This is a genomic window from Streptomyces sp. NPDC046805 (assembly GCF_040645355.1).
GTDB lineage: Bacteria > Actinomycetota > Actinomycetes > Streptomycetales > Streptomycetaceae > Streptomyces.
Map to the genome: position 1 here is coordinate 1 of NZ_JBEYYC010000031.1, position 57671 is coordinate 57671.

Annotated in this window: 40 protein-coding genes, 9 tRNA genes, 3 pseudogenes and 1 riboswitch; of the genes and pseudogenes, 25 read left to right on the forward strand and 27 right to left on the reverse strand. The window is 71.0% G+C overall.

The window, feature by feature from the left end; all coding sequences use genetic code 11:
• Positions 1-365 precede the first annotated feature (365 nt).
• Positions 366-926 carry a MarR family transcriptional regulator gene (locus ABZ910_RS28260; protein WP_361370104.1) on the reverse strand — a complete coding sequence of 187 codons (561 nt, stop codon included), beginning with the start codon at positions 924-926 and terminating at the stop codon, positions 366-368.
• 167 nt (positions 927-1093) lie between these two features.
• On the opposite strand from ABZ910_RS28260, the gene ABZ910_RS28265 reads away from it, so the two are divergent.
• The gene (locus ABZ910_RS28265; protein WP_361370308.1) at positions 1094-2365 is read left to right on the forward strand and encodes an MFS transporter; all 1272 of its coding nucleotides are present in this window, start codon (positions 1094-1096) and stop codon (positions 2363-2365) included.
• Between the two features lie 100 nt (positions 2366-2465).
• Here ABZ910_RS28265 and ABZ910_RS28270 read toward each other — a convergent pair whose 3' ends face one another.
• Positions 2466-4106 carry a SpoIIE family protein phosphatase gene (locus ABZ910_RS28270; RefSeq protein WP_361370106.1) on the reverse strand — a complete coding sequence of 547 codons (1641 nt, stop codon included), beginning with the start codon at positions 4104-4106 and terminating at the stop codon, positions 2466-2468.
• Positions 4107-4237: 131 nt separating this feature from the next.
• Positions 4238-5614, reverse strand: a complete 1377-nt coding sequence (locus tag ABZ910_RS28275; protein ID WP_361370108.1) for an NAD(P)/FAD-dependent oxidoreductase — start codon at positions 5612-5614, stop codon at positions 4238-4240.
• A 380-nt stretch (positions 5615-5994) separates the two neighbouring features.
• Between ABZ910_RS28275 and ABZ910_RS28280 the strand changes: the two genes are divergently transcribed.
• Together ABZ910_RS28280 and ABZ910_RS28285 are read left to right on the forward strand one after the other, a co-directional pair.
• Complete coding sequence (locus ABZ910_RS28280) at positions 5995-6762, forward strand: helix-turn-helix domain-containing protein (RefSeq protein WP_361370110.1); 768 nt, start codon at positions 5995-5997, stop codon at positions 6760-6762.
• A 282-nt stretch (positions 6763-7044) separates the two neighbouring features.
• Positions 7045-8901, forward strand: coding sequence for a sigma-70 family RNA polymerase sigma factor (locus ABZ910_RS28285; RefSeq protein WP_361370112.1), 1857 nt, complete (start codon positions 7045-7047; stop codon positions 8899-8901).
• 15 nt (positions 8902-8916) lie between these two features.
• On the opposite strand, the gene ABZ910_RS28290 is transcribed toward ABZ910_RS28285, so the two are convergent.
• Positions 8917-11016, reverse strand: a complete 2100-nt coding sequence (locus ABZ910_RS28290) for an asparagine synthase-related protein (RefSeq protein ID WP_361370115.1) — start codon at positions 11014-11016, stop codon at positions 8917-8919.
• A 727-nt stretch (positions 11017-11743) separates the two neighbouring features.
• Here ABZ910_RS28290 and ABZ910_RS28295 point away from each other — a divergent pair.
• From ABZ910_RS28295 to ABZ910_RS28310, 4 genes are all read left to right on the forward strand, one after another.
• Positions 11744-13168, forward strand: coding sequence for an MFS transporter (locus tag ABZ910_RS28295; RefSeq protein ID WP_361370118.1), 1425 nt, complete (start codon positions 11744-11746; stop codon positions 13166-13168).
• Positions 13169-13339: 171 nt separating this feature from the next.
• Complete coding sequence (gene lhgO, locus ABZ910_RS28300; protein WP_361370121.1) at positions 13340-14554, forward strand: L-2-hydroxyglutarate oxidase; 1215 nt, start codon at positions 13340-13342, stop codon at positions 14552-14554.
• Positions 14555-14717: 163 nt separating this feature from the next.
• Positions 14718-15512, forward strand: a complete 795-nt coding sequence (gene trmB / locus ABZ910_RS28305) for a tRNA (guanosine(46)-N7)-methyltransferase TrmB (protein ID WP_361370311.1) — start codon at positions 14718-14720, stop codon at positions 15510-15512.
• A 42-nt stretch (positions 15513-15554) separates the two neighbouring features.
• Complete coding sequence (locus ABZ910_RS28310; RefSeq protein ID WP_361370124.1) at positions 15555-17009, forward strand: PrsW family glutamic-type intramembrane protease; 1455 nt, start codon at positions 15555-15557, stop codon at positions 17007-17009.
• Between the two features lie 109 nt (positions 17010-17118).
• On the opposite strand, the gene ABZ910_RS28315 is transcribed toward ABZ910_RS28310, so the two are convergent.
• The 3 genes from ABZ910_RS28315 to ABZ910_RS28325 all read right to left on the reverse strand — a co-directional run bounded on the left by ABZ910_RS28315 (position 17119) and on the right by ABZ910_RS28325 (position 19974).
• Positions 17119-18183, reverse strand: a complete 1065-nt coding sequence (locus ABZ910_RS28315; RefSeq protein ID WP_361370127.1) for a M23 family metallopeptidase — start codon at positions 18181-18183, stop codon at positions 17119-17121.
• A 7-nt stretch (positions 18184-18190) separates the two neighbouring features.
• Positions 18191-18349, reverse strand: a riboswitch (cyclic di-AMP (ydaO/yuaA leader).
• 357 nt (positions 18350-18706) lie between these two features.
• Positions 18707-18780 (reverse strand) — tRNA-Met (locus ABZ910_RS28320).
• Positions 18781-18843: 63 nt separating this feature from the next.
• On the reverse strand, positions 18844-19974 hold the full coding sequence (locus ABZ910_RS28325) for a dihydrofolate reductase family protein (protein ID WP_361370130.1): 1131 nt from the start codon (positions 19972-19974) through the stop codon (positions 18844-18846).
• 88 nt (positions 19975-20062) lie between these two features.
• On the opposite strand from ABZ910_RS28325, the pseudogene ABZ910_RS28330 reads away from it, so the two are divergent.
• A pseudogene (locus ABZ910_RS28330) lies at positions 20063-20146 on the forward strand (MarR family transcriptional regulator); the annotation flags it as partial.
• Positions 20143-20262 (forward strand): annotated as a pseudogene (locus ABZ910_RS28335) (GTP cyclohydrolase); the annotation flags it as partial. The pseudogenes ABZ910_RS28330 and ABZ910_RS28335, both read left to right, overlap by 4 nt.
• Positions 20263-20366: 104 nt before the next feature.
• Here ABZ910_RS28335 and ABZ910_RS28340 read toward each other — a convergent pair.
• Entirely contained in the window at positions 20367-21359 is a 993-nt protein-coding gene (locus ABZ910_RS28340) for a hypothetical protein (protein WP_361370133.1), read from the reverse strand.
• Positions 21360-23045: 1686 nt separating this feature from the next.
• On the opposite strand from ABZ910_RS28340, the gene ABZ910_RS28345 reads away from it, so the two are divergent.
• Together ABZ910_RS28345 and ABZ910_RS28350 are read left to right on the forward strand one after the other, a co-directional pair.
• A complete protein-coding gene (locus ABZ910_RS28345) occupies positions 23046-23720 on the forward strand; it encodes a YeeE/YedE thiosulfate transporter family protein (protein WP_361370136.1) in 675 nt (224 codons plus the stop codon).
• Positions 23720-24136 carry a YeeE/YedE thiosulfate transporter family protein gene (locus tag ABZ910_RS28350; RefSeq protein WP_361370139.1) on the forward strand — a complete coding sequence of 139 codons (417 nt, stop codon included), beginning with the start codon at positions 23720-23722 and terminating at the stop codon, positions 24134-24136. Before ABZ910_RS28345 ends, ABZ910_RS28350 begins: the two co-directional genes overlap by 1 nt.
• 155 nt (positions 24137-24291) lie before the next feature.
• On the opposite strand, the pseudogene ABZ910_RS28355 reads toward ABZ910_RS28350, so the two are convergent.
• From ABZ910_RS28355 to ABZ910_RS28380, 6 genes and pseudogenes are all read right to left on the reverse strand, one after another.
• Positions 24292-24498, reverse strand: a pseudogene (locus tag ABZ910_RS28355) (helix-turn-helix transcriptional regulator); the annotation flags it as partial.
• A 129-nt stretch (positions 24499-24627) separates the two neighbouring features.
• Positions 24628-24700 (reverse strand) — tRNA-Lys (locus ABZ910_RS28360).
• Positions 24701-24799: 99 nt separating this feature from the next.
• On the reverse strand, positions 24800-26356 hold the full coding sequence (locus ABZ910_RS28365) for an amino acid permease (protein ID WP_361370142.1): 1557 nt from the start codon (positions 26354-26356) through the stop codon (positions 24800-24802).
• Between the two features lie 127 nt (positions 26357-26483).
• Positions 26484-28634 carry a DEAD/DEAH box helicase gene (locus ABZ910_RS28370; RefSeq protein WP_361370145.1) on the reverse strand — a complete coding sequence of 717 codons (2151 nt, stop codon included), beginning with the start codon at positions 28632-28634 and terminating at the stop codon, positions 26484-26486.
• Positions 28635-28918: 284 nt separating this feature from the next.
• Positions 28919-29455 carry a hypothetical protein gene (locus ABZ910_RS28375; protein WP_361370148.1) on the reverse strand — a complete coding sequence of 179 codons (537 nt, stop codon included), beginning with the start codon at positions 29453-29455 and terminating at the stop codon, positions 28919-28921.
• Between the two features lie 78 nt (positions 29456-29533).
• Positions 29534-29884, reverse strand: a complete 351-nt coding sequence (locus tag ABZ910_RS28380) for a metallopeptidase family protein (RefSeq protein WP_361370151.1) — start codon at positions 29882-29884, stop codon at positions 29534-29536.
• 82 nt (positions 29885-29966) lie between these two features.
• On the opposite strand from ABZ910_RS28380, the gene ABZ910_RS28385 reads away from it, so the two are divergent.
• From ABZ910_RS28385 to ABZ910_RS28420, 8 genes are all read left to right on the forward strand, one after another.
• A complete protein-coding gene (locus tag ABZ910_RS28385; protein ID WP_361370154.1) occupies positions 29967-31529 on the forward strand; it encodes a metallophosphoesterase in 1563 nt (520 codons plus the stop codon).
• A gap of 80 nt (positions 31530-31609) precedes the next feature.
• Positions 31610-31682 (forward strand) — tRNA-Glu (locus tag ABZ910_RS28390).
• Positions 31683-31720: 38 nt separating this feature from the next.
• Positions 31721-31795: transfer RNA gene (locus tag ABZ910_RS28395), tRNA-Asp, on the forward strand.
• A gap of 24 nt (positions 31796-31819) precedes the next feature.
• A tRNA-Phe gene (locus tag ABZ910_RS28400) sits at positions 31820-31893 on the forward strand.
• A 71-nt stretch (positions 31894-31964) separates the two neighbouring features.
• Complete coding sequence (locus ABZ910_RS28405; protein WP_361370156.1) at positions 31965-33593, forward strand: hypothetical protein; 1629 nt, start codon at positions 31965-31967, stop codon at positions 33591-33593.
• Between the two features lie 105 nt (positions 33594-33698).
• Entirely contained in the window at positions 33699-37643 is a 3945-nt protein-coding gene (gene hrpA / locus ABZ910_RS28410; protein WP_361370159.1) for an ATP-dependent RNA helicase HrpA, read from the forward strand.
• Between the two features lie 95 nt (positions 37644-37738).
• A tRNA-Asp gene (locus ABZ910_RS28415) sits at positions 37739-37813 on the forward strand.
• 331 nt (positions 37814-38144) lie between these two features.
• Positions 38145-38336, forward strand: a complete 192-nt coding sequence (locus ABZ910_RS28420) for a DUF6274 family protein (RefSeq protein WP_361370163.1) — start codon at positions 38145-38147, stop codon at positions 38334-38336.
• Between the two features lie 482 nt (positions 38337-38818).
• Here the strand turns inward: ABZ910_RS28420 and bldC are convergent, their stop codons facing one another.
• Together bldC and ABZ910_RS28430 are read right to left on the reverse strand one after the other, a co-directional pair.
• Positions 38819-39025 carry a developmental transcriptional regulator BldC gene (bldC, locus tag ABZ910_RS28425; RefSeq protein ID WP_003949541.1) on the reverse strand — a complete coding sequence of 69 codons (207 nt, stop codon included), beginning with the start codon at positions 39023-39025 and terminating at the stop codon, positions 38819-38821.
• 561 nt (positions 39026-39586) lie between these two features.
• The gene (locus ABZ910_RS28430) at positions 39587-40429 is read right to left on the reverse strand and encodes a hypothetical protein (RefSeq protein WP_361370166.1); all 843 of its coding nucleotides are present in this window, start codon (positions 40427-40429) and stop codon (positions 39587-39589) included.
• Between the two features lie 257 nt (positions 40430-40686).
• On the opposite strand from ABZ910_RS28430, the gene ABZ910_RS28435 reads away from it, so the two are divergent.
• Positions 40687-41784: a Glu/Leu/Phe/Val dehydrogenase dimerization domain-containing protein gene (locus ABZ910_RS28435; protein ID WP_361370169.1), complete on the forward strand. Its 1098-nt coding sequence runs from the start codon at positions 40687-40689 to the stop codon at positions 41782-41784.
• Positions 41785-42114: 330 nt separating this feature from the next.
• Complete coding sequence (locus ABZ910_RS28440) at positions 42115-42372, forward strand: DUF3073 domain-containing protein (RefSeq protein ID WP_307621316.1); 258 nt, start codon at positions 42115-42117, stop codon at positions 42370-42372.
• A gap of 199 nt (positions 42373-42571) precedes the next feature.
• On the opposite strand, the gene purM is transcribed toward ABZ910_RS28440, so the two are convergent.
• The 7 genes from purM to purS form a co-directional block, all read right to left on the reverse strand.
• Positions 42572-43645, reverse strand: a complete 1074-nt coding sequence (purM, locus tag ABZ910_RS28445) for a phosphoribosylformylglycinamidine cyclo-ligase (RefSeq protein WP_361370172.1) — start codon at positions 43643-43645, stop codon at positions 42572-42574.
• Positions 43646-43690: 45 nt separating this feature from the next.
• Positions 43691-45220 (reverse strand): amidophosphoribosyltransferase, encoded by a 1530-nt coding sequence (gene purF / locus ABZ910_RS28450; protein ID WP_361370175.1) that lies wholly within the window; start codon positions 45218-45220, stop codon positions 43691-43693.
• 200 nt (positions 45221-45420) lie between these two features.
• Entirely contained in the window at positions 45421-45897 is a 477-nt protein-coding gene (locus ABZ910_RS28455; RefSeq protein WP_361370178.1) for an META domain-containing protein, read from the reverse strand.
• Positions 45898-45980: 83 nt separating this feature from the next.
• A complete protein-coding gene (locus ABZ910_RS28460) occupies positions 45981-46778 on the reverse strand; it encodes a sterol carrier family protein (RefSeq protein ID WP_361370180.1) in 798 nt (265 codons plus the stop codon).
• Between the two features lie 106 nt (positions 46779-46884).
• Positions 46885-49143 carry a phosphoribosylformylglycinamidine synthase subunit PurL gene (purL, locus tag ABZ910_RS28465; protein ID WP_361370183.1) on the reverse strand — a complete coding sequence of 753 codons (2259 nt, stop codon included), beginning with the start codon at positions 49141-49143 and terminating at the stop codon, positions 46885-46887.
• Positions 49140-49820, reverse strand: coding sequence for a phosphoribosylformylglycinamidine synthase subunit PurQ (purQ, locus tag ABZ910_RS28470; RefSeq protein WP_361370186.1), 681 nt, complete (start codon positions 49818-49820; stop codon positions 49140-49142). The genes purL and purQ overlap by 4 nt, the downstream gene beginning before the upstream one ends.
• Positions 49817-50080: a phosphoribosylformylglycinamidine synthase subunit PurS gene (purS, locus tag ABZ910_RS28475; protein ID WP_279551917.1), complete on the reverse strand. Its 264-nt coding sequence runs from the start codon at positions 50078-50080 to the stop codon at positions 49817-49819. Before purS ends, purQ begins: the two co-directional genes overlap by 4 nt.
• A 354-nt stretch (positions 50081-50434) precedes the next feature.
• Here purS and ABZ910_RS28480 point away from each other — a divergent pair, with 354 nt between their 5' ends.
• The 4 genes from ABZ910_RS28480 to ABZ910_RS28495 all read left to right on the forward strand — a co-directional run bounded on the left by ABZ910_RS28480 (position 50435) and on the right by ABZ910_RS28495 (position 51528).
• Complete coding sequence (locus tag ABZ910_RS28480; protein WP_361370189.1) at positions 50435-50752, forward strand: Lsr2 family protein; 318 nt, start codon at positions 50435-50437, stop codon at positions 50750-50752.
• 159 nt (positions 50753-50911) lie between these two features.
• A tRNA-Gly gene (locus ABZ910_RS28485) sits at positions 50912-50983 on the forward strand.
• Positions 50984-51063: 80 nt separating this feature from the next.
• A tRNA-Gly gene (locus ABZ910_RS28490) sits at positions 51064-51136 on the forward strand.
• A 316-nt stretch (positions 51137-51452) separates the two neighbouring features.
• Positions 51453-51528: transfer RNA gene (locus ABZ910_RS28495), tRNA-Gly, on the forward strand.
• A 50-nt stretch (positions 51529-51578) separates the two neighbouring features.
• On the opposite strand, the gene ABZ910_RS28500 is transcribed toward ABZ910_RS28495, so the two are convergent.
• The 4 genes from ABZ910_RS28500 to purD form a co-directional block, all read right to left on the reverse strand.
• A complete protein-coding gene (locus ABZ910_RS28500; RefSeq protein ID WP_361370192.1) occupies positions 51579-52478 on the reverse strand; it encodes a phosphoribosylaminoimidazolesuccinocarboxamide synthase in 900 nt (299 codons plus the stop codon).
• Between the two features lie 92 nt (positions 52479-52570).
• Positions 52571-54064, reverse strand: coding sequence for a N,N-dimethylformamidase beta subunit family domain-containing protein (locus tag ABZ910_RS28505; RefSeq protein WP_361370195.1), 1494 nt, complete (start codon positions 54062-54064; stop codon positions 52571-52573).
• Positions 54065-54207: 143 nt separating this feature from the next.
• On the reverse strand, positions 54208-55995 hold the full coding sequence (locus tag ABZ910_RS28510; protein ID WP_361370198.1) for a hypothetical protein: 1788 nt from the start codon (positions 55993-55995) through the stop codon (positions 54208-54210).
• Between the two features lie 259 nt (positions 55996-56254).
• Positions 56255-57541, reverse strand: coding sequence for a phosphoribosylamine--glycine ligase (gene purD, locus ABZ910_RS28515; RefSeq protein ID WP_361370201.1), 1287 nt, complete (start codon positions 57539-57541; stop codon positions 56255-56257).
• Positions 57542-57671 lie beyond the last annotated feature (130 nt).

Genomic DNA, 57671 nt, shown 5'->3' on the forward strand with positions numbered 1-57671 from the left:
GATCCGATTTCCTCGGTGCTTTCCAGGTTCTCGCTCTCGCGTTTCCCTTTCCGGCGGTTCCGACTCTATCAGACTCTCTTTCGTGCCTGACCCCCGGTCAGCGGGGTTTGTCTTCCCGGCCTCGCGGCCGTTCCGACGTCCCAAACATTAGCGGATCTTTCCGGCTGGTCCTAATCGGGGGCCGAGCCTCGAATCGAAATGGATTCGGACATGCCGAATGCCGTCCCGTTCGGGAGATCGTGCTGGTGGTTGGGTGCCGCATCCGCGGCGAGAGGTGCTACCGCGGAACCGTTACGGCTCGTTGGCAACTCGGAGAACTCTACGGATCTGACAGGGGGGCGTCAACCCCCGCTGTCAAGATTTTTTCAGTCCAGGTCGCTGAGTCGCCCGTCGGCGTCCGGCTGGGTCTGCTCCACCCTGCGCAGGAGGCTGGTCAGGGCCTCGCCGAGGACGGTCCGCTCCTCTGCCGAAAGGTCCTGGAGGAGGTCCTCCTCGAAGACCGTGGCGAGGCGCATGGCCTCGATCCACTTCTCGCGGCCCTCGGGAGTCAGCTCCACGATCACCCGTACGCGGTTGGACTCGTCCCGTTCCCGGGTGACCAGCCCCTCCGACAGCATCCGGTCGATGCGGTGGGTCATCGCGGCCGGCGTGAGGCCGAGCCGCTTGGCGAGGTCGCTGGGGCCCATGCGATAGGGGGCGCCGGAGAGGACGAGGGCCTTGAGGACCTCCCACTCGGCGTTGCTGATGCCGAGGGCGGCGGTCTGGCGGCCGTAGGCGACGTTCATCCGCCGGTTCAGCCGGGACAGCACCGAGACGATCTTCTCGACCTGGGGGTCGAGGTCCTGGAACTCGCGCTGGTAGGCGGCGATCTGCTCTTCGAGTGTCGGCTCGCCGCCGATGTCGGTACTGCCGGGGGTGTCACCCATGCGCCCGAGTATGGCACGGGAGCGCTTGGTGTTGAAGTCCTTCGATGTGTACAGTTTAGCTTTGAAATTTATCTTTGAAGTCTTCGGTTCTAAGTACTGAGGCACTCCAACTACCTGACTCCTACTGTTCGAGAGAGGTGAACGTGACCAGGGTGAAGGGCGCAGCGATGCGCCGGATCCACGTGGGCAACGCACTCAGCGCGTTCGGGCTCGGCTTCACCGTCCCCTACCTGTACGTCTATGTGGCGCAGGTCCGGGGACTGGGGGCCATGACGGCGGGGCTCGTCCTCGCCGTCTTCGCCGTGGCCGCGCTGATCGTGCTGCCGTTCGCCGGCCGGGCGATCGTGCAGCGCGGCCCGCTACCGGTCCTGCTCGCCGCCCTGGTCGTGGCCGCCCTGGGTTCGCTGGGACTGGGGATCTCGGGGCACGCGTGGACCGTGATGGTCACCGCCGCGCTGCTCGGTGCCGGGCAGGCGGTCATGCAGCCGGCGCTCGCGACGATGATCGTGGAGTGCTCGACGACCGAGACGCGGTCGCGCGCGTTCGCGATGCAGTTCTTCCTGCAGAACCTCGGGCTCGGGGTGGGCGGCCTCATCGGCGGTCACCTCGTCGACACCACGCGCGTCTCCTCCTTCACACTGCTGTTCGCGATCGAGGCGGCGATCTTCCTGCTGCTGGTCGTGCTGATGGCGACCGTGCGGATGCCGCACGCGCCGCACATCGAGGACGCGCCCGCCGGGTCGGCGCAGGCCGGCTGGAAGCAGCTGCTCGGCCACCGGGTGATGGTGCAGCTGTGCGTGCTGGGCTTCGTGCTGTTCTTCGCCTGCTACGGGCAGTTCGAGTCCGGCCTGAGCGCGTACGGCGTCGAGGCCGCCGGTGTCTCCACGTCCACGCTGGGGACCGGTCTGGCCGCGAACACGCTGACGATCGTGGTCGCGCAGTTCGTCGTGCTGAAGTTCGTGGAGCGGCGCAGGCGCTCCCGGGTGATCGCGGCCGTGGGGCTGATCTGGGCCGTCGCGTGGGCCGCGGCCGGGTACGCCGGGCTCGGGCACGGCAGCCGGGAGCTGGCGACGGCCGCGTTCGTGTCGACGTACGCCCTGTTCGGGCTCGGTGAGGCGATGCTGTCGCCGACCGTCGCACCGCTGGTGGCCGATCTGGCGCCGGAGGGACGGGCGGGGCAGTACAACTCGGCCTTCGCCCTGGTCAAGCAGCTCGCGCTGGCGGTCGGGCCGGCGGTGGGCGGGCCGATGGGGGCCTCGCTGCCCGCGCCGTACATCGCGACCTTCGTGCTGTTCTCGCTCGGCATCAGCGTCGTCGCCCTGCGGCTGGGGCGCCGGCTCACCGCCGTACAGGATCGGCCGTGGTCGGCGAGGACGCGGGTCGTCGCGCGCGGTGGGCTGCCCGCGGAACCGGTGGAGCCGGTGGCCGCGGAGGCGTGAGTGTCCGGCGCCGGGGCTGATCGCGGGTTTGTTCGCTCGCACGCACCGGCCGGGTGCGGGCGACCAACCCGTGCCGCCCCAGCAGCACGACTGCCCGCAGCTACGCGCGAGGCAGTGCGAACTCGCACCACACCGCCTTGCCGCCGTCCGGAGTTCTGCGCGATCCCCAGCTGGCGGCGATCGTCGCGACGATGGCGATGCCCCGGCCCGCCTCGTCCGCCGGTTCCGCGCGGCGGCGGCGCGGAAGGTGTTCGTCGCCGTCCGTGACCTCGATGATCAGGCGGCGGTCGGTACGGCGGAGCCTCAGGCGCATGGGCGGGGTGCCGTGCTGCAGGGAGTTGGCGACCAGTTCGCTGGCGGCCAGGACGCCCAGGTCGTGCAGGTCGGCGGGGAAACGCCAGCTGGTCAGGACGCCGGAGGCGAAGGCACGCGCGCGTGGGGCGGCCTCCACCCCGCCGAGGAGTTCCAGGGCGGCGTTGCGGAAGAGCTCGCTGTCGGGGCCCGTGCGGGCCGGGTGCTGGAGGACCAGGACCGCCACGTCGTCGTCGTGGTCGGCGGTGACACCGGCCGAGCGGACCAGGCGGTCGCAGATCACCTGGGGGGTGCCGGTCGCGCCGGCCAGGGCGCGCTCCAGCAGCGCGATTCCCTCGTCCAGGTCCTCGTCCCGGCGCTCGACCAGGCCGTCCGTGTAGAGGACGGCCGTCGAGCCGGGGCTCAGCGGGACCGAGCCCGAGGTGTGCACCCAGCCACCGGTGCCGAGCGGGGGGCCGGTCGGTTCGTCGGCACGCAGGATCGTGCCGCTCTCGTCGCGGACCAGGATCGGCAGGTGCCCGGCGGAGGCGTACATCAGCCGGCCCTCGTTGGGGTCGTGGACGGCGTACACGCACGTGGCGATCTGGTTGGCGTCGATCTCGGTGGCGACGCCGTCGAGGAGTTGGAGCACCTCGTGCGGGGGCAGGTCGAGGCGGGCGTACGCGCGGACCGCCGTACGGAGCTGGCCCATCACCGCCGCCGCGCGCACCCCGCGGCCCATCACGTCGCCGATGACCAGCGCCGTACGGCCGCCGCCCAGGGTGATGACGTCGTACCAGTCGCCGCCGACCGCGGCCTCCGTGCCGCCGGGCAGATAGGTGGCGGCGATGCGCAGGTCGTCGGGCTGCTCCAGTTTCTGCGGGAGCAGGGAGCGCTGGAGAGTCACCGCGGTCTCGCGCTGGCGGCGCTCGCTGGCGCGCAGGCGCTCGGCGGCCTCGGCGTGGTCGGTGACGTCGGTGGCGAAGACGAGCACGCCCGCGTCGCCGTCCTCGGCGACCGGGGTGCAGGTGAAGGTGTAGGAACGGCCGTCGAGGGCCTTGCGGGACTTGAGCGTGCGGGGCTTGCCGCTGCGCAGGACCTGGTCGAGGAGGGGCAGCAGGCCGAGTTCGGCCAGTTCCGGGAGGGCGTCGCAGGCCGGTTCGCCCGGCGGGCGGGTGCCGAAGGCCGCGGTGTAGGCGTCGTTGACGTAGGCGAGGCGGTGGTCGGGGCCGTGCAGCAGGGCGACGAGGGCCGGGACGCGGTCGAGGACCTCGCGCGCGGGGAGGTCCTCGACGGCGGGAGCGGGGGACGAGCCGTCGGTCGGCGGTTCGACGCGGGCCGCGGGCACGGAGCCTTCCCCCCGCCGGTCCGGTGAGACCGCGTGATCGGTCCGCGCTGCGGCGCGGCGCTGCGTTCCGGGGAGCCGGGCGCTCCAGCGCGTGAAGTTCACAGTGGGGAAAGCCTCGTGGGTGCTGAGGGCGGGCGGGTGGCCGTCCGAGGTCGTGGGCAGTCTGGCAGTCTTGGCCGACCGCGGCGACATCCGTCAGACGCCGGGGCCGGACGTGGAGTTCCTCGGTCCGGTCAGGACGACCCCTTCGGGTCGTCCGAGGGGCTGTGAGGAGGCTTTCCACCGGCCGCGAGTTCGAACTCGGCTCGAGGGTGTTCGAGTGATCCGAGTGAGACGATCTCCCGCTTGAAGAGCCCGGAGAGGGTCCATTCCGCGAGCACGCGGGACTTGCGGTTGAAGGTGGGCACCCGGCTGAGGTGGTAGACGCGGTGCATGAACCAGGCAGGGTAGCCCGTCAGCCTGCGCCCGTAGACCTCGGCCACCCCCTCGTGCAGGCCGAGGGAGGCGACCGAGCCGGCGTACTTGTGGGCGTACGTCTCCAGCGGCTCGCCGCGCAGCGCGTGAACGAGGTTGTCGCCGAGGACCCTGGCCTGGCGGACGGCGTGCTGGGCGTTGGGCGCGGTCTCCGCGCCGGGTTCGGCGGCGGTGACGTCGGGGACGGCGGCGGCGTCGCCCGCGGCCCACGCGTGGTCGGTGCCCCGGACGGTCAACCGGGGCGTGCAGACGAGGCGTCCGCGCCGGTCGAGGGGCAGGTCGGTGGCGGTGAGGAGGGGGTGGGGCCGGACGCCGGCGGTCCACACGACGGTGCGGGTCGGCAGGCGCTGGCCGTCGCTCAGTACGGCGACACGGTCGGCGCAGGATTCCAGGCGGGTGCGCAGCAGGACCTGGATGTTGCGGCGGCGCAGCTCGGTGACGGTGTAGCGGCCCATGTCCGCGCCGACCTCGGGGAGGATGCGGTCGGAGGCCTCCACGAGGATCCACTTCATGTCCTCGGGCTGGACGTTGGGGTAGTAGCGCGTGGCGTAGCGGGCCATGTCCTCGAGTTCGGCGAGCGCCTCGACTCCGGCGTAGCCGCCGCCGACGAAGACGAAGGTGAGGGCCGCGTCGCGGATCGCGGGGTCGCGGGTGGAGGAGGCGATGTCCATCTGCTCGATGACATGGTTGCGCAGGCCGATGGCCTCCTCGACGGTCTTGAAGCCGATGCCGTACTCGGCGAGGCCGGGGATCGGGAGGGTGCGTGAGATCGAGCCGGGGGCGAGGACGAGTTCGTCGTAGGTGAGGCGGTCGGCGTCCGTGCCCTCCTCCTCGGTGGCGAGCGTGGCGACGGTGGCGGTGCGCTGCGCGTGGTCGATGGCGGTCGCCTCGCCGATGACGATCCGGCAGTCGTGCAGCACGCGGCGCAGCGGTACGACTACATGACGAGGCGAGATCGAACCGGCGGCGGCTTCGGGCAGGAACGGCTGGTACGTCATGTAGGGGTCCGGGGTGACGACGGTGATCTCGACGTCTCCCTGCCTGAGCTCCCGTTTCAGTCTCCGCTGAAGCCGCAGGGCCGTGTACATCCCGACGTAGCCGCCGCCGACAACGAGAATGCGCGCACGTTGCTTCACCCTCCCATGACGCACCCGGCGCTCTTGTTTGTCCACAGGCCCGGCAATTTGTATGACCGAGGGCCGCGTGCGGGCGGGGCGGGAGCGTGCGCCGAGGCAGGGGGAGAGGGGGCAGGTCAGCAGGGGCGCGCGGACGGAACCAAGAGGGCGTAATCGGGGCGAATATGACTCGTACTCCGATCGAGGGGCGCACTGTGCGGAACCTGCCCCTTCTGAATTGACTCCCGCTCAACTATGTTCGTGTGTCGACGGGGTGTAGGGGATGTGGGCGAACGGCACCGCGAGGGCGGTCCGGTCAGGGAACGGCACCAGTTCCGCACACTCCGGATTCCGTGGCGGGGAGTCTCCGGGGGGAGACGTCATGAACCGGGGGAACGCAGATGCATATTCAGGACAGGCACTGGTCATCGGCCTCCGCGGTCGCGCCGGGCGGCGGGGCGGTGAGCGGGTCGGCGGGCGACGGTCACGCGGACGGTGCGCGGACGACGCCGCTGCGGGTGGACGCGCAGCGCAACCTGGAGCACGTGCTGCGTGCGGCGCGTGAGGTCTTCGGCGAGCTGGGGTACGGCGCACCGATGGAGGACGTGGCGCGGCGCGCGCGGGTCGGCGTCGGCACGGTGTACCGGCGCTTCCCGAGCAAGGACGTCCTGGTCCGGCGGATAGCCGAGGAGGAGACCTCCCGGCTGACCGAGCAGGCGCGTGCGGCGCTCAACCAGGAGGACGAGCCGTGGTCGGCGCTGTCGCGCTTCCTGCGCACGTCGGTGGCCTCGGGCGCCGGGCGGCTGCTGCCGCCGCAGGTGCTGCGGGTCGGAGTTCTGGAGGAGGGCGCCGAGAGCGGCGACGCCGCGGCGGACGAGGCGCGGGTGCCGCAGCAGCGGATGGGCGCCGGTGAGCTGCGGCTGGTGCCGGAGGGAGCCGCGGCCGCCGCCGAGGACGACGCGGGGGCGGGTGCGCTGCTCGACGTGGTGGGCCGGCTCGTGCAGCGGGCGCACGCGGCGGGCGCGCTGCGGCCGGACGTGTCGGTGTCGGACGTGCTGCTGGTGATCGCGACGGCGGCGCCCTCGCTCCCGGACCCGGCCCAGCAGGCGGCGGCCTCGGCACGGCTGTTGGACATCCTGCTGGAGGGGCTGCGGTCACGGCCGGCGTGACGGACCGGACGCTCTCCACGGCACGCGCGCGCCTTTGCACGCGTCTGGACACAGTGGACACAGATGACCCCGGATGCGTCCGGAGCGCCTCGGAGGTGATCAACGTCCGCTCGGGGAAGGAGGGTTGAGCCTTCCCCGTCCGGGTGACGGTCAGTACCGTCCGCCGGCAAGTCCCCTCGGACGAGTGGTGGGTCCGCGCAGCAGGCCCCTGGGCGAAAAGCCCGTGTGGCACGCTGACCCGGTGATCGGGTCGGACTGGGCAGGCTTCGGGGGCTTTCCGCGATGAGCGTTGACGGGTGGGGCGATTCCTGTCGTGACGGGGACGCCGAGGCCGGCGGACTGACGTCACCGCACGTGCCGAACCAGGGCGGCCGTGCGGAGGGGACGGAGCCCGCCGATCCGGTGGACGGCGCGGTCCCGGCCCAGCGCGAGGGCAGCGTCCTGCCGCCGCGGGAGAGGCCGTCGTCCGACGGTGAACTGATCGAGCGAATGCGTGCGGGCGACGACAGCGCGTACGAGGAGCTGTACCGGCGCCATGCCGAGGCCGTGCGCCGCTACGCCCGCACCTGCTGCCGGGACGCCCACACCGCGGACGACCTGACCGCCGAGGTCTTCGCCCGCATGCTGCAGGCGGTGCGCGGAGGTTCGGGCCCCGAGCACGCCGTACGCGCCTATCTGCTCACGTCCGTCCGGCGGGTGGCCGCGCACTGGACGAAGTCGGCGAGGCGCGAGCAACTCGTCGAGGACTTCGCGGCGTTCGCCACGCAGTACGCGCGGTCTTCCGAGGTCCCCGACGACGACACGCTGGACCTGGGCGCCGATGTCCGCGCCATGCACGAGGCCGAACAGTCCCTGGCGATGCAGGCGTTCCGCTCGCTGCCCGAGCGCTGGCAGGCCGTGCTGTGGCACACCGAGGTGGAGGACGAGTCGCCGAGCGACGTGGCCACCCTCTTCGGTCTGGACGCCAACGGCACGCGCGTGCTGGCCAGTCGCGCCCGCGAGGGCCTCAAGCAGGCCTACCTCCAGGCCCATGTCAGCGCCTCCCTCGCCGGTGACGAGGAGTGCGCGCGCTACGCCGACCGACTCGGCACCTACGCGCGTCGCAAGCTGCGCATCCGCGCCGAGCGGGGCCTGCGCAAGCATCTGGAGGAGTGCGCCAAGTGCCGGCTGGCGGCGGCACAGATCGAAGAGGTCGCGAGCGGTATCCCGGGCGTCGTCCCGGTCGCGGTCGTCGGCTGGTTCGGCGCCGCGGGGTACGCGAAGGCCGTCGGGATCATCGCCGGGGGTGCCGGAGTGGGCGCCGCCGGGGCCGCCGCCGCGGCGAGCGGGAGTTCGTCCGGCGGGGCCGCGGGCGGCGGCGCGGCCTCGGAGGGCCTGGGCGCGCCGGTGAAGGCCGGTATCGCGGCCGGTGCGGTCGCGGTCGCGGCCGCCGCGCTGGCGCTCGCCCTGGTGAACGACAGCCATCCGGCCAAGGTGGCCGAGCCGTCGCCGCCCCCGCCGGTCGTCCACCGGAGTCCGCCGCCCCCGGCGTCGCCGGCGCCGCCGAAGGAGGAGCCCCCGCCTCCGGCACCCGTCGTCGCCGCCAGGCCGACCTCGACGCCCAGGCCCACGCCGCCAAGTCCGAAGCCCACCCCGAAGCCGACACCGCCCCCGAAGCCCAAGTCCACGCCGACACCCCCTCCGAAACCGACTCCCCCGCCCGCGCCCACCGTCTACGAGTGGAGCGAGCTGCGATACGACCTGAACGGCGACGGCACCCGGCCGGAGATGCGGCTGGGCGAGAGCAGCTGGGCGTGGCAGCGCTCCGACGTCTCCATCGCCGAGCGGACTTACGCGCACGGGGTCACCGTCCGCGGCAAGTCCTCCGTCACCGTCGACCTCAACCGCGAGTGCTCCGCGTACGACGCGCTGGTCGGGGTCGACGACATGACCCTGGGGCTCGGCAAGGTCTCCTTCTCCGTGTACGCGGACGGGGCCCGGCTGTGGAAGTCCGCGGTGATCAAGGGCGGCGACCCGGCCGTCCCCGTCCATGTGGACCTGGCCGGCCACAAGACCGTGCGCCTGGTGGTCGAGCCGCACACCGACTTCGACTCGGTGACCCTCGCGGACTGGGCGGAGTCCAGGTTCACCTGCGCGTAGGCCGGTAGGGCGCCCTCAGCCGCCGGAGGCCAGCGCCCCTCGCCTCGGCGTGATCCCGGAGGGCACCGCACGCGCGCGTGCCGGGGTGCCGCTCCAGCAGGTGCCCCGGCGGGCGAGCAGGCGGCCCAGCCACAGCTCCAGGGAGACCAGGTCCGCGAGGCCGTCCAGCGGAAGCGGTTCCCCGGCCGCGGCCGCGCGCAGCGCCTTGCGGACCACGCGGGCCTCGACCAGGCCCGCCTCGGCGAGCAGGGGCGTGGCGAACAGGGACATGAGCGGGTCGGCGGCGACGCGCAGGCCCGTGCGGGCGGCGGCGGCCGAGGAGGCGTGGGAGGGGGCGCCCCAGCCGGGCGGGAGGTCGGAGACGCCGGCGCTGCGCAGGACCGTGCGCAGGATGGCGGCGCGGGCGCCGGGCTGGATGCGCAGGGCCTCGGGCAGGGCGCGGCAGGCGCGGACGACCTGGTTGTCGAGGAACGGCGCGTGCAGCCGCTGGGAGCGGACCTCGGCGGCCTGCTCCAGCACCCTGAGGTCCGCGGCGTGCCGGGCGAGTGCCGCCCGCGCGCGGTAGTCGCCGGGGCGCTGTCCCGGGCCCACTCCGGAACGGTTGGTCGCCGCCTGCAGCAGAACCGATACTTCGGCCAGCGCCTCGCCGGTCAGCCAGCGTGCCGCGGGCCCGGGTCTGGCCCAGGTGAGCGCGGCCAGAGAGGCGCCCGCCGCTCCCCCGGGCTCGTCGAAGCGGCGGTCCAGCAGGCGCTCGGCGAGCTCCTGCATGCCTGCCCGGTACGGCGTCCGGGCCAGCCGCCGCGCCGCGCCGTACACGCGCGCCGGGACCAGCACCGAGCCGTCCGCCTTGGCCAGGGCCGCGACCGGGCGCACCAGAGAGCGCCGTCTGCGGTCCATGAGCAGGTCCGCGAGCCGTGCCGGGTGCGCGTCCAGGACCTGCCGGGCGCCGTGTCCGGTGAGGTGGTCCGCGCTGCCCGCGGACAGCCGGGCGCGGTGGCGGGCCGCCGAGATCAGCGACGGCCCCGGCTCGTCCGTCAGCGGGCCGTCCAGCTCGGCGTACGGTAGAACTTCCTCGCCGCCGGTCACCACCACGTGGTGCAGGCGCGGGTTGGCCGCGAGCGCCCCCGCCCGTTCCAGCTCGGCCTCGGGGCCGCCGACGGCCAGGTCGTTGAAGGTGACGGCCACCAGGCGCTCGCCCGCGCCCGTGCCGTGGCCGAGGACCGTGCCCGGCATGCCCGGCAGGCCCGCCGCCAGCAGGGCCAGCGTCCCCGACGCAGGTCCCCCGGACAGGTCGGCGCCGATCCCCGGCACGGGCATCCCGCGCGCGGCCCGGCGCTCGGCGGGACCCATTCCGGGTACGGGCCCGGGGTCCAGGTCGGTGCCGGGGACGTGCCGGGGTGCGGAGAGACGGGTGCGTACCGCCTCCACGAGCGCGTCGCGCACGGCGTGCACGGCGCTGTCCGGGTCGGCCGAGGGCGCCGCCACCGCGAGGGAGGCGACCTGCTCGTACCCGGCGATCTCCCGCGCCCCCGCACGCAGGATCAACGCGTGGCCCGGCGGAATGCGCCGCACGCCCTCGTACGGCGTCGAGTCGTGCAGCGCGGCCGGTACGTCGGGGGCGGCGAGCAGTGCCGCGAGGTGGCCGAAGTCGAGGTTGGCCTCGATGAGGTCGGCGAGCGGCAGCGCGGCCGTGGCGTAGGCCGTGCCGCCCGCCCAGGGCGTGTAGAACACCGGGCGGGCGCCCGCGAGATCGCCGCAGACGGTGACCCGGCGGCCGACCTGGACGACGGCCGTGTAGCTGCCGGGCCACGCCGTCAGATGCCGAAGTGCCCCTCCGCGCGCGGTGAACAGGCCGAGCCGCAGCTCCTCGTCGGAGGCGCCGCAGGTGCCCAGCACGGCGATCCGGTTGTGCGCGTCGGCCTTCACCACGCGCACCTCGTCGGGGCGCCAGTCCCCCACCGCCCACAGCGGATCTGGGTCGCCCCACAGGAGTTGGGAGCCGACAGGGTGCACGGTCTCGCCGTCGTGCCCGCCGGCGTCGACGGAGCCGGCGGAGCCGTCTCTGCTCCCGGCTGCACCGGCGGCGGCGCTGCTCCATCCCACCAACCACCGCATCGACGCCTCCACAGGCTGTGGACAACCAGTGCACCGCACGAACCGATTCACCATGCTGCCATGAAGAACGCGCCCCGGAGCGGCGGCGGCACCGCCTTCGGTTCACGGGACCGCGCCCGCACGCACACGCGTGCCGGGACACGAACCCCCGTACGGCACAAGGCGATCGGTAAGCGCTCGGCGACCGGCTGCGACGCGAATGCGCCCCCGGTTCGCTCCCCCAGAACGCCCTTCGCGCCCTCAAGTGCCATGGTGGGAGGCGTAATCGCCCGCGAGCGACAGGATCGATTTTCGGCCAATTCGGCGCAGCGAAAGCGGAGTTGCACACGCTCCGTACAGGCTCTGCGCAGCGCCCGGGCGGCACGGGGACGCGCACAGTCCGGGAGGCGGGCATCGCCTCCCGGACCGGTCCGCCACCCGCGGGGATGGAGGTGGCGGTGTCCCCCAGCCCGCTGGATCCAGTGCAGCGGGCCGACCCACGCAACGCCCATGGAACCGCTCCCCCGATGGCCGGAGAAGAGCGCACGCACGGGCGCACGGCCACACGCCGGGGGCACGTCGCGACATGCTGTGCACGGTGCGTACCGGGGCCGTACTTCCGTACGGGCCACAATCCCGCCATCCGGAACAATGCCCCTTAACGCTTGGGATGCGGCGAACTACGCTGGGTTTACGAATGCCGCGTGGTTATGCCAGCGCGGCAGCCGTCTGTGTCGAGGGGTGGCGCATGTCCAGGGAGCAACGCGGGCCGAACGAAAAGCTCGGCGCCGTTCTCGCCCTCGCGGGAATCAGCAACGCGGGTCTCGCGCGACGCGTCAACGACCTTGGCGCACAACGCGGGTTGACCCTTCGGTACGACAAGACCTCGGTCGCGCGCTGGGTGTCGAAGGGCATGGTGCCGCAGGGTGCCGCGCCCCACCTCATCGCCGCCGCGATCGGCCAGAAGCTCGGCCGCCCGGTACCGCTCCACGAGATCGGTCTGGCGGACGCGGATCCCGCCCCCGAAGTGGGCCTCGCCTTCCCCAGGGACGTCGGACAGGCGGTGCGGTCGGCGACGGAGCTGTACCGTCTCGACCTCGCCGGCCGCCGGGCCGGTTCCGGCGGCATCTGGCAGTCCCTGGCCGGATCGTTTGCGGTGAGCGCATACGCAACGCCCGCCTCACGCTGGCTGATAACCCCCGCCGACAGCTCGGTGGCACGCGACGCGAACCCCGCCGAGGGTTCCGGTGCACCGGCCAAAGTCGGCCACAGCGATGTGCGGAAGCTGCGGGAGGCCGCCGAGGACGCGCGGCGCTGGGACTCCAAGTACGGCGGCGGAGACTGGCGTTCGTCCATGGTCCCCGAGTGTTTACGAGTGGAGGCGGCACCGCTGCTGCTCGGCTCCTACTCCGACGACGTCGGCCGCGCCCTGTTCGGCGCCTCCGCCGAACTCACCCGGCTCGCGGGCTGGATGGCCTTCGACACCGGTCAGCAGGAGGCCGCGCAGCGGTACTACATCCAGGCCCTGCGCCTCGCGCGCGCGGCCGCCGACGTCCCCCTCGGGGGGTACGTCCTCGCCTCTATGTCGCTGCAGGCGACGTACCGGGGGTTCGGCGACGAGGGCGTCGACCTCGCGCAGGCCGCCCTGGAGCGCAACCGTGGGCTGGCCACCGCCCGCACCATGAGCTTCTTCCGCCTGGTCGAGGCCCGCGCGCACGCACGCGCGGGTGACGCACAGGCCGCCGGCGCGTCGCTGCGCGCGGCCGAGGGCTGGCTGGAGCGCTCCCGGGACGGCGACCACGACCCGTCCTGGCTCGGCTTCTACTCCTACGACCGCTTCGCCGCCGACGCGGCCGAGTGCTACCGCGACCTGAAGGCACCGCGCCAGGTCCGCCGCTTCACCGAGCAGGCGCTGTCGAAGCCGACGGAGGAGTTCGTGCGCTCGCACGGGCTCAGGCTCGTCGTCTCGGCGGTCGCCGAACTGGAGTCCGGCAACCTGGACGCCGCGTGCGAGCAGGGAGTGCGGGCGGTGGAGGTCGCCGGGCGGATCTCGTCGGCGCGCACCACCGAGTACGTCAAGGACCTCCTCCACCGGCTGGAGCCGTACAGCGACGAACCGCGCGTGGTGGAGCTGCGGGAGCGGGCACGGCCGCTGCTCGTGGCTCCGGCCTAGGCGCTCCGGCGGGAACGCCGGGTACCCGAGCGTCTGCCGGGTCGCTGTGACGCGCCGGCTGCGGGGGCGTCGTGGTGGACCGCGCAGTTCCCCGCGACCCTTCGGGCGCTGTCCTCCCCCGGGTTTGAAGGCGTTGTCAGTGGCGCAGTGCACTATCGGAGGCGGGAGGTGATGCAGGTGCGGCAAGGTGCGTACGACTGTGACGTGCTGGTGATCGGTGGCGGGATCGTCGGTCTGTCGACGGCGTATGCGATCACACGGGCCGCGCCGGGCACGCGGGTGACGGTGCTGGAGAAGGAGTCGGGTCCGGCCCGGCACCAGACGGGGCGCAACAGCGGCGTCATCCACAGCGGCATCTACTACCGGCCGGGCTCGCTCAAGGCGCAGTACGCGGTGCGGGGCGCCGCGGAGATGGTGAAGTTCTGCGCGGAGTACGGCATCGCGCACGCCGTCACCGGCAAGCTGATCGTCGCGACGGAGCGGGACGAGCTGCCGCGGCTGCACGCGCTCGTACAGCGCGGCCGGGAGAACGGGATTCCGGTGCGGGAGCTCAGCGGCCCGCAGATCGCGGAGTACGAGCCCGAGGTGCGCGGACTCGCCGCGATCCACGTCGGGACGACGGGCGTCTGCGACTTCACCGGGGTCGCCCGGCAGCTGGCCGAGGCGTCCGGCGCGGAGATCCGCTACGGCGCGCGGGTCGTGCGCGTGGACCGGCGCCCGGAGCGCGGTGTCGCCGTGCTGACCTCGGGCGGCGACGTCGTACGGGCGCGGGTGATGGTGAACTGCGCCGGGCTGTACTGCGACGAGGTCGCCCGGCTGACCGGGGACGAGCCGGGGGTGCGGATCGTGCCGTTCCGCGGGGAGTACTACGAGCTGGCGCGGCCCGACCTCGTGCGGGGACTGGTGTATCCGGTGCCGGACCCGGCGTTCCCGTTCCTCGGGGTGCATCTGACCAAGGGGATCGACGAAGGGGTGCACATCGGGCCCAACGCGGTACCGGCGCTGGCCCGCGAGGGGTACGGCTGGGGAGTCGTGCGGCCTCGTGAGGCGGCCGGGACACTGGCGTGGCCCGGGACCTGGGCGATAGCCCGCCAGCACTGGCGGTACGGCATGGGGGAGCTGCGGCGGTCGGTGTCGAAGGCGGCGTTCGCGGACGCGGTACGGCGGCTGCTGCCCGCCGTGCGGGACGGGGACCTGGTGCCGGCGACGCCGGGCGTGCGGGCGCAGGCGGTGCTGAGGGACGGGACGCTCGTGGACGACTTCCTGATCCGCGAGGGCGCACGGACCGTGCACGTGCTGAACGCACCGTCCCCCGCGGCCACCGCTTCGCTGCCCATCGGCAGGGAGGTGGCCCGCAGGGCGCTCACGGTCCTGGAGGGTGCGTGACGTACCCGCTCCTGTGACGTATCCGGCGCTGTGACGTGTCCGATGACGCCTCCGACGCCGCTTGCGCGGCCCGCTCACGACCTAAAATCGACTCACTGTGTATGACTCCGTGAACACCCCCGAATCCTCCGGCGCCCCGCGGCCCGCCTCCGGCGAGCCGCCGGTGCCGCACGCCTCCGGTGCCCCCGTCCGGCACACCCGGGCCAAGGGAGAGCCGCGGTTTCCCGACGGGCCCCAGGCCGATCCCGCCGGATCGCACTTCGAGCGGCGGATCCGGAGCTTCCAGCCGCGGCGGAGCCGGGTGACCGCGGGGCAGGCGGACGCGCTGCAGCGGCTGTGGGCCCAGTGGGGGCTCGACATCGACGGTCAGCGGGTCATCGACCTCGGCGAGCTCTTCGGCAACGACCGCCGCGTCGTGCTGGAGATCGGCTTCGGCATGGGGGAGGCCACCGCGCAGATGGCCGCCGGTGACCCCGGCACCAACATCCTCGCCGTCGACGTGCACACGCCGGGGCAGGGAAACCTGCTGGGCCTCGCCGAGCGCGGCGGGCTGTCCAACGTCCGGGTCGGCAACGGCGACGCCATCATCCTGCTGCGCGAGATGCTGCGCCCCGACGCGCTCGACGGGCTGCGCGTCTACTTCCCGGACCCCTGGCCCAAGAAGCGGCACCACAAGCGGCGGCTGATCCAGCCCGAGTTCCTCGACCTGGCCGCCACCCGCCTCGGGCCGGGGGCGATCGTGCACTGCGCGACCGACTGGGAGCCGTATGCCGAGCAGATGCTCGACGTGCTCACCGCACACCCCGGCTTCGAGAACACCCAGCCCGAGGGCGGTTTCGCGCCCCGGCCCGAATACCGTCCGCTGACCCGTTTCGAGGGCCAGGGACTGGACAAGGGACATGTGGTGAACGATCTGCTGTTCCGCCGCGTACCGCACCAAGACGAACTCGCTCATTAATTCGAGCCCCCGTTGTCGGAGTCGATCACTAGAGTCGATGCCGTGGCCACCTTCCCTCCGTACCCGACACCGCCCACCGGTCCCGCCGGTCCCGCCGACGGTGTGCTCCGGCACGCGCACTGGTGGCAGCGCAGGTGGGTGCGGTACGGGTCGCTGATCACCCTCCTCGCGCTGTCCGGGCTCGTCATCCTCGCGCTCGTGCGCGAGCAGACCGGCACGGAAGGGTTCCTCGTCGGGCTCGGCCTCGCGGTGCTGCCCGTGCCGCTGCTCATGACGGCCTTCCGCTGGCTGGACCGGGTCGAGCCCGGCCCCTGGCGCAACCTGATCTTCGCCTTCGCGTGGGGGGCGTGCGCGGCGGCCCTGATCGCCATCGTCGCCAACACCTTCGCCATCCACTGGATAGCGACGGCGACGGCCGATCCGTCCAGCGCCCACACCCTCGGCGCCACCGCGATAGCGCCCGTCGTCGAGGAGTCCGCCAAGGCCGCGGCCGTCCTGCTCGTCTTCCTCTTCCGCAGACGGGACTTCACCGGGATCGTCGACGGGGTGGTGATAGCGGGGTTCACCGCCACCGGGTTCGCCTTCACCGAGAACATCCTCTATCTCGGCACCGCCTTCGGCACCGACCAGGTCAACGGCGCCCCCGGCATCGTCTCCGTCACCGCCGCCACCTTCTTCGTGCGCGTCATCATGGCCCCGTTCGCGCACCCCCTCTTCACCGTCCTCACCGGCATCGGCTTCGGCATCGCCGCGCAGTCCGCCGACCGGCAGCGCGCCCGGCGCATCCTGCTGCCGCTGTGCGGACTGCTGCTCGCGATGGGCATGCACGCGCTCTGGAACGGGTCGTCCACCTTCGGACCGTTGGGATTCCTCGCCGTGTACGCGGCGTTCATGGTGCCCGCGTTCGGGCTGCTGACCTGGCTGGTGATCTGGACGCGGCAGCGCGAGCTGCGGACCGTGCGCGAGGAGCTCCCGGCGTACGTCATGGCGGGCTGGCTGGGGCCGGCCGAGCCGTTCGCGCTGGGCTCGATGGGGGCGCGGCGGCTCGCCCGGGACTACGCGGGCCAGCACCTCGGCAAGCCGGCGGCACGGGTCGTGGCGCAGTACGAGGCGTACGCGACGTCCCTCGCCTTCCTCCGGCACCGCGGGCGCCTCGGCCGCGCGGGAGCCGACTTCGTCGTACGGGAGCGGGAACTGCTCACCGAACTGTGGAACCGCCGGCAGACGGCGCGCCCGGCACTGGAGTACGCGGCACGGGCGACGACTCCGGCGACCCCGCCCCCGATGTGGCCTGGGTACGGCCCGCAGCACGGCGCGGGCTACGGAGGGCAGCCCGGCGCGGTGTACGGGCCACAGCCGGGCGGAGCCTACGGGGCTCCGGGAGCGTACGGATATCCGTCGGCGTACCCCGTGGCGAATCCGTCGCCGAATCCGTCACCGAATCCCTCGGCAAGCCCCTCGGCGCAGTACCCCGCCTACAACCCGTACCGGTCGTAGTCGTCCGCTCTCCGCACCCGGTGACGGGCGCGGGCCGTGAACGCCGGACCGGCGGTCCTGACGTCGGGGGGTTGCCGTCAGGACCGCCGGGGATCGGGGAACCGCATGCTCAGGGGTGGAGGCCCTTGCTCAGCAGCCACGGCATCGGGTCGACGCCGGTGGCCTGGCCGCCCGGGTGGACCTCCAGGTGGAGGTGCGGACCGGTGACGTTGCCGGTGGCGCCGACGCGGCCGATGACCTCGCCGGTGGTGACCTTCTGGCCGACGCTGACGTTGATCGACGACTGGTGGCAGTACCAGAGCTCGGTGCCGTCGTCGAGGGTGAGCACCGTGCGGTAGCCGTAGGAGCCGGCCCAGCCCGCCTGGGTGACGGTGCCGCTGTGGATGGCCTTGAGCAGCGTGCCCGTGGGGGCGGCGAAGTCGAGGCCGGTGTGGTAGCCGGAGGCCCACATGGAACCGGGCTGACCGAAGGTGCCGGTGATCGTGTACGAGGGCGTCGGCAGCGTGTACTGCTTGGCCAGCGCGGCCAGGCGCGCCGCCTCGGCCGCCTTCTTGGCCGCGGCCTCCGCCTGCTCCTTGGCCGCCGCGGCCTGGGTGGCGGCCGCTTGCTCCGCCTCGGCCGCCGCGGTGGCGACCTGTTTGTCGGCCGCGGCCACGGCAGCGGCGGCGGCCTTGGTGTCGGCCTGGCCCTTCTGCCGCTCGGCCTGCGCCATGATGCGGTTGCGCAGCGCCTCACCGGCGTCGGTGGTGCCCTCGGTGCTGTCGGTGTCGCTCACTCCGACGCTGCTGAGGGCGGTCGCCGAACCCTTGGGCGCGGAGGAGCCGTCGTGCAGCAGGGAGTCGACCGAGGGCAGGTCGGACACGGAGAGGTCGGACACGGAGAGGTCCGGCATCGAGATGGACACCGGCGGCTTGCCGCTGTTGGCGCTGGCCATGCCGCCCGCGCCGACGGCGGCGATGACGCCGACACCCAGGACCGTGGAGCTGCGGGCGAGTCCGCCGCCGCGCTGCTTGCCGACACGGTGCCGGCCTCGCATCGGGCGGATGGACTCCTCGGTGGGGTTCCACTCCTCCCAGGGGCCCTCGTCGGTGATGTAGCTGCCGTAGCCGAAAGCCTCGGGCTCACGCTGACTCGGCACGAACGGGGCTGCTGGGGCAGGCCGGTTGGACGCCACGCGGGCGCACTCCTTTCCTCCGTCGCCTACCGGGTTAGCTGACGGGTTCGGAGCAGGAAGGTCTCCTACGCGCGTATACCTGCCGTGAGTCCACGGCGGCATCCACGTGATTCACCCCAAGGTGGTGGTTCCCCGGTTCCCTCGCGGGATTCGGCGCGTGCGCACGGAGCCGTCTCTTGTGACGGCTGGGACAACCGCGCTGCGTTATCGAACGTTAATAGACCCGCGGGGGAGATTCCAAGCCGTTCGTCTTGATCGTTAACGTTTCCGGGCGGGCGATTACGGCTCATCACCGGTGAAATTCGGGCGAGTTGACCACCCCTCGGGGACCCTCGACGGGAGCCGCGTAAACCCTTACCGACTGACTGTTTGTCAGTTGTTACGCGGAGGGCTGCCGAGCGGTCACCACTCGTTACAACGATCAAGGCGCGGCGCAAACAAGGCGAGGCGCGGCACACAGCCGCGGAGGGGAAAAGACTCAGGGCCGGAATCCATGTACTGGATTCCGGCCCTGAGTCTTCAGTAGCGGGGACAGGATTTGAACCTGCGACCTCTGGGTTATGAGCCCAGCGAGCTACCGAGCTGCTCCACCCCGCGTCGGTGAAACCAGTGTACGCCATCCGCGGGACCTTTTGCACATCGGTTCAGCGCCGCCGGTGATCAGCCCAGTAGATGGGCGTTCGGCTCCTTGGCCCGGGCCTCGTACTCGGGCAGTACGACGACGTCGACCCCCGCGGTCGCCAGCAGCCCGCTCCCGTCGGCGTCCTCGACGAACGTGTCCGGCTCCCGCCAGGCCGTGACGACCCGCGGTACCCCCGCCGCCAGGATCAGCCGTGCGCACGGCGCGGGCCGGGAGGCCCGCCGGGCGCACGGTTCGAGGCTGCTGTAGACCGTGGCGGTGGCGAGCCGCGGATCCCCGGGCTCGATCTTCGCGAGCGCCGCCTCCTCGGCATGGACCAGGAGGTCGTCCCCTTCGCGCGAGTACCCCCGCGCCAGCTCCGTCCCGTCGGCCGCCACCACGACCGCACCCACGCTGAACGCCGACCGCGAGGGCGGGCACAGCGTGGCCAGCTCGCAGGCGATCCGCATCCAGTGCCGGTCGGCGGCGACCACCGACGCCCCGACCCCGGGAGCGGTCGGCTCGTACTGCATCAGTACGACGTCCTCGATGCGCCGCGACTCCACGAGCCGCAGGCGTCCGGCCTGGTAGCCGCCCGGCCCGAACAGCCGGGGCGCCTTCGGGTCCCCCACGAAGAGCGGGGCCACGACCAGCTGGAGCTCGTCGGCGAGGCCCTGCTGGAGCAGCTGCGTGTGCACGGTCCCGCCACCCTCGACCATCAGGCGCCGCACCCCGCGCACGTCGTGGAGGTGCGTGAGCAGGGCCCGCCAGTCGAGGCCGGGGCCCAGCGGGACGATGTCGGCCGCGATGCCCAGCCCCCGGGCACGCTCCGCGCCCCGCTCCGTCGTGCAGACGAGTTTCTCGCCGCCCGTGTGCCAGAACCTCGCGTCGGGATCCAGGTCGCCGGAGCCGCTGACGGTGACCTTGAGCGGGTACTCCGGCTCCCCTCGGGCGACCCGGGCCGCCCGCCGCTCGGGCGCGTTGACCAGGAGCCGGGGATTGTCGGCACGGATCGTGCCGGCGCCGACCAGGATCGCGTCGACGGACGCCCGCACCTCGTCGACCCGGTCGAAGTCGGCCGGGCCGGAGAGCAGCAGCCGCTCGGGGCCGGTGTCGTCCAGGTAACCGTCGAGGGAGACGGCGGCGGACAGCAGGACGTACGGGAAGGGCATCGGCGTACTCCGTCGTGGAGTGGTCTGGGGTGGTCCGGTGATCCGGAGTGGTCTTGGTTTAATTTTTAAACAAACTTACACTGGTGGCATGACGACCCGCTGGCTCAGCCTCGAGGAGCAGCGCGCCTGGCGCGCGTACATCGCCGGCAGTCTGCTCCTGGAGGACGCGATCACGTCCCGACGGGCGTCTTCACCACGACGCACAACGTCCGCTACCTGCGGGCGAAGGTCCTTCAGACCCGCCACACGCTGCCACTGGGCGAACTGACGGAGCTGAGCGCGGGCTGAGGGGCTGACGGGCTGCAGGGCTGCGAGCCACAAGCAGACCCCCGGCCGATGGAAACGGCCGGGGGTCGGATGACGTCAGAGGCGGTGTCTCGGAGCCAACGGCGTCAGAGGCACAGCGAGTTGAGCACGCAGAGCCCCGACGGCGAGGTCGATATCAGCTTCGGGGTGGACTGGCTGGTCTGGGACGTACCCGAGCCCGTGCCGCCGGACGTCGCGGGCGCGGCCGGCTGCGTCGTGGCGGTCTGGCTGGGTGCGGGGGCCGCGGCGCCGGAGTGCGAAGCGACGTTCTGCGTCTGCGAGGCCGACGACCCGGCCGCGGTGGCCGGGTGGGACGGCACGGACGCGACGTGCTGCTGGGCGGCCGGCGCCGTCGTGTGCGGAGCAGGCGTGTACGACTGCTGCCGGGAGGCGTTGGCCGCCGTCGAGTGCCCCGGGGCCTCGGTGCGCGGCGACCGGGACGTGATGTCCGACGCCCGGGACGTGGTGCGCGGTGTCGGCACCAGGTGGGCGGGGTCGGGCACCTGATCGGCGGCGGCACCCATGCCCAGGTTGCCGTCGTTGCCCCGGTCGTCCGGAGCCGAGCTCGCCTGCGACCGGTCGTTGCCCTGCCGGTCCAGCGACGCGAGGGTCAGGCCGCCTCCCACGAGGGCGACGGCGGTCGCGACCACGGCCCGGCGCTGGCTCTTCTTCCAGCGCGCCAGCTGACGGCGGCGGGCGGCACGCCCCTGCGGCACGGCCGGTGCGTCGGCGATGTCGCCGGAAGCCGCGGCCCCGGCTGCGACCCCGGCCCCGGCTGCGGTCGGGGCGTACTCAGCCCTGGCGCCCATGCCGGCGCCGGAGGCCATGCCGGCGCCCGAGGCGGATGCGGTCCGACGGTCGCCCGACCGGTCGTCACCCCACGCGGCGAAGCCCATGGACGACCCGGCGGCGCCCGACGCGGCGCCGGGCGTGCGGCTGTTCGTCGACGAGGCGGGAGGCCGGGCGGTGATGGTGGGCGCGCCATTGATGAACGGGGAGATGTCCGGAGCATAGGCACCGCATCCGGGGCACACCAGGGCACCGTTGAGATGCCGGCGGCACGACGAGCAGTAGTCCATCTGCGATCTTCCTCGCTTGACTGCGCCGCTCGGCCCGCCGGGGCTGCGGCCTGGTCACGCTCGCACGTGAGATCGAGCAACAAGTAACGGTAACGAGACTTTCGACAGGCCTCGTGCACCTCTTGTGATGCTCCTGCGCAGATTCCCCGAACGTCTCGGGCGCCTCACGCGCCCCAACTCACTTCAGTCCGTCGCGCACGTGGCCGCCGCATTCCGTCGCGGACGGAACGCGCTCCGCCGTCATCCGCGGCACCGAACCCGCGGCCCCGGTCCGCGAACGATCACCTCACGCCGGGCTTCTCACCCACTCCATGACCCGCGCCCACCAGCCACCCGCCGATCGGCCCGGCGGACTCCCCGGCCCCCGAGAAGCGTGCGCACGTCGCGGCGCCCCGCCCTGTCGGGCCGGTAGCAATTCCGATCGACTCCTCGCTTCCACCGCGCGCGTACGTCTGGGTCCCGTGGGCTCGCACTTGCACCGCTCAGCCGTCGGCACACCCATGAGCACTTGCTCCACATGTCTCCCGCAGCCCTCATAGGTCGCCTTTCGGCACGACCGACAGACAGCACGCTGACACATGATTGCCCTCCATTAATCCTTCGTTCGAGATCCGCGATATTCACGCCGTCATCACGAGAAACTCCGGCAGCATTTGCACACTCTCCACAAACAGCCGACTGCGCCGGTGCGGGTCGCGGTCATGGGGTCAAATCATGGTCCAAGTAGCCTCGTTGCCGGTTGCGAATATCAGGACATGAGGGGCAGACGTCGCATATCCGCCACGTGGAATGCCTCACCAAGCAGTGTCAAGGGGCCTGACTGGAAAAATTCGCTCAGGTTGCCCGGGACACCGAAACAATGATTGCATCTCGCCCGGTCGAAAAATGGGGGCACAGCGCCTTATTGTCACTGCCCGTCACCGCGTTGCTTTTCAGACCGTCGACCGGACGCGGCAAGGGCAAGAACGAGAACGGCAACCTCTCCTCCTGAACAGGTGGTGTGTGCCGTTCAGGAGGGAGCAACGTGGGTTGCTCACACGCCGTAGAATGCCCCCTTTTCCCCCTGCTCAGGGCGAGCTTGCAAGGTTGGCGCGAGTACTACTGCGACAGTGATGACCGGTGGCGCGGCTGTGCGCGCTACCAGGTGGCACTCACCGGCGAGCGTGTGCCCATCAACCTGCTGCCCAACGGAGCCCGCGCGCGCCACCTCGATGAGGCGGCCCAGACGGGCCAGTCGGGCGCTGCCCAGCCAGGCGCCGCCCACCCAGGGGCTGCCCACCCGGGCGCTGCCCAGCCGAGGGGCGCCCACCCGGGCGACGTCCGCCCGGGGGCCGTGCCCCGGCAGGCCCCGCCGACACAGCACGACCCGATGTCACCTCAGACCGCGTCCTGGTCCCAGCCGGCTCCGGCCCGGCCATATGAGCAGTACGAGCAGTACGAGCACTACGAGCAGCCGGAACCCGGAACCGCGGCACCGGATCCCATGGACCGGTTCGGGGCAGTACCTCCGCCGGCGTTCGGGGCGGCACCTCCGCCACCGCCCGCCTGGCATCACCAACCGTCGCCGCCCTCGCAGGGTCCCCAGCCTTCGGACGACCTCACTCGACACGTGCGGCAGGCGCAGCAGGAGCCCAGCCCGAAGCGCGGCTGGTGGGCTCGATTCACCGATTGGATGGGAGGCCCCGCGTGAGTAGCTACTGGCCCTGGTGGGCGGGCGCTGTCGGGCTCGCTCTGGTCACCATCAACTACACCCTCATCACCGATCGGTCCTTCGGGGTGTCGGCCGCGTGGGATCGCGTGCTGCACTGGCGCCGCGAACGCCATCTCGAGCAGACGGACGAGGAGTTCAGCGACGATCAGGCTCTCGCCGAGGCGCTCGCCGCAGCCACGGCCGAGCACTTCGGCACCGGCGTCGGCGCCGGCGCGTCCACCATGGCGCAGGCTCCCTACGGGACGTCGCAGACGCTCGAAGCGGACCTCGAGGCGGACGCCGAACCGGCGGCGAGTGAGCGCCCCGTGTCCACGATCGTGCGCCCGGCCCCACTGGTCACCCAGGCCGCCCTGCTGATATCGGTCTTCGTCGGCGGGTTCATCGCCGCGGTCAGCTCAGGGCGGTTCCACCTCCGCTACGACATGGGCCCGGGCTTCCGGAACCTGGTCACCGCCAATCCGACCGCCATGGTCATCCTGCTGTTCGTGGGAGGCGTGCTGGTCGGCTTCGGGACTCGGCTGGCCGGTGGGTGCAGCTCCGGGCACGGACTCAACGGCTGCGGCCGGCTGCGCCCGGTCAGCCTCGTCGCGACCGCCGTGTTCTTCGGCACCGCCGTCGCGGTGTCGTTCCTCCTGTGGAAGGTGATCTGATGCGTACCCGGGGCACGATTCTGCTGGCCAACGTCATCACCGGACTGGCCCTCGGTTTCACCGTCACCAACATCGGCTTCGGCGACTACGCCGAGCTGAACCGCATGTTCACCTTCCAGGACCTGCGCATGTTCCTCTCCTTCGCCGGCGCCGTGGGGATCATCGTGTGCGCGTTCGCCCTGCTGCGGGTGCGCCGCACCCCGGGGCGCATCCACGCCGGTGTGATCCCCGGCGCTGTGCTGTTCGGTACGGGCTGGGCGATCTCGGGCGGGTGCCCCGCCATCCCGATCATCCAGGTCGCCAGCGGATACCTGCCCGCCCTGATCACCATCGTCGGCGTCATCGTCGGCATCCGGCTGTGCCGCTGGGCCAACGCCCGCTACTTCCACCTCGACCGCGGCTCCTGCGGGCTGTGACCGAAGTCGCCCACCGGCACGACCCGTGGGCTGGCGAACCGGCGATCACACAGCCGTCCCGAGACGAACGCGCCCCCAGCTCAAACCTCTCTGAGCTGGGGGCGATTGCGTGCTTCATGGAATGAACTGCACCTCGAGCTTTGATCTTGATCAGCTCAGTGGCTCGATGGAGTGCGGCCGTCACGCGGCACGGACATGAGGTGGGCGAGCACGGCCAGCACGCGGCGGTTGTCGTCGTCGGAGGGGGCGAGCTCCAGCTCGGTGAAGATGCTGGTGCTGTGCTTGGAGACGGCCTTCTCGCTGATGAAGAGCCGGTTCGCGATGGCGCTGTTGGAGCGTCCCTCGGCCATGAGCTCCAGCACAGGCCACAGGCACATCCGCCCACGCATCGCTCACGTACGGGCCCGAAAACGACTCAGCGCTCGAGTCAGCCGAAGCCGACTCGAGCGCTGCGTAGCAGGTCAGAGGGGGTATCCCCCGCCTACCTCCCGTAGGCCCTGTGGGACTCGAACCCACAACCAATGGATTAAAAGTCCACTGCTCTGCCAATTGAGCTAAGGGCCCCGGCGATGTTGCCTCCCCGAGCATAGCCGGACACGGCCGTGTCTCCGATCGGGTATCCGGCACACGGCCGCGTCAGGCGGCAGAACAGGTCAGGAACCGTCAGGGATCGACCGGTTCGGGCAGGTCGGAGCGGGACGCCTCGCGGGCTCGGGTGCGGGTGTGGTCGGGGTTGAGGAACCAGTGCCGGGCCGAGGCCAGCCACCAGGTCGCGGCGAAGCCGAGGACCACCAGGACCGCGACCGGGGCGTAGTTGAAGGTCTCGCCGGTGACCGGGGAGAGCTGGGGGAGCATGAAGAGGATCGTGATCACGCCGACCCAGGCGACCGAGATGATCCCGACCAGCTGGGACCAGCGGCCCAGGTGCCACGGGCCCCGTTCGAAGGCGTCGCCCTTGCGGACGCGCAGCAGGGTCGGGACGACGTACGCGATGTAGAGGCCGATCACCGCGATCGACGTCACCGCCGCGTACGCGGTCACGTTGATCAGGTACGGCAGGCCGAGGACGAGCGCGCCGCCCGCCGCCAGCCAGACCGCCGCGACCGGCGTGCGCGTGCGCGGGCTCACCGTGTGCCAGACACGCGAGAAGGGGAGGGCCCCGTCGCGCGAAAAGGCGTAGATCATACGGCTGTTGGCCGTCACCGACGCCATCCCGCAGAACAGCTGCGCGCCGATCACCACCAGCAGGAGCAGCTTGCCGGCGGTCGCTCCCAGCGCGTCGAGCAGGATCTGGGCCGGGGGTGCCCCGGTCGGCGACGCGAGCTCCTTGCCGTACGACTGGATCGCGAACGTGAAGCCGAGGAGGAGGACGAAGCCCGCCACCCAGGAGGTCCAGATGGAGCGGACGATCCCCCTCGGGCCCGCCGTCGACGCGTCGTGGGTCTCCTCCGTCATGTGGGCCGAGGCGTCGTACCCCGTGAAGGTGTACTGGGCCATCAGCAGGCCCAGCAGCACCACGTACACCCCGCTCCCCCAGCCCGTGTTGTTCACGAACTTCGTGAACACGAAGGACGCCGACTGGTGGTGGTCCGGTACGAAGGCCAGCGCGCCGACGATCACCCCGACCCCCAGCACGTGCCACCACACGCTCACGTCGTTGAGGAGGGCGACGATGCGGACGCCGAAGGTGTTCAGCAGGCCGTGCAGGAGCAGGATCGCCGCGAAGAGCAGGACCGTGCGGCCCGGGGTGACCTCGAAGCCGAACTGGAGGTTCAGCCAGGCGCCCAGGAAGGACGCCGCGCCGAAGTCGATGCCCGCCGTCACCGCGACCTGGCCCAGGACGTTGAACCAGCCCGTGAACCAGGCCCACGCGGCCGCGGAGCGCGGCGGCGCCAGCCGGTGCGCCCAGAAGTACAGTCCCGCCGACGTCGGGTAGGCCGAGCAGATCTCCGCCATCGACAGGCCCACGAACAGCGTCATCAGGCCGACCGCCACCCACCCCCAGGTGATCACCGCGGGACCGCCGGTGTTCATGCCGAAGAGGTAGAGGGTCAGGCAGCCGGACAGCACCGAGATGATCGTGAAGGAGACGGCGTAGTTGGAGAACGCCGACATACGGCGGGCGAGGACCTGGGTGTAACCGAGCTGGGCAAGCCGTTCCTCGTCCGACAGCCCACTCTCTCCACGCTCCGTGGCGTTCTCTATGGCGTCATCTGTCATGCCCCCAGCGATTCCCCCGACAGGGGCGTGACATGCGCCACAGGCCGCATACGCGAGAGCGCCGTGGCCCCCGCCATCAAGTGGGGGCCACGGCGCTCTAGTTCAGTGCGTGCGGTGCGCGCAGACGTCAGCCGTTGCGCTTCCAGCGCGGCTTGTCCTCGCGGCGGCCGAAGGAGCCGGAGCCGCGGTGGTCGTCACGACGGCCGTTCGGGCGGTCGTGGCCGCCGGAACGGAAGCCGGGGCGGTCGTCGCGACGGTCACGGTTGAACGGGCGGTCGCTGCCGCGGTGGCCACCGCGGTCGTCGCGGCGGAAGCCGCCACGGTCGTCACGGCGCTCGAAGCCACGGCCACCACGGTCGTCACGACGGTCGAAACCACGCTCACCGCGGTCGCGGTCCTGACGGAAGCCGCCGCGGTCGTCACGACGGTCGTCACGGCGGAAGCCACCACGGTCGTCACGGCGCTCGAAACCGCCACGGCCGCCACGGTCGTCGCGACGCTCGAAGCCGCGGTCACGGTCGCGGTCCTGACGGAAGCCACCGCGGTCGTCACGGCGCTCGAAGGAACGGCCGCCACGGTCGTCACGGCGGTCACGGTCCTGGCGGAAGCCGCCACGGTCGTCACGACGGTCGAAACCGCCACGGCGGTCGTCACGACGGTCGCGGTCGAAGCCACGGCCACCGCGGTCGTCGCGACGCTCGAAGGAACGGCCACCGCGGTCGTCACGGCGCTCCGTGCGCTCGGCGCGGTCGACGTCGTGCGCGGCCGGCTGCTCCGGCACGGAGACCTCGACGGCGGCGACCGCCTCGGCCGCCGACGCCTGGGCCTCGGCCACCGCGGTCTCCGGGTCGTCGCCGCGCTCGCGGGCGACCTTGGCGACCAGGCGGTCAGCGTCCTCGCGCAGCTCGGCGGCACGGCGCTGGGCGCGCTCCAGCTGCTTGGTGAGCTGGGCGACCTCGCGCTCGGCCTGCTGGGCGGCGTTGCCCGCGGACTCGGCCTGGACCTCGGTCATGGAGCGGGCGCCGGTGATCTCGGCGACCTCCGGGTCGAAGGCGGCGCCGCCCTGGATGATGTGGCGGCCGGCGTCGACGCCCGCGTCCTCCATCAGGCGGAAGATCTGGCGGCGCTGGTGCGGCAGGGAGAGGGAGACGACGGTGCCGGTGCGGCCGGCGCGGGCCGTGCGGCCGGCGCGGTGCAGGTAGTCCTTGTGGTCGCCGGCCGGGTCCACGTTGAGCACCAGGTCGATGCCGTCGACGTGGATGCCTCGGGCGGCGACGTCGGTGGCGACCAGGACGTTGACGTACCCGTCCTTGAAGTCGGCCAGGGTGCGGGTGCGCGCGCCCTGGGTCATGCCGCCGTGGAGCGCGTCGGCCTTCACACCGGCGTCGCGCAGCTGCTCGGCGACGCGGTCGGCGCCCAGCTGGGTGCGGACGAAGATGATCGTGCGGCCCTTGCGGGAGGCGATCGCGGCCGTGACCGGCGCCTTGTCCTTGGGCTTCACGATGAGGATGTGGTGCGACATGGTCGTCACCGCGCCCTGGGCCGCGTCCACCTCGTGGGAGACGGGGTTGTTCAGGTAGCGGGAGACCAGGGTCTGGATCTCGTTCTCCATCGTCGCGGAGAAGAGCATGCGCTGACCGCCCGCCGGGACCTGGTCCAGCAGCTCGGTGACCTCGGGCAGGAAGCCCAGGTCCGACATCTGGTCGGCCTCGTCGAGGACGGCGATCTGCACGTCCTCGAGGGAGCAGGCGCCGCGGTTGATGATGTCGCGCAGACGGCCCGGGGTGGCGACGAGGATGTCGACGCCGCGCTCCAGGGCGTAGATCTGGTTGCCCATCGACGTACCGCCGCAGACGACCTTCATCTTCAGGCCGAGGACGTCGCCGTACGGCTGGAGGGCGTCGGCGACCTGCATCGCCAGCTCGCGGGTCGGGGTCATGATGACCGCGCGGGGGCGCTTCTTCTCGGTGCGGCCGCCGGCCAGCGTGGCCAGGGTCGGCAGACCGAAGGAGAGGGTCTTGCCGGAGCCGGTGCGGCCGCGGCCGAGGATGTCCTTGCCGGCCAGGGCGTCCGGGATGGTCGCGGCCTGGATCGGGAACGGGGTGGTCACACCGTTCTGCGCGAGCTTGCGCACGACGCCCTCGGGCAGACCGAGGTCGGCGAAGGTGATCTGGGGGGTCTCAGCGGCCTGGGCTGCTTCGGCGGCCTCTTCGGCCGCGGGCGACACGTCGCCCTCGTCCTCGGACACGACGATGTGATCAGTACTGGACACGGACATGCGAATGCGAAACCTTCCGGAGTCTCGTCGGCACGCGCCCGTCAACTCCGTGTTTCGCAATACGACCGCCTCAATGCGGTCAGCCACGGCAAAGGAGAGAACGCGCCACACGGCGCGCTCTGCGATGGCGCCGGGCAAATGGGATCAAACGATCTACCACCATACGCACCCCACACCCCCCAAGGCAAACCGAGTCCGAAGCCGAGGCAAACAGCTCCCCGGAGCCCCGAATCACCCCGAGACCGCTCCGTGTTCGGCCCCCCGGATCCGGCCAGGGCGTCCGGTCAGGCCGGAGCCCCCGCCACCGGCGCCGGCTCCCGCTGCACCAGCTGCGGCCCCGGATTCTCGTGCGCCGACGACGACGGCTCGGCGGACGGGGGCGACGGTGACGACGCGGGCGGGTCGGCAGGCGGCGGCGTCGGTGTCGGATCCGCCGTCCGCGGCGGATCCGACGGCGGTCTGGCCGGTGTCGGACTCCCCGGCTTCCCGCTTCCGCCCCCGCTCTTGCCGTTGCCCCCGCTCTTGCCCGGCTTGCTCGGTCCCGCGGAGGCGCTGTCCGACGCCGCGGCCGACGCCGACTCGGACTCGCCGGGCTTCGCCTTGCCGCCGTGCCCGCGCTTGCCGCCGCCCGGCGCCCCCTCACGCCAGGCACCGGCTCCCGACATGCCGGATCCCCCGTCGGGCTTCTCACCGCCCCGCCGCCCCACCGCGTGGGACGGCGCGGCCCGGCCGCCGTCGTCACCCACGCTCACACAGCCGGCGGCAGCGGCGACGGTCAGCACGGTCACCGCCAGACGGACAGGTACGGACAAGGGGCGCACGGCGGCCACCTCCGGGCGAGGACGAAGAAGTCAACTTCCCCAACTCCCGCCGCCCGCAAGAGGACACGCGCCCGGCCGTCACCCGTACCCGAGGGCATGCAGCCGCGCCTCGTCGATCCCGAAGTGATGCGCGATCTCGTGGACCACGGTGACCTCCGTTTCGGCGACGACGTCCTCGCGCGACTCGCACATCCGCAAGGTCGGTCCGCGGTAGATGGTGATCCGGTCCGGCAGCACCCCCGCGTACCACTCACCGCGGTCCGTCAGCGGAGTGCCCTCGTACAACCCGAGCAGATGCGGCTCGTCGGCCGACGGCTCGTCCTCGACGAAGACCGCGACGTTGTCCATCAGTCGCGTCAGCTCCGTCGGAATCCGGTCGAGCGCCTCCGAGACCAGTTCCTCGAACTCCTCGCGCGTCATCTCCAGCACACCGCCATTGTCGGGTAGACCGGCGCCCGACGAGAGCCGGAACCGTCGCATATCCACACCGGCGGCCGGGCATACGGGACCAATGGCCAGCGTCCCCGTCGTAGCCCTGAACCGTGTACGAAGGGCAACCCGCACCCGTCTTCCCGCCCTCGAACTCGCCGCCCGGCCGCATCCCTGGGTCCGCGCCCTCGGCATGACAGCGGTCGTCCTCATCGGCGCCTGGCTGGGACTGCTGATCGTCGGCAACGTTCGGACTCCCGTCGGCCCCATGAACACCACGATGACCCTGCGCCCCTCCCTCACCGGCGGCACGAAGATCAACGTCTCTCCGCTGGGCGCGCTGACCCTCGACAGCCATGTGGCCCCGGTCCGCCTCGACGTCAACGTCGACCAGCTCGACCCGCTGCGCGCCCAGGCCCTGGTCGACCACCCCGAACGCCTCTCCGGCCTGCAGGACGAGATCACCCGCGACGTCGAGCACGGCACCCTCGACCTGGCCGTACGCTCCGGCGTCGCCGTCGTCTCCGGCGCCACGGCGCTGGGCCTCGCCGTCTACCGCCGCCCCCGCCGCGCCGTCGCGGCCGGCGGACTGGCGCTCGCCCTCCTCGCGGCCTCGGGCGCGACGGCGTACGCCACCTGGAACCCCAAGTCCGTCCTGGAGCCGAAGTTCTCCGGCCTGCTCTCCTCCGCGCCGTCCCTCGTCGGCAACGCGCGCAGCATCGTCACGGAATTCGACGTCTACCAGAAGGAGTTGGCGCGCCTGGTGACGAACGTGACCAAGCTCTACGACGTCACGTCCACGCTCCCGGCCTACCAGCCCGACCCGACCACCATCCGGGTCCTGCACGTCTCGGACATCCATCTGAACCCGGCGAGCTGGAAGATCATCGCCTCGCTCGTGAAGCAGTACAAGGTGAACGTGATCGTCGACTCCGGCGACACGATGGACCACGGCACGGCGGCGGAGAACGGCTTCCTGAACCCTGTCGCGAACCTGGGCGTGCCGTACGTCTGGGTCCGGGGCAACCACGACTCCCGGTTCACCCAGCGCTACCTGGAGCGCATGAAGAACGTGCACGTCCTGGACGACGGCCGCGCCGAGTCGATCGAGGGCCTGCGCTTCGCCGGCATCGGCGACCCGCAGTTCACCCCCGACCGCTCGGCCAAACCCGGCGGCGACACGGCGGAGCAGCTGGCCGGCGACCGGCTGGCCTCGGCCCTGCGCGACCAGCGGGCGGCCGGAACCCCCGTGGACATCGCCATAGCCCATGAGCCCTCGGCCGCCCGCGAGACGGACGGCGACGTGCCGCTCGTCCTCGCCGGACATCTGCACCACGAGGGGACCGAGGTCATGCGGTACGGCACCCGGCTGCGCATCGAGGGGTCGACGGGCGGCAGCGGCCTGCGGGCCGTGGAGGGCAAGTACCCGGACCCGATCGAGGCGTCGATCCTCTACTTCGACCGGGACACCCGCCGCCTCCAGGCCTGGGACGAGATCAAACTGGGCGGCCTCGGCCTGACCACGGCCGAAGTCAGCCGCCACCTTCCGAAGGAGAACCAGCCGGGCGCCGCCGGACCGACTCCGAGGCCCTCCGGTACGCCCCGCACCAAGCCCTCGCGAACACCGTCGTCCCCCGGCCCGTAAACCGTTTTGGCGATACTCCCCGCCATCCCATATGCTTCTCACGTCCCCGACGCGCTGAGAAGCGCCCAGGCGGGCCGATAGCCCTCATCGTCTAGCGGCCTAGGACGCCGCCCTTTCAAGGCGGTAGCACGGGTTCGAATCCCGTTGGGGGCACGCAAGATCGTGTGCGACACTGTCGTACGCAACAGCTTGGTCCTGTGGAGCAGTTTGGAGTGCTCGCCACCCTGTCAAGGTGGAGGCCGCGGGTTCAAATCCCGTCAGGACCGCTGAGGTTTCACGTGAAACCTCGTGGCTGGGTAGCTCAGTTGGTACGAGCGATCGCCTGAAAAGCGATAGGTCGCCGGTTCGACCCCGGCCCCAGCCACAAGAACGAAAACCCCCCTCCGGGCACCGGAGGGGGGTTTTCGTCGGTCACAGAGACCCTAGGGGGGGTTCTTGAGACACATCTCCAGGGGGCTGGTGACGGCCGGCGCCGTCCTGGTCTCCACGCTGGCGCTGCCCGGCACGGCCCACGCCACGGGACCGAGCATCAAAGAGGCCTACAGTGATCAGGCCGACTGGTCGGTCCTCGACGTACGCCTGAACTACAGCGGCACCATCGACAAGATCACCGCCAAGCTCCGGCCGGTCGGCAGCGGCGAGTCGGACGCTCCGGCGGCCACGATCACCGACTTCGTGCAGAAGTACTACGTCAGCTCGTGGGAGGGTATCTGGGCCTCCCAGCCCATCCACCTGGACACCCTGGGCGACTACACGGTCGACATCGAGGCCACGAACTCCGCGGGCGAGACCACCGTCCAGCAGAACGCGGGCACGCTGCACTACGCGAAGCAGCCCGTCATCTCCGGCTTCGCCGTCACGCCGACCGAGCCGGACATCGAGCACAAGACGGTGACGGCCACCGGCGACATGGTCGTCCGTGACCCCAGCACCCGTGACACGGTCCCGCTGCCCGGCGCCACCGTCGACCTCACGCTCCCCCAGGACGGCGAGACCACCGCCGTGACGGACGACGCCGGCCACTTCTCCGTCTCCCGCGAGCTGACCGGGGGCGGCTGGGCCTACGCCGACTACCAGGGGGACCTGGGCTACGCCACCGTCCCCTGGATCGACATCAGGCCGCAGGCCGCGCCGACCCGCTTGGTCCTCGACCGGAGCAGCTTCCACGTCACCGCGGGCGACAAGATCGACGTCACCGGCACGCTGGAGTACCAGAGCGGCGCGGAGTGGAAGCCGCTGGCCGGCATCCCCGTGGAGATGGACTACAAGGACTGCAGCACCTGCAGCCCGGTCGACGCGACCACGGACGCGAGCGGCCGCTTCACCCTGGAGAAGTCCCCGTACGGCAGCAACAGCGTCTTCGAGGTGGGCTTCCCGCCGTACCCGTACAACCCCTGGATCCAGCGCACCACGACCGCCGACGTCACCGTGGCGGTCACGGCCACGACGAAGTTCACCGAGTTCACGGCCAAGCTGGACAAGTACGCGCAGCTCGACGTCACCGGCGAGCTCGACCAGATCGGGCGCGACACCAACGACTGGGCGAACGTCGACATCCAGTACTCGGCCGACGGCAGGACCGGCTGGAGCACCAAGAAGACCGTGACGACCGGCTTCGGCTCGCAGTTCGTCGTCCAGAAGCTGCCCGGCCACACGGACGGCTACTGGCGCCTGAGGTACGCCGGCTCCACCACCAAGGACATCAAGGGCACCGTCAGCGGCGCCCTGCGCAGGAACCGCTCCCTCACCCGGATCAAGGACGCCAACGCCTCTCCCGAGCCGGTGACCAAGGGCCGCACGATCACCGTCAAGGGCGTGCTCCAGGAGCGCAAGCCCGGCACCACGGCCTGGAAGGCGTACGCCGCTCAGAAGGTCCAGATCCTCTTCCGGCCCAAGGGCAAGTCGACCTGGTACCTGATGGGCACCGCCACCACGACGACGACCGGCTCCCTCAGCAAGGGTTTCAAGGCCACGCAGGACGGCACCTGGGTGCCCGTCTTCCAGTACCCCGACAGCAAGCACTTCGTGTGCAGCGGCACGGAGGACTACGTCGACGTGCGCTGACGCCGGCGCGACGGCGTGCGGCGAAGCAAGGCAACGCAAGGCGACAAGGGGCGGGCCCAAAAGGGTTCGCCCCTTGTTTGCCCGAGGTGAGATCCTGGACGTCGTATGTCTACGCATCCAGCCCCCGCTCTCGGCGCCCTCGCTCCCCGCCTGACCGAGGTGTCGCTGCGCGACGCGCACCGGCTCGGGCGCAGGCTCGAGGGCGCGCGCAAGATCCGTAAGCCCGAGGCCCGTGCCGCCGTCCTCGCCGAGATCGAGGCAGAGGTCGGCAAGGCCGAGGAGCGCATCGCCGCGCGGCGTTCGCTCGTGCCCACGGTCACCTATCCCGAGCAGCTGCCCGTCAGCCAGAAGAAGGACGAGATCGCGGCCGCCATCCGCGATCACCAGGTCGTCATCGTCGCGGGCGAGACCGGGTCCGGAAAGACCACGCAGATCCCGAAGATCTGCATGGAGCTGGGCCGCGGGGTGCGCGGGATGATCGGGCACACGCAGCCCCGCCGTATCGCGGCCCGGACCGTCGCCGAGCGGGTGGCCGAGGAGCTGAAGGCACCTCTCGGCGAGGCCGTCGGCTGGAAGGTCCGCTTCACCGACCAAGTGAACCAGGACTCCACCTTCATCAAGCTGATGACGGACGGCATCCTGCTCGCCGAGATTCAGACCGACCGCGAGCTGCGCGCCTACGACACGATCATCATCGACGAGGCCCACGAGCGGTCCCTCAACATCGACTTCCTGCTGGGCTACCTCGCCCAGCTGCTGCCGAAGCGCCCGGATCTGAAGATCGTCATCACGTCGGCGACCATCGATCCCGAGCGCTTCTCCCGGCACTTCGACGACGCCCCGATCGTCGAGGTCAGCGGGCGGACGTATCCGGTGGAGGTGCGCTACCGGCCCCTCCTCGAGGAGGACTCCGAGGACGCCGACCGCGACCAGATCACCGCGATCACGGACGCCGTCGAGGAGCTGATGGGCGAGGGCAAGGGCGACATCCTCGTCTTCCTCTCCGGTGAGCGCGAGATCCGGGACACGGCCGACGCGCTGGAGAAGAAGAAGTACAGGTTCACGGAGATCCTGCCGCTGTACGCCCGGCTGTCGCACGCCGAGCAGCACCGTGTCTTCCAGCCCCACACCGGGCGCAGGATCGTTCTGGCCACCAACGTCGCCGAGACGTCCCTGACGGTCCCCGGGATCAAGTACGTCATCGACCCCGGCTTCGCCCGCATCTCGCGCTACAGCCACCGCACCAAGGTGCAGCGGCTGCCCATCGAGGCGATCTCGCAGGCCAGCGCGAACCAGCGCAAGGGCCGCTGCGGCCGTACGTCTGACGGTGTCTGCATCCGGCTGTACTCCGAGGACGACTTCGACGCCCGGCCGGAGTTCACGGACGCCGAGATCCTCCGTACGAACCTCGCCTCCGTCATCCTGCAGATGACCGCCGCCGGCCTCGGCGACATCGAGAAGTTCCCCTTCATCGATCCGCCGGACCACCGCAACATCCGCGACGGCGTGCAGCTGCTCCAGGAGCTCGGTGCGCTGGACCCGGCGCAGAAGGACGCACGCAAGCGGCTCACCGACACCGGCCGCAAGCTCGCCCAGCTGCCCGTCGACCCGCGTCTGGCCCGCATGGTGCTGGAGGCCGACAAGAACGGCTGCGTGCGCGAGGTCATGGTCATAGCCGCCGCGCTGTCCATCCAGGACCCGCGCGAGCGCCCGGCCGAGAAGCAGGCCCAGGCCGACCAGCAGCACGCCCGCTTCAAGGACGAGACCAGCGACTTCCTCGCGTACCTGAACCTGTGGCGGTACATCCGCGAGCAGCAGAAGGAGCGCGGTTCCAGCTCGTTCCGCCGGATGTGCAAGCAGGAGTACCTGAACTTCCTGCGCATCCGCGAATGGCAGGACATCTACCTCCAGCTGCGCACGGTCGCCAAGCAGATGGGCATCCACCTCGCCGAGGAGGACTCCCCCGCCGACCGCATCCACGTCTCCCTCCTCGCCGGTCTGCTCTCGCACATCGGCATGAAGGACGTGAAGGACGGCGCGAAGAACGAGTATCTGGGCGCCCGGAACGCCAAGTTCGCGGTCTTCCCGGGCTCGTCGCTGTTCAAGAAGCCCCCGCGGTTCGTGATGTCCGCCGAGCTGGTGGAGACCTCCCGCCTGTGGGCCCGCGTCAACGCGAAGATCGAGCCGGAGTGGGTCGAGCCGCTCGCGGGACACCTGCTGAAGCGGACCTACAGCGAACCGCACTGGGAGAAGGACCAGGCGGCCGTGATGGCGTACGAGAAGGTCACGCTGTACGGCGTCCCGATCGTCGCCCAGCGGAAGATCAACTACGGCCGCATCGACCCGGAGACGAGCCGCGAGCTGTTCATCCGCAACGCGCTCGTCGAGGGCGACTGGCGCACGCACCACAAGTTCTTCGCCGACAACCGCAAGCTCCTCAGCGAGGTGGAGGAGCTGGAGCACCGCGCCCGGCGCCGGGACATCGTCGTCGACGACGAGACGCTCTTCGACTTCTACGACCAGCGGGTGCCCGAACACGTCGTCTCCGGCGCCCACTTCGACTCCTGGTGGAAGCACAAGCGGCACGAGCAGCCCGAATTCCTCGACTTCGAGCGGGAGATGCTCATCCGCGAGTCGGCGGAGGCGGTCACCAAGGCCGACTACCCGGACTCCTGGCGGCAGGGCCCGCTGAAGTTCCGTGTGACGTACCAGTTCGAGCCGGGCGCGGACGCGGACGGTGTGACGGTCCACATCCCGCTCCAGGTGCTGAACCAGGTCACGGACGAGGGCTTCGACTGGCAGATCCCGGGCCTCAGGGAAGAGGTCGTCACCGAGCTGATCCGCTCCCTGCCCAAGCCGATCCGCCGCAACTACGTGCCCGCGCCGAACTACGCGAAGAAGTTCCTGGAGAAGGCGGCGCCGTCGCAGGAGCCGCTGACGGTCGCCATGGCCCGCGAGCTGAAGCGCATGGTCGGCGTGCCCTTCGAGGCGGACGACTTCGACTGGGCGAAGGTCCCCGACCACCTCAAGGTCACGTTCCGCATCGTCGACGAGCGGCGCCGCAAGCTGGCCGAGGACAAGGACCTGGAGGCGTTGAAGCTCCGGCTGAAGCCGAAGGCGAGACAGGCCCTCTCCCAGGCAGCGGCCGCCACCGCCGAGCGCCGGGGCGGCGAGTCCCTGGAGCGCAAGGGCCTGACGGACTGGAGCATCGGCACGCTCAGCCGCGTCTTCGAGACCCGCCGGGCCGGTCAGCCGGTGAAGGCGTATCCGGCGCTGGTGGACGACGGCGACACCGTCTCCGTACGGCTCTTCGACACCGAGGCGGAGCAGGCCGAGGCGATGTGGAAGGGCACGCGTCGGCTGATCCTGCGCAACATCCCGGTGAACCCGGCCAAGTTCGCCTCCGACAAGCTGACGAACGCTCAGAAGCTTGCCCTGTCCGCGAATCCGCACGGCTCGATCCAGGCCCTGTTCGACGACTGCGCGATGGCGGCGGCGGACAAGCTGATCGCGGATTTCGGCGGCCCGGTGTGGGACGAGGAGTCGTTCCGGAAGCTGTTCGACAAGGTGCGCGCGGAGATCGTCGACACGACGGTACGCACGGTCGGGCAGGTGCAGCAGGTCCTCGCCGCCTGGCAGGCCTGCGAGCGCCGCCTGAAGGCCGTGAAGAGCCCCGCACTGCTGGCGAACCTGGCGGACGTACGGACACAACTGGACGCCCTCGTGAAGCCCGGCTTCGTGACGTGGGCGGGCGTGCGCCGGCTGCCGGACCTGATGCGCTACCTGGTGGCCGCGGACCGACGGCTGCAGCAGATGCCCACGGGCGTCCAGCGGGACACCACGCGGATGGAGAAGGTCCACGAGATGCAGGACGAGTACGCCTGGCTCCTGGAGCAGCTCCCACAGGGACACCCCGTTCCGCAGCAGGTCCTGGACATCCGCTGGATGCTGGAGGAGCTGCGGGTCAGCTATTTCGCGCACGCGCTGGGCACGGCGTACCCCGTCTCGGACAAGCGGATCGTGAAGGCGATCGACGCGGCGGCGCCGTAACGGATCAGGTGCGTTGGGTGAGTTCGACTGGGGAGCTCACCCTCCTGTAGAGTCTCTTCTCGCAGCGCAACGCAGAACATCGCACTGCGAAACCTGGTCCTGTGGAGCAGTTTGGAGTGCTCGCCACCCTGTCAAGGTGGAGGCCGCGGGTTCAAATCCCGTCAGGACCGCAGTAGAGCGAAGGGCCCGCACCCGGCAAGGGTGCGGGCCCTTTCTCGTTGCCGGACATCTCGCCGCCCGGTCGCCGGGGAGGCCGCGCCCGCGGCGGAGCCGCAATCGGACACGGCAGATCCCGTCAGCACCGCAGGAGAGAAGGCCCGCCTCCGGACATCGGACGCGGGTCTTTCTCGTGCGCTTCGCCGTGAGTCCGCCGCGAGTTGACGGCGAGTTCGCCGCTCGGCAGCGGGGCCCAGACGGGCGCAGGCCGTCTTGACGGCGTCAGGTTCCGCCGGTACCCAGAGAGCAGGGCCCACCCCTCGTACGGGCCCCTGGAGGTGGCGCATGGGGGCATCGGCCAGGCGGGAGACGCGGGCGCTTCTCCGGGCGCATCTGTCGGCCGCCTCGTCCTATCGGCATCTGACCCGCCACTGTCCGATCTGCCACCACCTGCATCGCATGGCGCTGGATTCCGCCCCACCGGCCGCTCAGCCCCTGGAGGCCACCGTCGACGACGAGAGCGCCTCCAGCGCATGAACCGCCGCAGCCGGCCGCGTCACGCGGCCGGGCCCCAACTCCCGTTCCACCGCGCCTCGCTGGAACGCGCGCTTCCTCTAACCCACGCGCGCACGCGGCAACAAGGCTCCCGACGTGTGACAGGTGTCACCGCATAAGTTTCTGAAAGTGCGGCACTTACCACTGTCCTACAACAGGTCAATTTAATATGTGCAATTGCACTGCCCCCCAGAGGCATGCCTGGCGGAACCGACAGCCCTCCCCAGACTCCGACAAGGCCGCTCACGAGGCCGTCCCACCAGGGCAGTTGGCGCACAAAAAAGATCGCGCTGGACCCGGCGGAGTCCAGCGCGATCGACGACGCACCCTGTGTCGCTGCCTAGAACGTTCTGATCGGCTTGGGCGTGGGGCCTGTTGGGGCAGGTCCCGCGTCGCTTGGAGCTAGGGTTCGGGCGCTTCGGCAGGTTGGGGGACCCAGTCGTTTTGCCCGGTTATGCAGTTATTCAGGCCTCGCTGCGCTGCTGCGGGATGCCCGCGAGCAGAGCGCGGACCTCGGCCTCGCGGTAACGGCGGTGCCCGCCGAGCGTACGGATCGACGTGAGCTTGCCGGCCTTCGCCCACCGCGTGACCGTCTTCGGGTCAACGCGGAACATCGTGGCGACCTCAGCCGGGGTCAGCAGCGGCTCGGCATCAGGGGTGCGAGCGGTCATGAGCGGCCTCCTCGGGAGAACCGACGTTCTCGGTTCTTTCCTCTAAATTCTGCACCTTGACCCGCGTTGCCCGAAATGGCGGACGCGAGTCGAGTCGGTTATAGGACGAACGGCTTGTCCTCGGCACTACAACTACACCATCTGTCCAGCCGCGTCGGCCAAACCGATGGAATTGCCCTCCCAGGTGTCCATCAGCGACGGAAGCCGATGGACCATGCCATAGCGGACAGTCACGCCGGTGTGACGATCAGTCACATGGCGATCAGGAGTCGCCAGCCCTCCCAATAGGAGTCACCAGCCCCCTCAAAGCGTGCAATGCTGAGATTCCGCCCACAGTGCACCACATATGGACGGAAGGAGTCCTCACCGGACTCCTTGTCCTATTTTGGCATGAGGGAGGGCAAGCGACGCAAGGGCCGCGTACGTGCGGTCCATCACCCTTGACGCAAAAGTCCGGATCGCGGGCAGCGTCCCGTCGATTCGCCCACGCGTCATCGACCGCACGAGGCATCCATACTTACAGCAGTGACCCACGTCACTTGCGACGCGGGTGTCACTTCGTCAGTTCGCCGACCGCCGGCCGCGCACCGTCCGCCACCGTTCCACGAACCGCCCGTACGCCTCACCGGCCGCGGTCCCGTCACCGCGGCGCAGCGCCTCGATGCCCTCGGCCACGTCGGCCGCCGAGTGGTCCCCCTCCAGCTCGCCGGCCGGGACCACGTGCACCAGGCCGCCGTAGTCCAGCTCCACGAGCGAGCGCGGATGGAATTCCTCCAGCCAGCGCCCCACGTTCACCAAACCGTCGATCAACGGACCCTCGTCGATGGTCTCCTTCAGCGTGCGCAGGCCCCGGGCCACCCGTCGTCGGGCCTGGACCATGGGGGTGCGGTAGCGCAGCTCAGGGGCCTCGTCGGCGGAGCCCTTGGCGTAGTGCCGCTCCTCGTCGGCGACCAGCACGAACCAGTTCAGCGGCACCTGCCAGGTGGACGTGCGGATCCAGGGGCGGGCGTCGGGGTTGCGCGCGAGCCAGCGCTCGTAGTCCTGGGCGGCTTGCCGGCGCACGACGGGGGGCAGGGCCGAGTCCAGCACCGGCGGCGGGAGCTCCTCGGCCAGGTCACCGAGCGCCTGCCAGCCGCGCAGCCGGGTGCGCCAGGGGCAGACGCAGACGACACCGTCGACGTCCAGCACGAAGGCGTCGCCGCTCTCCTGCACCGGCACGGGGACGGGCGGGGTGGGCAGCAGATCGGCCAGGGAGCGACGGAGCTCTTCCTGGTAAGAGGGACGGTCGGAGCGGCGGGCGTAACGCGCCCAGTGGCCGCGCTCCGGCTCCGGAAAGGCGGCCAGCGGTTCGTACACGCGCAGATACGTCGCGTAGGGAATGATCGCCGAGGACACCTTGGGCACGCCTCCTCCATCCCCACCGGGCCAGGCTCGAAACCCGTACGGAGCCCGTATGGAACCCGTACGGGCCGCACCCCCCGGCGGACCGGAGGCAGGCACCCGGGATGCCCCGGCCAGGCGTCCGTGTACGCCGGGCGAGGGTGATCCTCGGCACTGCGAGGATGGCGGGCGGGTGCAGGCTCTAGTCTCATGCCACGGCACCCGCCACCTGTACGGGAGCCCGCGTCCACCCGTTGCTTACTTACCCGGGAGTCACCACAGTGACCGACGTGACCAACGGCGTCCTGCACACCCTGTTCCACTCGGACCAGGGGGGCCATGAGCAGGTCGTGCTCTGCCAGGACCGCGCCACCGGCCTGAAGGCCGTCATCGCCATCCACTCCACCGCTCTGGGCCCCGCGCTCGGCGGAACGCGTTTCTACCCGTACGCGACCGAGGAAGAGGCCGTCGCCGACGCGCTCAACCTCGCGCGCGGGATGTCGTACAAGAACGCCATGGCCGGTCTCGACCACGGCGGCGGCAAGGCCGTGATCATCGGTGACCCGGAGCGGATCAAGACCGAGGAGCTGCTGCTCGCCTATGGGCGGTTCGTGGCCTCGCTCGGCGGGCGGTACGTCACCGCGTGCGACGTCGGCACGTACGTCGCCGACATGGACGTCATCGCGCGCGAGTGCCGCTGGACGACCGGGCGCTCCCCCGAGAACGGCGGCGCCGGCGACTCCTCCGTCCTCACCGCCTTCGGTGTCTACCAGGGCATGCGGGCCTCGGCCCAGCACGTGTGGGGCGACCCGACGCTGCGCGGTCGCAAGGTCGGCGTCGCGGGCGTCGGCAAGGTCGGGCACCACCTGGTGCGGCACCTGCGCGACGAGGGCGCCGAGGTCGTGATCACGGACGTGCGCGCGGACTCCGTACGGCGCGTCCTCGACCAGTACGCCGAGGGTGTGACCGCGGTCGCCGACACCGACGCCCTGATCCGCGTCGAGGGCCTCGACATCTACGCCCCCTGCGCGCTCGGCGGCGCCCTGAGCGACGACAGCGTTCCGGTGCTGACCGCCAAGGTGGTGTGCGGCGCGGCCAACAACCAGCTCGCCCACCCGGGTGTGGAGAAGGACCTCGCCGACCGCGGCATCCTCTACGCGCCGGACTACGTGGTGAACGCCGGCGGTGTCATCCAGGTCGCCGACGAGCTGCACGGGTTCGACTTCGACCGGTGCAAGGCGAAGGCGTCGAAGATCTTCGACACCACGCTGGCCATATTCGCACGTGCGAAGGAGGACGGGATTCCGCCGGCCGCCGCGGCCGACCGGATCGCCGAGCAGCGGATGGCGGAGGCACGGCCGCCGCGGGCGGCGCACTAGCCCCCGGCGTCCACGGCCTGGATCCACGGCCGGGCCAGGGGGCGGCCGCATGTGTGAGCGGTACCCGTCGGCGGGAACTTCGAGAGAACTCTCACTCCGTCCGGCGGGTCGTCCTCCGACAAGTGGTTAAAATCGGCACTGACCAGCGAGGACGGGACACCTCGACGGTCCCTGGCACACGCGCGTGCTGCGGGCGACGTACCGTATGGGCGCGGGCTCAGGTACCGTGGAAGTCCTACGGACCGGCCTCTCCGAGGAGAGTCCGTTCTGGATCATGAACGCGTGTCAGACTCTGGGGCCGTCGAGCCCCGTCACCGAGGGGGTCGAGCCATGGGGCGCGGCCGGGCCAAGGCCAAGCAGACAAAGGTCGCCCGCCAGCTGAAGTACAACAGCGGCGGTACGGACTTGTCACGTCTGGCCAGTGAACTGGGCGCATCGACTTCGAGCCAGCCGCCGAATGGCGAGCCGTTCGAGGACGACGAAGACGACGACCCGTACGCACAGTACGCGGATCTGTACAACGACGACGATGAGGACGACGAGGACGACGAGTCCGGTCCCACGTCGCAACATCGCCGCGGCGCTTGACGCCCACAACGCGCTCGACCGCTCGCGTCCAGCTGCTTTCGCAGTGCACTTGCCCGGTCCGGGGCCTCAGCGCCGGACCGGGTTTCGTGCTGCCGTCGTAGGTTCCGCCGCCGTCGGGTCCACCGCACGCTCCCCTGCCGTCGGCTTCCCTCGGCAGGTCCGTCGTGGCCCGCGGTGGTGAGACCGCGGGCCCTTGGGCTCAGACCGCGTAGTCCCCGACCAGCTCGGCACCCGTCTCGCCCTCGCACCGGTCCATGATCTCGCCGGCGACCCAGGCCTCGACCCCGCGATCGGCCAGCGTCGCGAGCGCCACGTCCGCGGACTCCTGCGGCACGATCGCGATCATGCCGACGCCCATGTTGAGGGTCTTCTCCAGCTCCAGCCGCTCGACCTCGCCGGTCCTCCCGACGAGGTCGAAGACCGGACCCGGGGTCCAGGTCGAGCGGTCGACGGTCGCGTGCAGCCCGTCCGGGATGACCCGGGCGAGGTTCGCGGCCAGTCCGCCGCCGGTGACATGGCTGAAGGCGTGCACCTCGGCGGTGCGCATCAGGGCCAGGCAGTCCAGCGAGTAGATCTTCGTCGGCTCCAGCAGCTCCTCGCCGAGCGTGCGGCCGAACTCCTCGATCCGGGCGTCGAGCGACAGGCCGGCCTGGTTCAGGAGGACGTGGCGGACCAGGGAGTACCCGTTCGAGTGAAGCCCGGAGGACGCCATGGCGATCACCGCGTCACCCGTACGGATACGATCCGGGCCCAGCAGCCGATCGGCCTCGACGACGCCCGTACCGGCGCCGGCGACGTCGAAGTCGTCGGCGCCCAGCAGGCCCGGGTGCTCGGCCGTCTCGCCGCCGACCAGAGCGCAGCCGGCGAGCACACAGCCCTCCGCGATGCCCTTGACGATGGCCGCCACCCGCTCGGGGTGGACCTTGCCGACGCAGATGTAGTCCGTCATGAACAGCGGCTCGGCGCCGCACACCACGATGTCGTCCATGACCATGGCGACCAGGTCGTGGCCGATGGTGTCGTACACGCCGAGCTGTCGGGCGATGTCGACCTTGGTGCCGACGCCGTCGGTGGCGGAGGCGAGCAGCGGACGCTCGTAACGCTTGAGGGCGGAGGCGTCGAAGAGGCCGGCGAAGCCGCCGATGCCGCCGAGGACCTCGGGGCGGCGGGTCTTCTTCACCCACTCCTTCATGAGCTCGACGGCGCGGTCGCCCGCTTCGATATCGACGCCCGCGCTCGCGTAGCTGGCACCAGTGGTCTCAGGAGAAGACATGACCATGAGAACTTTCGTGTCGTACAGCTGTAGTGCTGCGGGGCTTTACGGGCGACGGATCGCGTCGGACGCGGCCGTGGCGGCGGGCCCGGACTTGATCTCGGTCTCCAGGAGCTGCTTGCCGAGCAGTTCGGGGTCCGGGAGCTCCATCGGGTACTCGCCGTCGAAGCAGGCACGGCAGAGGTCGGGCTTGGCGATGGTGGTCGCCTCGATCATGCCGTCGATGGAGATGTACGCCAGGGAGTCGGCGCCGAGGGACTCGGTGATCTCCTGGATGCTCATGCCGTTGGCGATCAGCTCCGCGCGGGTGGCGAAGTCGATGCCGAAGAAGCAGGGCCACTTCACGGGCGGCGAGGAGATCCGGATGTGGACCTCGGCCGCGCCCGCCTCGCGGAGCATGCGGACCAGGGCGCGCTGGGTGTTGCCGCGCACGATCGAGTCGTCGACGACGACCAGACGCTTGCCCTTGATGACTTCCTTCAGCGGGTTCAGCTTCAGACGGATGCCCAGCTGGCGGATGGTCTGCGAGGGCTGGATGAAGGTCCGGCCGACGTACGCGTTCTTCACCAGACCGGTGCCGAACGGGATGCCCGAGGCCTCCGCGTAGCCGACCGCGGCCGGGGTGCCGGACTCCGGGGTCGGTATCACCAGGTCGGCCTCGACGGGGGCCTCCTTGGCGAGGCGACGGCCCATCTCGACGCGGGAGAGATAGACGTTCCGGCCGGCGATGTCGGAGTCGGGGCGGGCCAGGTACACGTACTCGAAGACGCAGCCCTTGGGCTTCGCTTCCGCGAATCGCGAGGTACGGATGCCGTTCTCGTCGATGGCGACGAACTCGCCCGGCTCGATCTCGCGTACGAAGGTGGCGCCGCAGATGTCGAGGGCCGCGGACTCGGAGGCCACGACCCAGCCGCGCTCCAGGCGGCCGAGGACCAGCGGGCGGATGCCCTGCGGATCACGGGCCGCGTAGAGCGTGTTCTCGTCCATGAAGGTGAGACTGAAGGCGCCCTTGACCTGCGGGAGGACCTTACGGGCGGCCTCCTCGACGGTCAGCGGCTTGCCGTCGGCGTCGACCTGGCCGGCGAGCAGCGCCGTGACGAGATCGGTGTCGTTGGTGGCCGCGACCCGGGTGGAGCGGCCGTTGGTGTCCTTCGGCAGATCGGCGACCATCTCGGCGAGCTGCGCCGTGTTGACCAGGTTGCCGTTGTGCGCGAGGGCGATGGAGCCGTCCGCGGTGGCGCGGAACGTCGGCTGCGCGTTCTCCCACACGGAGGCACCGGTGGTCGAGTAGCGGGCGTGTCCGACCGCGATATGACCCTGGAGCGAACCGAGGGCTGTTTCGTCGAAGACCTGGGAGACCAGGCCCATGTCCTTGAAGACGAGGATCTGGGAGCCGTTGCTGACCGCGATTCCCGCGGATTCCTGACCCCGGTGCTGGAGGGCGTAGAGCCCGAAGTACGTGAGCTTTGCGACCTCTTCACCCGGAGCCCAGACACCGAAGACGCCACACGCGTCCTGGGGGCCCTTCTCTCCGGGGAGTAGGTCGTGATTGAGTCGACCGTCACCACGTGGCACGTCATCGAGTGTAGGCGAGGCCAACCGCTGGTCCGAATTGGGGATACGTGTCAGCTGCCGACTGGACACTCGCGATCACCTTGGACGTTTTTTCGTTTCCGCAGGCCAGAGCGGTGCACGTAGGAGCGGCTCACTGCGTCGGCGGTCGAGCGGGGTGCCGCCGGGCCCGACTCCGCACGCCACGAGTGAGGTGTCGCACATCAATGGGGCGTGATGCGGACGAGGTTCACGCGCTCTCCGTGACCGGTGGTGAGGGTGAGCTTTCCGTCGTCGGTGCGCGCGGTGAGTGTCTGCCGGCCGAGCACGCGGGCGAGGGCCCGTTCGAAGGTCATGCGGTCCGGAGCGCACGCCATCCGGGTCGTCCGCAGTCCGCCGAAGGTGATCCGGTCGCCGTGCAGAGTGACTTGGGCGCTGAACAGGTTGCATCCGAGGTTGCCCGACGCCCTGCCGTCCGCGTCGATACGGAGGCGCGCGCCCGCGGGGGCGCGCAGGGTCGTACCCCCGGCGGTGACGCTGTCGACGCGCCAGTCGACGCCGGTCACCGGCCGCCCGGAACCCGCCGAGCTCCCGACCTCCACCTGACCGCCCTCCTGACCGCTGCCCGCAAGGCCGCCCGCCGCCCCGCCACCGCAGCCCGCCGCCAGCGGGACGACGACGGCGGCTGCGGCGGCGCCCATCGCCAGAGTGGTGCGCCACTTGTGCCGGTACATACCGTTTCGACGCGCCGGGCAGGAGAGCGGTTCCGCTCCGCCATGTGCCGCTACGACATCAGCGGCAGCAGCCCCTCCAGGTCCGCCCGCTCCCCGCTCGCGCTGACATCGGCCCGCGCCACGGCGTCCCGCCAGGCCGTCCGGCCGGTGGCCAGCCGCACCCAGGTCAGCGGGTCGGTCTCCACGACGTTGGGCGGGGTGCCACGGGTGTGCCGGCTCCCCTCGACACACTGCACGACGGCGTACGGCGGCACGCGCACCTCGGTGGCACCGCCCGGCGCCTTCACGGCGAGGGCGTCGGCGAGCAGCCGGGTGGTCGCGGCCAGGGCCTGCCGGTCGTACGGCACGTCGAGCCCGGGGACGGCCGCGTTCAGGTCGTCGGTGTGGACGACGAGTTCGACGGCACGGGTGACCAGGTAGTCGTCCAGCGGCATCGCGCCGGCGCTGGTCTCCAGCAGCCGGCTGCCGGGGTGCCGGTCCAGGAACTCGCTCAGGCTCTGCCGGACGCCGGCGAGGTAGGCGTCGAGGTCGGGGTTCTCCTCGGCGAGCCGCCGGGTGAAGTCGGCGATGGCCGCGGAGTTGCCGGACGTGGCGAACGGCCAGTCGAGGACCGCCGCGTCCCGCTTCGCCGGCTCGGGCCGGTCCAGGGACCGCTGGACGGCCGAGACCGCCATCCCGATGTGTGCCACCAGTTCGCGTACGGTCCACCCGTCCAGCCTTGTGGGAAGCGCGAGTTGCTCGGGCTTCAGGGTGCGTACGGCCTCTTCTACGTGGCCGAGCTGGGCGAGTACCGCCGTACGGATCTTGGCGGGGTCGTACGTCCGTGTGCGCTTCTTGGCCGGGGGCATGGCGGTGAGCCTATTGCGTCGCCTCGTCACCCGCCCCGGCAACCGGTGGCGGGATGACGAAGGCCCGCCCGTCGCAACGGGCGGGCCTTCCACGGCGTACGGCTGCTTACGCCAGCAGCGCCGGGATCGTCCCCTCGTGCGCCTCGCGGAGTTCCGCCAGGGAGAGGGCGAACTCGCCCTGGACGTCCACCGTGTCGCCGTCGACGACACCGATGCGGGTGACCGGCAGGCCCCGCGCACCGCACATGTCGGTGAAGCGCAGTTCCTCCGAGCGCGGCACGGCGACGACCGCACGCCCCGCCGACTCCGAGAAGAGGAAGGTGAACGCGTCGAGGCCGTCCGGTACGACCAGACGCGCGCCCTTGCCGCCCAGCAGCGCGGACTCCACGACCGCCTGGATCAGACCGCCGTCGGACAGGTCGTGCGCGGAGTCGATCATGCCGTCGCGGGAGGCGGAGATCAGGATCTCGGCCAGCAGCCGCTCGCGCTCCAGGTCGACCTTCGGGGGCAGGCCGCCGAGGTGGTCGTGGACGACCTGCGACCAGGCCGAGCCGCCGAACTCCTCGCCCGTGTCACCGAGGAGGTAGAGCAGCTGGCCCTCCTCCTGGAAGGCGACCGGGGTGCGGCGGGCCACGTCGTCGATGACGCCGAGGACGGCCACGACCGGGGTCGGATGGATGGCCGCCTCGCCGGTCTGGTTGTAGAGCGAGACGTTGCCGCCGGTCACCGGCGTGCCCAACTGCTGGCAGGCGTCCGCGAGGCCGCGGATGGCCTCCGCGAACTGCCACATCACCGCCGGGTCTTCGGGCGAGCCGAAGTTCAGGCAGTCGGAGACGGCGAGCGGCTTGGCACCCGTCGTCGCCACGTTGCGGTAGGCCTCCGCCAGGGCCAGCTGCGCGCCCGCGTACGGGTCGAGCTTGGCGTAACGGCCGTTGCCGTCGGTCGCGATGGCGACGCCGAGGCCCGTCTCGTCGTCGATGCGGATCATGCCCGAGTCCTCGGGCTGGGCGAGGACCGTGTTGCCCTGCACGAAGTGGTCGTACTGGGACGTGATCCACTTCTTGGAGGCCTGGTTCGGCGACGCCACCAGCTTCAGGACCTGGTCCTTCAGCTCCTCGGACGTCGCGGGGCGCTCCAGCTTGTTCGCGTCGTCGGCCTGGAGGGCGTCCTGCCAGGACGGGCGGGCGTACGGGCGCTCGTAGACCGGGCCCTCGTGCGCGACCGTGCGCGGGTCGACGTCGACGATCTTGCCGCCGTGCCAGTAGATCTCCAGGCGGTCGCCGTCGGTCACCTCACCGATGACGGTGGCGATGACGTCCCACTTCTCGCAGATCTCCAGGAAGCGGTCGACCTTCTCCGGCTCGACCACCGCGCACATGCGCTCCTGCGACTCGCTCATGAGGATCTCCTCGGGCGAGAGCGTGGAGTCGCGCAGCGGTACGTCGTCCAGGGTCACGCGCATGCCGCCGGAGCCGTTGGAGGCCAGCTCGGAGGTGGCGCAGGAGAGACCGGCGGCGCCCAGGTCCTGGATGCCGACGACCAGCTTCTCCTTGAACGCCTCCAGGGTGCACTCGATGAGGAGCTTCTCCTGGAAGGGGTCGCCGACCTGGACGGCCGGGCGCTTCGAGGGCTTGGCGTCGTCGAAGGTCTCGGAGGCGAGGATCGAGGCGCCGCCGATGCCGTCGCCGCCGGTCCGGGCGCCGTACAGGATGACCTTGTTGCCCGTGCCGGACGCCTTCGCGAGGTGGATGTCCTCGTGCTTCATGACGCCGATCGCACCGGCGTTGACCAGCGGATTGCCCTGGTAGCAGGAGTCGAAGACGACCTCGCCGCCGATGTTGGGCAGGCCGAGGCAGTTGCCGTAGCCGCCGATGCCGGCGACGACGCCGGGCAGGACACGCTTGGTGTCGGGGTGGTCGGCCGCGCCGAAGCGCAGCGGGTCGACGACCGCGATCGGGCGCGCGCCCATCGCGATGATGTCGCGCACGATGCCGCCGACGCCGGTGGCCGCGCCCTGGTAGGGCTCCACGTACGACGGGTGGTTGTGCGACTCGACCTTGAAGGTCACGGCGTAGCCCTGGCCGACGTCGACCACGCCCGCGTTCTCGCCGATGCCGACGAGCAGGGCGTCGGACTGCGGGGCCTTCTCGCCGAACTGGCGGAGGTGGACCTTGGAGGACTTGTACGAGCAGTGCTCGGACCACATGACCGAGTACATGGCGAGCTCGGCGCCGGTCGGGCGGCGGCCGAGGATCTCGACGACCCGCTCGTACTCGTCCTTCTTCAGACCGAGTTCGGCCCAGGGCAGCTCGACGTCGGGGGTCTCGGCCGCGTGCTCGACCGTGTCCAGAGGCGTGCGGCTCATGCGTTGACCAGCTTCTTGAGGATCGAGGTGAAGAAGGGGAGGCCGTCGGTACGACCGGTACCGATCAGCGGCTCCACGGCGTGCTCGGGGTGCGGCATCAGGCCGACGACGTTCCCGGCCTCGTTGGTGATGCCGGCGATGTCGCGGAGGCTGCCGTTGGGGTTGAAGTCGAGGTACCGGAAGACGACCCGGCCCTCCGCCTCCAGCTTGTCGAGCGTGTACTCGTCGGCGACGTACCGGCCGTCCATGTTCTTCAGCGGGATGTGGATCTCCTGGCCCTGGCGGTAGTCGCCGGTCCAGGCCGTCTCCGCGTTCTCCACCCGCAGCTTCTGGTCGCGGCAGATGAAGTGGAGGTGGTCGTTGCCGAGCATGCCGCCCGGGAGGAGATGGGCCTCGGTGAGGACCTGGAAGCCGTTGCAGATGCCGAGGACCGGGAGGCCGGCCTTCGCCTGCTCGATGACGGTCTCCATCACCGGCGAGAAGCGGGAGATGGCCCCGGCGCGCAGATAGTCGCCGTAGGAGAAGCCGCCGGGGAGGACCACGGCGTCGACCTGGTGCAGGTCCTTGTCCTTGTGCCACAGGGCGACCGGTTCGGCGCCCGCGAGGCGGATCGCGCGCTGCGTGTCCCGGTCGTCGAGGCTTCCGGGAAAGGTGACGACTCCAATACGAGCGGTCACTTCGCGGCCTCCGCGACTTCCTCCACCTTGACGGTGAAGTCCTCGATCACGGTGTTGGCGAGGAAGGATTCCGCGAGTTCATGGATGCGGGCGAGCGCGGCCTCGTCGACCGGCCCGTCAACTTCCAGTTCGAAACGCTTTCCCTGACGGACGTCCGAGATCCCTTCGAAACCCAGACGCGGCAGCGCACGCTGGACCGCCTGGCCCTGGGGGTCGAGGATCTCCGGCTTGAGCATGACGTCGACTACGACGCGTGCCACTGGCACTCCCGGTGTGTGGTGCTGAGCAGGTTCCTTCAGACTACCCGTACAAAATTTCTACGCGAGTAGAGTTGTAGGAACATACGTGACGGGCATCACGACCAGGCCGGGAGCGGCCGCCTTCGCCAAAAATTCCCGGAAAGTTCGACGTTCCCCCCACGAAGCCTATTGCGCCGGGACACGCGGGCGGATTTAGTCGGGCTTCACTTTGCAATGGCGGGCACTGTACAAATGAATTAGCAATAGCCGATACTTTGCCCAATAACTGGCGGACAGTCGACATCTTCGTCGCACCGCCGATGACGTCCCGGCACGTCATCGGTGACGGGATGTCGCACGAAGGGACCGATATTCGTGGCGCAGAAGGTCGTGGTCACTCTCTTTGACGACATCGACGGCTCGGAAGCGGCGGAAACGATCGCCTTCGGGCTGGACGGCAAGTCGTACGAGATCGACCTGAATCCAGCCAATGCCAAGAAACTGCGTAAGGCCCTCGAGCCGTACGTGACGGCCGGCCGCAAGCGGGCGCGCTCCGGCAAGACGTTCAAGCAGACGCATGTCGCCCCCGACCCGGCGGCCGTCCGCGCCTGGGCGCAGGCGAACAAGATGGAGGTGCCCGCGCGCGGCCGCATCCCCAAGAGGGTCTACGAGGCGTTCAGCGCCGCGCAGTGACGGCGGCTCCGCCGAGGCCGCTCAGGGTCCGTCAGCGGACCCTGAGGAGGGCCGACTTGGGCCCCTGAGGCAACCGACTTGCGCAACCCCCCTGGCGATCAGCTAATGTCTGGAGCACGCCGAGGGGCGAAGCCGGAAGGCGGAACCCACGGAGTACTTGCGGGTGTAGTTCAGTAGTAGAACATCCCCCTTCCAGGGGGAAGGCGCAGTGTGCGATTCCTGTCACCCGCTCTGCATCGCCGTCCCGACCACCTTTGTGGATCAGGTAGGCTGGTGCTCGCACCGATCGGTGAAAGCCGGTCGGAGGCAATGCGGACGTAGCTCAGTTGGTAGAGCGCAACCTTGCCAAGGTTGAGGTCGCGAGTTCGAGCCTCGTCGTCCGCTCGGGAATGAGATCCCCGGTCCATTGGACCGGGGATCTTTTCTTTGTCTGGACCTTGGACGGATCCCTCTACGGATCCCTGTACGCATCCCTGCCTGGACCTCAGGGCGATCTCTTGTCCGGGCTCCTGATCGATCAATACCGGCGATGTGAAGGGCGCCACACCCCCGCGCGCCGGTCCTCTTCCCCTCACCCTCAACTGCCTTCGAGGACAAGGAATCCCCGCCGGCGAGGCCCGGCATCCGGGAACCGTCGGACGCCGGCGTGTCCCACCCGGGTTCCGGGTTGGGTATAGTTGCTCTCGCGCCACGGCGCAGTGCGGACGTAGCTCAGTTGGTAGAGCGCAACCTTGCCAAGGTTGAGGTCGCGAGTTCGAGCCTCGTCGTCCGCTCCACAGCAAAGGCCCCGGTCATCGACCGGGGCCTTTGTCGTACGCCTCGCGCCTCAGCTCCAGCTCAGGCCCGTCAGGCGCTCGTACGCCTCCACGTACTTCGCCCGGGTCGCCTCCACGACCTCCTGCGGCAGCGGCGGCGGGGGCTGCTCGCTCCTGCGGTCCCAGCCCGACGCCGGGGACGTCAGCCAGTCGCGCACGAACTGCTTGTCGTACGACGGCTGCGCCCGGCCCGGCTGCCACTGGTCGGCCGGCCAGAAGCGGGAGGAGTCCGGGGTGAGGACCTCGTCGGCGAGGACGAGGGTGTCCCCGTCGAAGCCGAACTCGAACTTGGTGTCCGCCAGGATGATCCCGCGGTCGCGGGCGACGTCCCGGGCGCGGCCGTAGACGGCGAGGGTGGACTGGCGCAGCTGGGCGGCGGTCTCCGCGCCGACCTGGCGGGCGACCTCCTCGTACGACACGTTCTCGTCGTGCTCGCCGACCTCGGCCTTGGTCGCCGGGGTGAAGATCGGCGCGGGCAGCTCGGAGCCGTCGAGAAGGCCCTCGGGGAGGGCGAGGCCGCAGACCGTGCGGGACTCGTCGTATTCGGCGAGGCCCGAGCCGGTGAGGTAGCCGCGGGCGACGCACTCGACCGGGACCATCCGCAGGGACTTGCAGACCAGGGTGCGCCCGGCCCAGTCGGCGGGGGCGTCCGGTGGCAGCTCGGTGCTCAGGACGTGGTTCGGGACCAGGTCGGCGAGCTGGTCGAACCACCACAGGGACAACTGGGTGAGGACGCGGCCCTTGTCGGAGATCTCGGTCGGCAGCACCCAGTCGTAGGCGGACATGCGGTCGCTGGCGACCATCACGAGGTCGCCCGCCTCGTTCTGGTACAGATCGCGCACCTTGCCGGTGTGCAGATGCACCAGGCCCGGAACCTGGATCGGCTCGGGCTTTTCTACGAATCCGGACACGGTTCCTCCCCGTGGTTCTGTCCAAGTGGGTCGATTCTCCCGTATGCGCGGGATCGACCGGCGACAGGGGGGGCCGAGTCGTTCGGTCCCGCTCAGTTCCGCTTGCAGATGCGGTCCAGGAGGTTGGCGGTGGCCCGCTGGATGCGGGTGTCCACATGGCCGGGGCGGTCCAGGGCCGGGGACCAGGCGAACGTGCCGGACGCGAAGACCAGGGAGCCGGAGGGGGCCCGGTAGAGGGAGGTCTCCTGGTGGCGCAGAGCGCCTTCGCTGTCCGTGTAAGGGGAGTGGGCGAGCAGCACGCGCTCCTCGTGGTCGGGGAGCGCGGTGCGCGGGAAGTAACGGTCCGCCTCTCCCGCCACCAGGCCGTCGAGCCGGTCGCCCTCGCCCGCGCCGGTCGCCTCCCACAGCCAGTGGCCCGAGTTGCGCACAACCAGCGGGCTGGGCTCGGGGACACGGCCCTGGTACTGGATGCCGACCAGCTGCTGTTCGGGCCGGTCGACCTCCCGCCAGAGCACCGGCCTGCCCGGGCCCTTGCGCTTGCGGCAGGTGAGCAGGCGGTCGGGGACACCGGACGGGGAGGGGCTCAACTCCACCTGCCAGTACATGGTGTTGGCGGAGAGAAAGACCAGGGACGTGCCGCTGTTGCGGGCGAGCTCCACGGTGCGGCGCATCCGCATCGACCAGTACTCGTCGTGGCCGGGGAAGACCAGGCCCCGGTAGCGGGTGGGGTCGACGCGGCCGGCGTGCAGGTCACGGGCGTCGGCGTAGGCGAGGTCGTAGCCGTAGCGCTCGGCCCAGCGGATGAAGTCGTAGGCGTGGCCGACGTGCAGGGGCAGGCCCGCGCCCGCGTACGGACGGTCGAAGGAGATCGTGGTCGCGGCGTCGGCCTCGCCCAGCAGCCGGCCCTGGTCGTCCCAGGCGTGGTAGAGGCTGGCGCCCGTGTGACCGTCCTCGGGGTAGAGGTTGTAGGCCTGCCAGGTGATGTCGGGGAGCAGCAGGAGCAGGTCGGCGGGGTGGCTGTCGCGGACCGTGAACGGCACGTGGGAGCGGTAGCCGTCGGCGGTGGTGAGGACGGCGACGTACGCGCCGATGCTCCAGTACGACGGGACCTGCAGCCGCCAGGACAGCCACCAGTGGTGGCAGGAGACCGTGCGGTCGGCGGTCAGCGGCGGGGGCTGCACGATGCCGGACAGGCGGGGGCTGGTGGTGATCTTGGCGGCGCCGTCACCGCCGTAGTGGCCGATCCGGTAGATGTCCACGCTGAACTGCTGGGGCGGGTCGACGGTGATGTGGAAGTCGACGGCCTCGCCGGGCGCGACCGCGCCGGTGGAGGTGAAGCCCTTGATCTGGCGGTGGACGTCGTCGGCGGAGCGGGGCCCCTCGGCGGTGCGGGGGGACGGGATGCGTGGGGCGGTCTTCGTGTACCCGGGCGGGGCGGCCTCCACGTACCAGGGGACCACGTGACCGGTGTCGTCGAAGTACGTCTCACTGCCGCGCAGCCAGGGCACCGGGCCCTGACCGAAGGGGTCTGTGACGGCGTGCGCGAGCGCTCCCGACTCCCAGCGGCGGATCTGCTCGGATCCCATGGCCGCTCCCCTCCGCCGTAAGTCGATTCCGTGTGCGCGACCGGCCCCAGCACATCACATCACGCACGCGCTTGGTCACCACTCGTCGCGAATTCGGCCGAAATGGAAGGGTGTACTCCGTTAACCGGGCCGTAGGGCCGGTGTCAGACGAGCCGTACCGGCTTCTCCGGGCGTATGCCCGATGCGACCAGCCAGGCCCGCAGCGGGGCCGGGTCGCCATCGTCGGTCAGGCTGAGGACCTTGGAGGTCAGGTCGGCGGCTCGCCGGCCGTTGATGAGCAGGGACGGCCCGTCGAGCCAGTCGAGGCCGGGGGTGGCGCCGGCCGTGTCCACCGCGGCACAGCAGACCATCGCCGTGACGTGGTCGGCGAGGAGTTCGCGGGCGGTGCGCGGAGGCTGGAGCGGGAAGAGCGGGAGCGCGGCGTCGTCCCAGAGGGCGGTGTCGGGGACGTGCCCAGGGGCGACCGGACCCGGTGCCGGTACGGCGGTGACCGCGGCCTCCTCCCGGGCGAGCTCCGCACTGAGCCTGGCGGCGAGCGTGGCGCTGCGCTCATTGCCGGTTTCGGCGTCGGATCCCGCCTGGTCGCCTTTATCCGTGCCCGTGCCCGTGTCCCCATCCGTGTCCGGGTGCGCGTCCGTGCCCGCGCCCGGTATCGCCAAGTGGTCCAGGACGCGCGACAGGGTGGGGCCGCCGGAGGCGGGGGCCGTGGGGTCTGGGGTGGGGCGGACGCCGAGGGAGTCCAGGGCTCGGTGGAGGCGGGCGGCGTCGGTGCGCCACTTGCGGTCGACGACCTCGTCCGGGTACTCCTGCCAGTCCACCGGGGACCAGTCGGGGCCCTGCTCGGCGGGGCCGCCGTGGAAGAGGCGGGCGGCGAGCAGCGAGGTGGCCTCGTCCACGGCGCCGGGTTCCTCCAGCAGGTCGCAGGCGGGGCGCTCGCCCAGGCGGGAGGAGAATCCCTCGGCCAGGCGGTCGCGGCGGGACAGCTCGGTCAGCGCGGCGACGACGCCCGCGTCCAGCCCGGTGGGCCAGCGGCCCATCCGCCAGGCGGGCAGCGCGACGCGGGTCAGCAGGCGGTCCCAGCCCGCGTACGCGAGCCCCACCTGTTCCTGGGCGACGATCCGCAGCCCGTAGTCCACCGTCTGCGCCCGCTCAGCGGCCGCCGCCGCTACGCCCCGCTCCATCTCGGCCGCGTGTCCCCGGCAGCCGCACAGCATCAGGCGGGTCACCCAGCCGACGCCCGCGAGCAGGGTGCGGGCGACCGGGCCGCGTCCGGGCGCCGACGCCACGGCCACCGCCGCGTCCAGCCCCCGTACGAAACGACGGGCGGCCGCTATGTCCGGGTGCGCCGAAGGGCCCGTACCCGCGATGACCGGGGCGAGCACCGCACGGAGCTCGCCGACGCGCATCCACCACAGGAAGGGGGAGCCGATGACCAGGACGGGCGCGGCGAGCGTACGACGATGGGGGTGCCCTCCGGCGTCCGCCAGTTCGTCGCGATGGCGCGGCGGGGGCGGGCCGTGCGCGGGATGCGTACGGTCCTCCAGCCAGCTGTCGCAGTCCGGGGTGAGAGCTATGGCGGAGGGCGCGGGGACGTCGAGGCGGTCGGCGAGGTCGCGCACCAGGCGGTACAGGTCCGGGGCGGTCTTCTCGGCGATCGGGACCGTCGGGCTCATGGCGGGCCGGGCCCGCGCGACGACCAGGGCGACGCCCGCGGCGGCCGGCAGAAACACGAGCGCGACGGCGCCCACGATCCAGCGGGCGCTGTCCCAGCCGCTCCCGACGAGATGGCCGGTGGAGCCGCCGGCCAGCAGGATCACGGCGACCGCCGCCGGGAGCAGCGCGACGGCCAGCGCCCGGCCGCGGACCCGCAGCACGGCGACGGCCCTGGAGCGCGCGGCCTGCGCGCCCAACTCCACACCCGTACCGGTCACGACCGGACGTCACCCCCTCGCTGTCCTAGCGTTGCTCACTCCCCCACTGTGGCACCCGTCACTGACATCGCAATGCCGGTGGGCCAAGTGCCGGAACGCTTGCGCGGCACCCTAGTTGGGGCCTCCGCCCCCGTCAGCCGGATACGGCATCGGTCACTCGATGGAATGGCCTTGGTCAGAGGTGGGTGACGCACCGCAATGATCAGGCCCCGGATTCGCATCCGGGGCCCGAGCGCGGGGAACAGGCAGTTCAGGCGGCTCAGGCGTCGGCCGCCGCCTTCGCCGCGATGTCCGTACGGTGCTGCGAGCCGTCGAGGCCGATGCGGCCGACGGCGGCGTACGCGCGCTCGCGGGCGTTGCCCAGGTCCTTGCCCGTCGCCGTGACGGACAGGACGCGGCCGCCCGCGCTGAGGACCGCGTCGCCGTCGCGCTTCGTCCCGGCGTGCAGGACGTACGCGTGCGGGGCGTCCTCGGCGGCCACCGTGTCGAGGCCGGTGATCGGGTCGCCGGTGCGCGGGGTGCCGGGGTAGTTGTGCGAGGCGACGACCACGGTGACCGCCGCGTCGTCGCTCCAGCGCAGCGGCTCCAGGTCGTCGAGGGTGCCCTTCGCGGCGGCGAGCAGGACACCGGCCAGCGGGGTCTTCAGGCGGGCCAGGACCACCTGGGTCTCGGGGTCGCCGAAGCGCGCGTTGAACTCGATGACCCGGACGCCGCGCGAGGTGATCGCGAGGCCGGCGTAGAGCAGGCCGGAGAAGGGGGTGCCGCGGCGGCGCATCTCGTCCACGGTCGGCTGGAGAACGCTCCGCACGACGTCGTCCACCAGCTTCGGGTCGGCCCAGGGCAGCGGGGAGTACGCGCCCATGCCGCCGGTGTTGGGGCCCTCGTCGCCGTCCAGGGCGCGCTTGAAGTCCTGGGCGGGCTGGAGCGGGACGACGGTCTCGCCGTCGGTGATCGCGAAGAGGGACACCTCGGGGCCGTCGAGGAACTCCTCGATGACGACCCTCCCCCGCTGCCCGGACGGCGCGGGAGGTGCCCCCATGCAGTCACCGGCGTGAGCCTTGGCCACATCGATGTCGTCGGTGACGACGACGCCCTTGCCGGCGGCGAGGCCGTCGTCCTTGACGACGTACGGAGCGCCGAAGGCGTCGAGGGCCGCGACGACCTCCTCGGCGGTCGTGCAGACGTAGGAGCGGGCGGTGGGCACCCCGGCCGTCGCCATCACGTCCTTGGCGAAGGCCTTGGACCCTTCGAGCTGCGCGGCCTCCTTCGAGGGGCCGAACACCGGGATACCGGCCTCGCGTACGGCGTCGGCGACCCCGGCGACCAGGGGTGCCTCCGGGCCGACGACCACGAGGTCGGCGCCCAGCTCGGTCGCGAGCGCTGATACGGCCGCGCCGGACAGGGCGTCGACCCGGTGCAGCTCGGCGACCTCGGCGATGCCGGCGTTGCCGGGGGCGCAGTGCAGCGCGGTGACGTCGGGATCGAGGGACAGGGAGCGGCACAGGGCGTGTTCGCGGGCGCCGCTGCCGATGACGAGGACCTTCACGGAGCCCAGCCTAACGGGCCGGGAGCACAGGCCCTTGTGCGGGCTTCCGAAGGAAGGGAGGTCGGGCCTTCGTAGGTTTCTCCCAATGGAGCGGGCCGGTTCGCCGAAGGGCGGGCCTGCCCGTCAACGA

Excerpts from the sequence above, each read along its gene's own strand:
- ABZ910_RS28260 (WP_361370104.1), bottom strand. The coding sequence starts at position 926 with ATGGGTGACACCCCCGGCAGTACCGACATCGGCGGCGAGCCGACACTC.
- ABZ910_RS28265 (WP_361370308.1), top strand. The coding sequence starts at position 1,094 with ATGCGCCGGATCCACGTGGGCAACGCACTCAGCGCGTTCGGGCTCGGC.
- ABZ910_RS28280 (WP_361370110.1), top strand. The coding sequence starts at position 5,995 with ATGCATATTCAGGACAGGCACTGGTCATCGGCCTCCGCGGTCGCGCCG.
- ABZ910_RS28285 (WP_361370112.1), top strand. The coding sequence starts at position 7,045 with ATGAGCGTTGACGGGTGGGGCGATTCCTGTCGTGACGGGGACGCCGAG.
- ABZ910_RS28290 (WP_361370115.1), bottom strand. The coding sequence starts at position 11,016 with ATGCGGTGGTTGGTGGGATGGAGCAGCGCCGCCGCCGGTGCAGCCGGG.
- ABZ910_RS28295 (WP_361370118.1), top strand. The coding sequence starts at position 11,744 with ATGTCCAGGGAGCAACGCGGGCCGAACGAAAAGCTCGGCGCCGTTCTC.
- lhgO (WP_361370121.1), top strand. The coding sequence starts at position 13,340 with ATGCAGGTGCGGCAAGGTGCGTACGACTGTGACGTGCTGGTGATCGGT.
- ABZ910_RS28325 (WP_361370130.1), bottom strand. The coding sequence starts at position 19,974 with ATGCCCTTCCCGTACGTCCTGCTGTCCGCCGCCGTCTCCCTCGACGGT.
- ABZ910_RS28340 (WP_361370133.1), bottom strand. The coding sequence starts at position 21,359 with ATGGACTACTGCTCGTCGTGCCGCCGGCATCTCAACGGTGCCCTGGTG.
- ABZ910_RS28350 (WP_361370139.1), top strand. The coding sequence starts at position 23,720 with ATGCGTACCCGGGGCACGATTCTGCTGGCCAACGTCATCACCGGACTG.
- ABZ910_RS28365 (WP_361370142.1), bottom strand. The coding sequence starts at position 26,356 with ATGACAGATGACGCCATAGAGAACGCCACGGAGCGTGGAGAGAGTGGG.
- ABZ910_RS28370 (WP_361370145.1), bottom strand. The coding sequence starts at position 28,634 with ATGTCCGTGTCCAGTACTGATCACATCGTCGTGTCCGAGGACGAGGGC.
- ABZ910_RS28385 (WP_361370154.1), top strand. The coding sequence starts at position 29,967 with ATGGCCAGCGTCCCCGTCGTAGCCCTGAACCGTGTACGAAGGGCAACC.
- hrpA (WP_361370159.1), top strand. The coding sequence starts at position 33,699 with ATGTCTACGCATCCAGCCCCCGCTCTCGGCGCCCTCGCTCCCCGCCTG.
- ABZ910_RS28420 (WP_361370163.1), top strand. The coding sequence starts at position 38,145 with ATGGGGGCATCGGCCAGGCGGGAGACGCGGGCGCTTCTCCGGGCGCAT.
- bldC (WP_003949541.1), bottom strand. The coding sequence starts at position 39,025 with ATGACCGCTCGCACCCCTGATGCCGAGCCGCTGCTGACCCCGGCTGAG.
- ABZ910_RS28440 (WP_307621316.1), top strand. The coding sequence starts at position 42,115 with ATGGGGCGCGGCCGGGCCAAGGCCAAGCAGACAAAGGTCGCCCGCCAG.
- purM (WP_361370172.1), bottom strand. The coding sequence starts at position 43,645 with ATGTCTTCTCCTGAGACCACTGGTGCCAGCTACGCGAGCGCGGGCGTC.
- ABZ910_RS28455 (WP_361370178.1), bottom strand. The coding sequence starts at position 45,897 with ATGGGCGCCGCCGCAGCCGCCGTCGTCGTCCCGCTGGCGGCGGGCTGC.
- ABZ910_RS28460 (WP_361370180.1), bottom strand. The coding sequence starts at position 46,778 with ATGCCCCCGGCCAAGAAGCGCACACGGACGTACGACCCCGCCAAGATC.
- purL (WP_361370183.1), bottom strand. The coding sequence starts at position 49,143 with ATGAGCCGCACGCCTCTGGACACGGTCGAGCACGCGGCCGAGACCCCC.
- ABZ910_RS28505 (WP_361370195.1), bottom strand. The coding sequence starts at position 54,064 with ATGGGATCCGAGCAGATCCGCCGCTGGGAGTCGGGAGCGCTCGCGCAC.